57 protein-coding genes (1 of these 57 cut by a window edge) are annotated in these 54,304 nt (G+C 70.0%); 30 read left to right on the forward strand and 27 right to left on the reverse strand.

Annotation, left to right across the window (positions count from 1 at the left end):
- A protein-coding gene (gene cheB, locus FGL94_RS04875; protein WP_186313331.1) for a chemotaxis-specific protein-glutamate methyltransferase CheB crosses the window boundary here: on the reverse strand, positions 1-747 show its 5' portion. Its footprint begins 366 nt before the window's first position; only the first 747 of its 1,113 coding nucleotides appear in the window; its start codon is at positions 745-747; the stop codon falls past the left edge of the window.
- 102 nt (positions 748-849) lie between these two features.
- Between cheB and FGL94_RS04880 the strand changes: the two genes are divergently transcribed.
- The 4 genes from FGL94_RS04880 to FGL94_RS04895 all read left to right on the forward strand — a co-directional run bounded on the left by FGL94_RS04880 (position 850) and on the right by FGL94_RS04895 (position 3,208).
- Positions 850-1,335 (forward strand): chemotaxis protein CheW, encoded by a 486-nt coding sequence (locus FGL94_RS04880; RefSeq protein WP_144921572.1) that lies wholly within the window; start codon positions 850-852, stop codon positions 1,333-1,335.
- 139 nt (positions 1,336-1,474) lie between these two features.
- Positions 1,475-2,170 (forward strand): RAD55 family ATPase, encoded by a 696-nt coding sequence (locus tag FGL94_RS04885; RefSeq protein WP_144921575.1) that lies wholly within the window; start codon positions 1,475-1,477, stop codon positions 2,168-2,170.
- Positions 2,170-2,556: a hypothetical protein gene (locus tag FGL94_RS04890; protein WP_144921578.1), complete on the forward strand. Its 387-nt coding sequence runs from the start codon at positions 2,170-2,172 to the stop codon at positions 2,554-2,556. The genes FGL94_RS04885 and FGL94_RS04890 overlap by 1 nt, the downstream gene beginning before the upstream one ends.
- Positions 2,557-2,599: 43 nt before the next feature.
- The gene (locus FGL94_RS04895; protein ID WP_144921581.1) at positions 2,600-3,208 is read left to right on the forward strand and encodes a DUF7504 family protein; all 609 of its coding nucleotides are present in this window, start codon (positions 2,600-2,602) and stop codon (positions 3,206-3,208) included.
- Positions 3,209-3,807: 599 nt separating this feature from the next.
- Here FGL94_RS04895 and FGL94_RS04905 read toward each other — a convergent pair.
- From FGL94_RS04905 to lipA, 5 genes are all read right to left on the reverse strand, one after another.
- Positions 3,808-4,665: an ABC transporter ATP-binding protein gene (locus tag FGL94_RS04905; RefSeq protein ID WP_186313332.1), complete on the reverse strand. Its 858-nt coding sequence runs from the start codon at positions 4,663-4,665 to the stop codon at positions 3,808-3,810.
- Positions 4,662-5,564 (reverse strand): ABC transporter ATP-binding protein, encoded by a 903-nt coding sequence (locus FGL94_RS04910; RefSeq protein ID WP_144921589.1) that lies wholly within the window; start codon positions 5,562-5,564, stop codon positions 4,662-4,664. The genes FGL94_RS04905 and FGL94_RS04910 overlap by 4 nt, the downstream gene beginning before the upstream one ends.
- The gene (locus tag FGL94_RS04915; RefSeq protein WP_144921592.1) at positions 5,557-6,900 is read right to left on the reverse strand and encodes a branched-chain amino acid ABC transporter permease; all 1,344 of its coding nucleotides are present in this window, start codon (positions 6,898-6,900) and stop codon (positions 5,557-5,559) included. Before FGL94_RS04915 ends, FGL94_RS04910 begins: the two co-directional genes overlap by 8 nt.
- Positions 6,897-8,018 (reverse strand): branched-chain amino acid ABC transporter permease, encoded by a 1,122-nt coding sequence (locus FGL94_RS04920; protein WP_144921595.1) that lies wholly within the window; start codon positions 8,016-8,018, stop codon positions 6,897-6,899. Before FGL94_RS04920 ends, FGL94_RS04915 begins: the two co-directional genes overlap by 4 nt.
- Before the next feature lie 145 nt (positions 8,019-8,163).
- Positions 8,164-9,102, reverse strand: a complete 939-nt coding sequence (gene lipA, locus FGL94_RS04925; RefSeq protein ID WP_144921598.1) for a lipoyl synthase — start codon at positions 9,100-9,102, stop codon at positions 8,164-8,166.
- Between the two features lie 121 nt (positions 9,103-9,223).
- Here lipA and FGL94_RS04930 point away from each other — a divergent pair, with 121 nt between their 5' ends.
- Entirely contained in the window at positions 9,224-10,690 is a 1,467-nt protein-coding gene (locus tag FGL94_RS04930) for an MATE family efflux transporter (protein WP_144921601.1), read from the forward strand.
- A gap of 41 nt (positions 10,691-10,731) precedes the next feature.
- Here FGL94_RS04930 and FGL94_RS04935 read toward each other — a convergent pair whose 3' ends face one another.
- Both FGL94_RS04935 and FGL94_RS04940 read right to left on the reverse strand, forming a co-directional pair.
- Entirely contained in the window at positions 10,732-11,319 is a 588-nt protein-coding gene (locus FGL94_RS04935) for a cysteine hydrolase family protein (protein ID WP_144921604.1), read from the reverse strand.
- Complete coding sequence (locus FGL94_RS04940) at positions 11,312-12,181, reverse strand: YqcI/YcgG family protein (RefSeq protein WP_144921607.1); 870 nt, start codon at positions 12,179-12,181, stop codon at positions 11,312-11,314. Before FGL94_RS04940 ends, FGL94_RS04935 begins: the two co-directional genes overlap by 8 nt.
- A gap of 115 nt (positions 12,182-12,296) precedes the next feature.
- Between FGL94_RS04940 and FGL94_RS04945 the strand changes: the two genes are divergently transcribed.
- From FGL94_RS04945 to FGL94_RS04970, 6 genes are all read left to right on the forward strand, one after another.
- Positions 12,297-12,875: a DUF655 domain-containing protein gene (locus FGL94_RS04945; protein WP_144921609.1), complete on the forward strand. Its 579-nt coding sequence runs from the start codon at positions 12,297-12,299 to the stop codon at positions 12,873-12,875.
- A 75-nt stretch (positions 12,876-12,950) separates the two neighbouring features.
- Positions 12,951-13,868, forward strand: a complete 918-nt coding sequence (locus tag FGL94_RS04950) for a 16S ribosomal RNA methyltransferase A (RefSeq protein WP_144921612.1) — start codon at positions 12,951-12,953, stop codon at positions 13,866-13,868.
- Between the two features lie 45 nt (positions 13,869-13,913).
- Positions 13,914-15,140 (forward strand): mechanosensitive ion channel family protein, encoded by a 1,227-nt coding sequence (locus FGL94_RS04955; protein ID WP_144923690.1) that lies wholly within the window; start codon positions 13,914-13,916, stop codon positions 15,138-15,140.
- A complete protein-coding gene (locus FGL94_RS04960) occupies positions 15,137-15,730 on the forward strand; it encodes a HemK2/MTQ2 family protein methyltransferase (RefSeq protein WP_144921614.1) in 594 nt (197 codons plus the stop codon). Before FGL94_RS04955 ends, FGL94_RS04960 begins: the two co-directional genes overlap by 4 nt.
- A gap of 100 nt (positions 15,731-15,830) precedes the next feature.
- Entirely contained in the window at positions 15,831-16,832 is a 1,002-nt protein-coding gene (locus tag FGL94_RS04965) for a 5-methyltetrahydropteroyltriglutamate--homocysteine methyltransferase (RefSeq protein WP_144921617.1), read from the forward strand.
- Positions 16,832-17,902: a methionine synthase gene (locus FGL94_RS04970; RefSeq protein ID WP_144921619.1), complete on the forward strand. Its 1,071-nt coding sequence runs from the start codon at positions 16,832-16,834 to the stop codon at positions 17,900-17,902. Before FGL94_RS04965 ends, FGL94_RS04970 begins: the two co-directional genes overlap by 1 nt.
- 614 nt (positions 17,903-18,516) lie before the next feature.
- On the opposite strand, the gene FGL94_RS04975 is transcribed toward FGL94_RS04970, so the two are convergent.
- Entirely contained in the window at positions 18,517-18,717 is a 201-nt protein-coding gene (locus tag FGL94_RS04975; RefSeq protein ID WP_144921622.1) for a hypothetical protein, read from the reverse strand.
- A complete protein-coding gene (locus FGL94_RS04980) occupies positions 18,714-18,959 on the reverse strand; it encodes a hypothetical protein (RefSeq protein WP_144921625.1) in 246 nt (81 codons plus the stop codon). The genes FGL94_RS04975 and FGL94_RS04980 overlap by 4 nt, the downstream gene beginning before the upstream one ends.
- Positions 18,960-19,132: 173 nt before the next feature.
- Between FGL94_RS04980 and FGL94_RS04985 the strand changes: the two genes are divergently transcribed.
- A complete protein-coding gene (locus tag FGL94_RS04985; protein ID WP_144921628.1) occupies positions 19,133-19,882 on the forward strand; it encodes a sugar phosphate isomerase/epimerase family protein in 750 nt (249 codons plus the stop codon).
- A 30-nt stretch (positions 19,883-19,912) separates the two neighbouring features.
- On the opposite strand, the gene FGL94_RS04990 is transcribed toward FGL94_RS04985, so the two are convergent.
- The 3 genes from FGL94_RS04990 to FGL94_RS05000 form a co-directional block, all read right to left on the reverse strand.
- Entirely contained in the window at positions 19,913-20,767 is an 855-nt protein-coding gene (locus tag FGL94_RS04990) for a DUF7547 family protein (RefSeq protein WP_144921630.1), read from the reverse strand.
- 70 nt (positions 20,768-20,837) lie between these two features.
- Complete coding sequence (locus tag FGL94_RS04995; RefSeq protein ID WP_144921633.1) at positions 20,838-22,127, reverse strand: GNAT family N-acetyltransferase; 1,290 nt, start codon at positions 22,125-22,127, stop codon at positions 20,838-20,840.
- A gap of 76 nt (positions 22,128-22,203) precedes the next feature.
- The gene (locus FGL94_RS05000; protein WP_144921636.1) at positions 22,204-23,304 is read right to left on the reverse strand and encodes an NADH:flavin oxidoreductase/NADH oxidase; all 1,101 of its coding nucleotides are present in this window, start codon (positions 23,302-23,304) and stop codon (positions 22,204-22,206) included.
- A 140-nt stretch (positions 23,305-23,444) separates the two neighbouring features.
- On the opposite strand from FGL94_RS05000, the gene FGL94_RS18165 reads away from it, so the two are divergent.
- Positions 23,445-23,606: a hypothetical protein gene (locus tag FGL94_RS18165; protein ID WP_186313333.1), complete on the forward strand. Its 162-nt coding sequence runs from the start codon at positions 23,445-23,447 to the stop codon at positions 23,604-23,606.
- Between the two features lie 58 nt (positions 23,607-23,664).
- Here the strand turns inward: FGL94_RS18165 and FGL94_RS05005 are convergent, their stop codons facing one another.
- Positions 23,665-24,111 (reverse strand): DUF7124 domain-containing protein, encoded by a 447-nt coding sequence (locus FGL94_RS05005; RefSeq protein WP_144921639.1) that lies wholly within the window; start codon positions 24,109-24,111, stop codon positions 23,665-23,667.
- Between the two features lie 103 nt (positions 24,112-24,214).
- Here FGL94_RS05005 and FGL94_RS05010 point away from each other — a divergent pair, with 103 nt between their 5' ends.
- On the forward strand, positions 24,215-25,042 hold the full coding sequence (locus FGL94_RS05010; RefSeq protein ID WP_144921642.1) for a BtpA/SgcQ family protein: 828 nt from the start codon (positions 24,215-24,217) through the stop codon (positions 25,040-25,042).
- 37 nt (positions 25,043-25,079) lie between these two features.
- Here FGL94_RS05010 and FGL94_RS05015 read toward each other — a convergent pair whose 3' ends face one another.
- Together FGL94_RS05015 and FGL94_RS05020 are read right to left on the reverse strand one after the other, a co-directional pair.
- Entirely contained in the window at positions 25,080-26,087 is a 1,008-nt protein-coding gene (locus FGL94_RS05015; protein WP_144921645.1) for a carbohydrate kinase family protein, read from the reverse strand.
- Positions 26,088-26,117: 30 nt separating this feature from the next.
- Positions 26,118-26,681, reverse strand: a complete 564-nt coding sequence (locus FGL94_RS05020) for a nucleoside deaminase (protein ID WP_241659133.1) — start codon at positions 26,679-26,681, stop codon at positions 26,118-26,120.
- 81 nt (positions 26,682-26,762) lie between these two features.
- Here FGL94_RS05020 and FGL94_RS05025 point away from each other — a divergent pair, with 81 nt between their 5' ends.
- The 3 genes from FGL94_RS05025 to FGL94_RS05035 all read left to right on the forward strand — a co-directional run bounded on the left by FGL94_RS05025 (position 26,763) and on the right by FGL94_RS05035 (position 31,023).
- Entirely contained in the window at positions 26,763-27,659 is an 897-nt protein-coding gene (locus tag FGL94_RS05025; RefSeq protein WP_144921648.1) for a CehA/McbA family metallohydrolase, read from the forward strand.
- A 71-nt stretch (positions 27,660-27,730) separates the two neighbouring features.
- Positions 27,731-29,011 carry a molybdopterin molybdotransferase MoeA gene (locus FGL94_RS05030; RefSeq protein WP_144921651.1) on the forward strand — a complete coding sequence of 427 codons (1,281 nt, stop codon included), beginning with the start codon at positions 27,731-27,733 and terminating at the stop codon, positions 29,009-29,011.
- Entirely contained in the window at positions 29,008-31,023 is a 2,016-nt protein-coding gene (locus FGL94_RS05035; RefSeq protein WP_144921654.1) for a molybdopterin biosynthesis protein, read from the forward strand. The genes FGL94_RS05030 and FGL94_RS05035 overlap by 4 nt, the downstream gene beginning before the upstream one ends.
- Here FGL94_RS05035 and FGL94_RS05040 read toward each other — a convergent pair.
- The 3 genes from FGL94_RS05040 to FGL94_RS05050 all read right to left on the reverse strand — a co-directional run bounded on the left by FGL94_RS05040 (position 30,993) and on the right by FGL94_RS05050 (position 34,353).
- Complete coding sequence (locus FGL94_RS05040) at positions 30,993-31,454, reverse strand: PaaI family thioesterase (protein WP_144921656.1); 462 nt, start codon at positions 31,452-31,454, stop codon at positions 30,993-30,995. The genes FGL94_RS05035 and FGL94_RS05040 overlap by 31 nt on opposite strands.
- Positions 31,455-31,699: 245 nt before the next feature.
- On the reverse strand, positions 31,700-32,587 hold the full coding sequence (locus tag FGL94_RS05045) for a hypothetical protein (RefSeq protein WP_144921659.1): 888 nt from the start codon (positions 32,585-32,587) through the stop codon (positions 31,700-31,702).
- 86 nt (positions 32,588-32,673) lie between these two features.
- Positions 32,674-34,353, reverse strand: a complete 1,680-nt coding sequence (locus tag FGL94_RS05050; RefSeq protein ID WP_144921662.1) for a sensor histidine kinase — start codon at positions 34,351-34,353, stop codon at positions 32,674-32,676.
- Positions 34,354-34,482: 129 nt separating this feature from the next.
- On the opposite strand from FGL94_RS05050, the gene FGL94_RS05055 reads away from it, so the two are divergent.
- The 6 genes from FGL94_RS05055 (at position 34,483) to hemA (ending at position 39,377) form a co-directional block, all read left to right on the forward strand.
- Positions 34,483-35,202: a lipoate--protein ligase family protein gene (locus FGL94_RS05055; RefSeq protein ID WP_144921665.1), complete on the forward strand. Its 720-nt coding sequence runs from the start codon at positions 34,483-34,485 to the stop codon at positions 35,200-35,202.
- Positions 35,203-35,316: 114 nt separating this feature from the next.
- On the forward strand, positions 35,317-35,715 hold the full coding sequence (locus tag FGL94_RS05060) for a 30S ribosomal protein S6e (RefSeq protein ID WP_144921668.1): 399 nt from the start codon (positions 35,317-35,319) through the stop codon (positions 35,713-35,715).
- A gap of 13 nt (positions 35,716-35,728) precedes the next feature.
- A complete protein-coding gene (locus tag FGL94_RS05065; RefSeq protein ID WP_144921671.1) occupies positions 35,729-36,196 on the forward strand; it encodes a DUF7112 family protein in 468 nt (155 codons plus the stop codon).
- 87 nt (positions 36,197-36,283) lie between these two features.
- A complete protein-coding gene (gene ahbB / locus FGL94_RS05070) occupies positions 36,284-37,369 on the forward strand; it encodes a siroheme decarboxylase subunit beta (protein WP_144921674.1) in 1,086 nt (361 codons plus the stop codon).
- Entirely contained in the window at positions 37,366-38,037 is a 672-nt protein-coding gene (locus FGL94_RS05075; protein ID WP_144921677.1) for a precorrin-2 dehydrogenase/sirohydrochlorin ferrochelatase family protein, read from the forward strand. Before ahbB ends, FGL94_RS05075 begins: the two co-directional genes overlap by 4 nt.
- Positions 38,034-39,377: a glutamyl-tRNA reductase gene (gene hemA, locus FGL94_RS05080; RefSeq protein ID WP_144921679.1), complete on the forward strand. Its 1,344-nt coding sequence runs from the start codon at positions 38,034-38,036 to the stop codon at positions 39,375-39,377. The genes FGL94_RS05075 and hemA overlap by 4 nt, the downstream gene beginning before the upstream one ends.
- 56 nt (positions 39,378-39,433) lie before the next feature.
- Here the strand turns inward: hemA and FGL94_RS05085 are convergent, their stop codons facing one another.
- Positions 39,434-40,918: a sodium:solute symporter family protein gene (locus FGL94_RS05085; protein ID WP_144921681.1), complete on the reverse strand. Its 1,485-nt coding sequence runs from the start codon at positions 40,916-40,918 to the stop codon at positions 39,434-39,436.
- Positions 40,915-41,169 (reverse strand): DUF3311 domain-containing protein, encoded by a 255-nt coding sequence (locus FGL94_RS05090; RefSeq protein ID WP_144921684.1) that lies wholly within the window; start codon positions 41,167-41,169, stop codon positions 40,915-40,917. The genes FGL94_RS05085 and FGL94_RS05090 overlap by 4 nt, the downstream gene beginning before the upstream one ends.
- A gap of 176 nt (positions 41,170-41,345) precedes the next feature.
- On the opposite strand from FGL94_RS05090, the gene dnaG reads away from it, so the two are divergent.
- Positions 41,346-42,890: a DNA primase DnaG gene (gene dnaG / locus FGL94_RS05095; protein ID WP_144921686.1), complete on the forward strand. Its 1,545-nt coding sequence runs from the start codon at positions 41,346-41,348 to the stop codon at positions 42,888-42,890.
- A 620-nt stretch (positions 42,891-43,510) separates the two neighbouring features.
- On the opposite strand, the gene FGL94_RS05100 is transcribed toward dnaG, so the two are convergent.
- A complete protein-coding gene (locus FGL94_RS05100) occupies positions 43,511-44,500 on the reverse strand; it encodes an A24 family peptidase (RefSeq protein WP_144921688.1) in 990 nt (329 codons plus the stop codon).
- A 167-nt stretch (positions 44,501-44,667) separates the two neighbouring features.
- Here FGL94_RS05100 and FGL94_RS05105 point away from each other — a divergent pair, with 167 nt between their 5' ends.
- The 4 genes from FGL94_RS05105 (at position 44,668) to FGL94_RS05120 (ending at position 48,282) form a co-directional block, all read left to right on the forward strand.
- Positions 44,668-45,534, forward strand: coding sequence for a hypothetical protein (locus FGL94_RS05105; RefSeq protein WP_144921691.1), 867 nt, complete (start codon positions 44,668-44,670; stop codon positions 45,532-45,534).
- Positions 45,531-46,043: a hypothetical protein gene (locus FGL94_RS05110; RefSeq protein ID WP_144921693.1), complete on the forward strand. Its 513-nt coding sequence runs from the start codon at positions 45,531-45,533 to the stop codon at positions 46,041-46,043. The genes FGL94_RS05105 and FGL94_RS05110 overlap by 4 nt, the downstream gene beginning before the upstream one ends.
- Positions 46,040-47,674 (forward strand): GMC family oxidoreductase, encoded by a 1,635-nt coding sequence (locus FGL94_RS05115; protein WP_144921695.1) that lies wholly within the window; start codon positions 46,040-46,042, stop codon positions 47,672-47,674. Before FGL94_RS05110 ends, FGL94_RS05115 begins: the two co-directional genes overlap by 4 nt.
- Positions 47,675-47,760: 86 nt before the next feature.
- Positions 47,761-48,282: an HPP family protein gene (locus tag FGL94_RS05120; protein WP_144921698.1), complete on the forward strand. Its 522-nt coding sequence runs from the start codon at positions 47,761-47,763 to the stop codon at positions 48,280-48,282.
- Positions 48,283-48,291: 9 nt separating this feature from the next.
- Here the strand turns inward: FGL94_RS05120 and FGL94_RS05125 are convergent, their stop codons facing one another.
- From FGL94_RS05125 to gatD, 4 genes are read right to left on the reverse strand one after another with little or no spacing between them, the layout of a single operon-like run.
- Positions 48,292-49,569: a DUF6498-containing protein gene (locus FGL94_RS05125; protein ID WP_144921700.1), complete on the reverse strand. Its 1,278-nt coding sequence runs from the start codon at positions 49,567-49,569 to the stop codon at positions 48,292-48,294.
- 45 nt (positions 49,570-49,614) lie between these two features.
- Positions 49,615-49,830, reverse strand: coding sequence for a hypothetical protein (locus FGL94_RS05130; RefSeq protein WP_144923696.1), 216 nt, complete (start codon positions 49,828-49,830; stop codon positions 49,615-49,617).
- 24 nt (positions 49,831-49,854) lie between these two features.
- On the reverse strand, positions 49,855-50,934 hold the full coding sequence (locus FGL94_RS05135) for a GNAT family N-acetyltransferase (RefSeq protein ID WP_144921703.1): 1,080 nt from the start codon (positions 50,932-50,934) through the stop codon (positions 49,855-49,857).
- The gene (gene gatD, locus FGL94_RS05140; RefSeq protein ID WP_144921706.1) at positions 50,931-52,223 is read right to left on the reverse strand and encodes a Glu-tRNA(Gln) amidotransferase subunit GatD; all 1,293 of its coding nucleotides are present in this window, start codon (positions 52,221-52,223) and stop codon (positions 50,931-50,933) included. Before gatD ends, FGL94_RS05135 begins: the two co-directional genes overlap by 4 nt.
- 294 nt (positions 52,224-52,517) lie before the next feature.
- On the opposite strand from gatD, the gene deoC reads away from it, so the two are divergent.
- Positions 52,518-53,177: a deoxyribose-phosphate aldolase gene (gene deoC, locus FGL94_RS05150; protein ID WP_144921708.1), complete on the forward strand. Its 660-nt coding sequence runs from the start codon at positions 52,518-52,520 to the stop codon at positions 53,175-53,177.
- Between the two features lie 90 nt (positions 53,178-53,267).
- The gene (locus tag FGL94_RS05155; RefSeq protein ID WP_144921711.1) at positions 53,268-53,498 is read left to right on the forward strand and encodes a hypothetical protein; all 231 of its coding nucleotides are present in this window, start codon (positions 53,268-53,270) and stop codon (positions 53,496-53,498) included.
- A 96-nt stretch (positions 53,499-53,594) separates the two neighbouring features.
- On the opposite strand, the gene FGL94_RS05160 is transcribed toward FGL94_RS05155, so the two are convergent.
- Entirely contained in the window at positions 53,595-53,999 is a 405-nt protein-coding gene (locus FGL94_RS05160; RefSeq protein WP_144921713.1) for a helix-turn-helix domain-containing protein, read from the reverse strand.
- Positions 54,000-54,304: the final 305 nt, after the last annotated feature.

The raw sequence follows: 54,304 nt of genomic DNA on the forward strand, positions 1-54,304 counted from the left end.
GCCGATCCGGGCGCCGTCGCTCGCCTCGCGCACGTCGTACGCCGAGGCCTCGTCGAGCCGGTCGGCGAACCGCGACGTGAACGCCTCCGGCATGTGCTGGACCACGACGACGCGGCAGTCGGCCATCGGTAGCGCCGACATGACGCGCTCGACCGCGTTCGGTCCGCCGGTCGACGCGCCGATCACGACCGTCAGCGGACCGTCGACCTCGGCGGCCGCGGTCGGCGTGGAAGGGGTCGACACTTCCGGAGTCGTCGCGTTCGGACCATCCTCGGCGGCCTCGCGCTCGCGCCGGTCTCGCGTCGCCGCGGCGAGGTCGGCGCCCGCGACCGACCGGACCGCCTCGACGAGCCGCTCCGACTCGCGGGAGACGCCGGTCGACACCTCGCCACCGGGCTTCGAGAAGAAGTCGACCGCGCCGCGTTCGAGCGCCTCGAACGTCACTTCCGCGCCCTCGGCGGTGTGCGCCGAGAGCATCAGCACGGGCGTCGGCGTCTCGTCCATCAGCCGCTCGACGGCTTCGAGTCCGCCCATTCCCGGCATCTCGACGTCCATCGTCACGACGTCCGGACGCGTCTCGGCGACCACCGACAGCGCCTCGGCGCCGTCCCCCGCCTCGCCGACGACCGCGGCCCCCGCGTCGGTCAAGAGATCGGAGATCAACCCTCGCATGAACGGCGAGTCGTCGACGACAACCACCCGCAAGGAGTCGTCGCGACCGCCTCGCCGATCCGTCGTCCTACTCATGTACGGAATCGGGCCCAGAATCAGCATAAATGCACGGACCCGGTAATCACGCCTGATAATTCAGGGGACACGGTTATTGGCCCCTTCGCCGCAGACACGCCCATGGCAGCCATCGAGACGGACGCCGAGCCCACGAAGGTGCTGGAGTTCGGACTGGGCGACGGGACGTACTGTCTGGACATCGGGGTCATCGACGAGATCGTCGACGCCGGTGAGCTCACGCGGATCCCCAACTCCCCCGACCACGTCGAGGGCGTGATGGACCTGCGGGGACGTACGACCACGATCGTCGACCCGAAGACCCTCTTTTCGATCGACGAGGAGGGCCCCCGCGAGCGGATCGTCGTGTTCGACGACGAGGAGATCGACGAGGGAGGCACCGTCGGCTGGATGGTCGACGAGGTGTTCCAGGTCCGCGACGTGGCCTCGGAAGACGTCGATCAGGCGACGACCGTCGACGACGAGGGAGTCAACGGAATCGTCAAGTCCGACGATCGCTTCGTGGTCTGGGTCTCGCCGGACATCGACGAGATCGGAGACCTCGACGCCGCCGATCTCGGTGCGGAGAGCGAGGAGGTCGACGCGTAGCGCGTCGGTCGCCCGTATCCCCTTCCGCGACGGTGGCACGTCGATCCGCCCGCGGACCGTCACGCGATCGGTCCGCGATCGTTCTCACCCATGAGAACCGGGTGGCAACCCTTATCCGATAACCGACAAGTCGATCCGTATGCGCGCCTCAAGCGGCGTTCCCGGGTTCGACGACCTCGTCGACGGCGGCTTCCCGGAGAATCGCCTGTACGTTGTCAGCGGCCCTCCCGGCAGCGGGAAAACGACGTTCTGCTCGCAGTTCGCCGCGCAGGGCGCCCGCAACGGCGAGGACGTGCTGTACATCAGCATGCACGAGACGAAGGATGGGATCCGCCGCGACATGGGCGGGTACGAGTTCGGATTCGACCGCGCGCTCGACAGCGACCGGATCACCTTCCTCGACTCCTTCTCCTCGGACGGGCGACGCTTCTTCGGCCTGCCGGGCGAGCGGCGAGACCACTCGGGAGTGACGAACCGGCTCACCGGCTTCATCAACTCCCGCGACATCGATCGGGTCGTCTTCGACTCCACCATGCTGTTGCGGTTCCTCCTCGACGACGACGAGGACACGATGGTGCAGCTGCTCTCCTCGCTGAAGCGGACGGACGCGACGACCCTGCTCATCTCTGAGATGACCGACCCGAGCGCCTACTCCGAGGAGCACTACCTTGCACACGGCGTCGTCTTCATGCACAACTACCTCGAGGACGGCGGGATGCAGCGCGGGGTTCAGGTGCTGAAGATGCGCGGGACCGACGTCGACACCGATATTCAAGGCGTCGAGTTCACCGACGGCGGGCTCCGGGTCGGCTCGGCCGCGACGGTGAGCCGCTGATGTACGACCGGACCTTCGGCACGGAGTGGGACGGCCTCGACCGCGAGGAGGCGGTCGAGCGCGCGTTCGCGCTCGGCGTCGCCGACGGCGTCGGCAGCGAGCGCCCCGCCGAGCTCGACCGCGTTCTGGACGCCTTCGGGAACGCGTACGACCGGAGCCTGATCGAGCTCTCGTACGACGAGGGGCGGACCAAGGCGCTCGAGATCGCCGCCGAGGCCGACGACGCCGAGGCGGTCTGGGACCGGCTCGTCGACGGCGCCGGCTCTCCGCGCGGTTCCCCCGTGTCGGCCGCGCTCCCCGGTGCGATAACGGAACTGACACTCATGAGGCGCTCCCGCGAGGGCCCACCGTCCTCACTCGACCTCCCGTCGATGCTTCGGAAGTGATCCCTCGGAAGGGTTTTACCCGATACCCCCTCAAGCCAGACACATGACCGTGCTTCCCGACGCTGTCCGGGACGCCGACAGCGTGCTCGTCACCGGGCCGCCGATGAGCGGGAAGTACGACCTGTTCAACCGACTCCTCGCCGAGTGGTCGACCGGGCCGGTCGTCATCTCCACCGGCCGCACCGCGGAGAAGGTCCGCGGTGACTACGAGTCGATCACCGGCCGCGACGGCGACGACGTGATCGTCATCGACTGCGTCACTCACGAGCAGGGCGACAAGCGCGACGACACGCCGACGACGAAGTACGTCGCCAGCGCCGGTAACCTCACCGACATCGGGATCAAGTTCACGGACGTGGTCGAGTCGTCTGCCGGCCGCGACCGCGCCGTCGGCGTCTACTCGCTGTCCCAGCTGTTGATGTACTGGGACCCCGAGCGGATCTACCGGTTCACCCGAGTCATGACCTCCCAGACGTCCGGAGAGGGGTGGCCGTTCGTCGGCGTGGTCAACTCGGCCGCCCACGACGAGCAGGTGGTCAACACCCTTCACGAGCCGTTCGACGTGATCGCCGAGACTCGCGTCGAGGGCGACGACCGGGAGTTCCGCGTCCGCGGCCGGGTCGGGAAGCCCTCCGAGTGGACCTCGTTTTAGCGTATGGGCCTTTTGAACCCCTCCTTCAGAGCCATTCTCGTCCGAGATGGTCGGTCGCTGAAGCGTGCTTCTTGCTCGATTGCGGGAGTAGGTATTGCAGATCGGCGTCTGCGTAACCGTATTTAAATAGCCGTGAGCGACGGCGACGATCGCTTATAACTGACGAGTGCGGTGGCGCGTGCCTCCGAGCGCCCACCGGGCGCGAGGAGCACGCGCGAGGGACGCGGTGAGCGCTCGCAGAGCGCGAATCGCGAGGCTGGGGAGGTGTGAGGCTGCGGTGCTGTGCGGGTGGGACTCAAAGGGGCGGCCGCGAGGACGAAGCTCGGCGACGCAAGGACTGCAGGAACGAGCGCAGCGAGTGACGAGGACCGCAGCGAGCCGCGCGAGTCCTCGCGGCCGGGGCTTTGGAGGTCGTCACCACAGCGCCGATCACTTATAAACCACCAACAGCAACACCCCGATCCGACTTATAAATGACCACACCACCACACTGAGAGACGTACTCCCGCTATCGCTCGTCGCTGCAGAGCCGTTTTAACCTCGTCGAACGAGCGGCGCTCCGAACGGACTTCCCGCGCGCCGAGATACCGGCGACCGAGCTACCCGCCGAGGAAGTCCTTCCGCACGTCCTCGTCGCCGAGCAGTACCTCCCCGCGGTCGGTGTAGCGGTTCTCGCCGTTGACGAGGACGTAGCCGCGGTCGCAGCGTCGGAGCGCCTCCTTCGCGTTCTGCTCGACCATGAGCACCGCCGTCCCCGAGTCGTTGATCCGGTCGATACGGTCGAACATGTCGGCGACGAGGTCGGGCGCGAGCCCCGCCGACGGCTCGTCGAGCAACAGGAGGTCGGGGTCGAGCATGAGCGCTCGCCCCATCGCGACCATCTGTCGCTGGCCGCCGGAGAGCGTCCCGGCCTTCTGGTCGCTCCGCTCCCGGAGGATCGGGAAGCGGTCGTATATCTCCTCGATCCGGTCTTCTGGGACGCTGTCGAGGATGTACGCGCCCATCTCGAGGTTCTCGCGCACGCTCAGTCCGGGGAAGACGTTGTCGTTCTGCGGGACGAACCCGATCCCCTCGCGGATGATCTGCTCGGGCGCGAGCCCGTGGATCGGCTCGCCCTCGAATTCGACGGTGCCGTCCATGTGCGTCGTGAGCCCGAAGACGGTCTTCATCACCGTCGATTTGCCGGCGCCGTTGGGGCCGACGATGGTAACGAACTCCTCGTCGGCGACGTCGAGGTCGACGTCGGAGAGGATCTGGAGGTCACCGTAGCCGGCGTCGAGGTCGCGGAGCCGGAGGATCGCGTCGCCGTCGAGTGTGTGGTCCGTTCCCGCGTCGCTCTCGGCGGAGACGGGCGCCTCGTCATCGTCGCTCGGGGTATCGCCGGCGCCGACAGGTTCGTCGGCGGCACGTTCATCGCCGGCGTGTTCGTCGGTGGAACCGGCCTCCTCGGCGCTCATATGTCCTCCCCCAGGTACGCCTCGATGACCCGTTCGTTGTCCCGGATCTCGTCGCCGGTCCCTTCGGCGAGAACGCTGCCCTGGTGCATGACGATGACGTGTTCGCAGTTGTTCATGATGACGTCCATATCGTGTTCGACGAGGAGGAACGTGTAGCCGTCCTCGCGCAGCTGGTGGATCCGGTCGAGGATCTTCTCCTCTAGCGTGGGGTTGACCCCCGCGAGCGGCTCGTCGAGCAGGACCACCTCCGGATCGGTCATGAGCGCCCGCGCCATCTCCAAGAGCTTCCGTTGCCCCCCGGAGAGGTTGCCCGCGTGCTCGTTCGCGAGGTGGTCGATCTCGAAGAAGTCGAGCGTCTCCCAGGCGCGCTCTCGGATCGCCTCCTCCTGTTCGATCACCTCTCTCCGGAGCCCGGGCGTGACCGCCCGGATCGCCGACTCGCCGATCTGCCCTTTCGGCGCGAGCATCAGGTTCTCCAGGACGGTCATCTCCTCTAACTCGCGGGCGATCTGGAAGGTCCGCACGAGCCCCTTCCGCGCCATCCGGTACGGTTCGAGCCCGGTGACGTCCTCGCTTTTGAAGTAGACTGACCCCGCCGTCGGCTCGTGGACGCCAGTGATGCAGTTGAACGTGGTCGACTTGCCGGCCCCGTTGGGACCGATCAGCCCCGTCAGCGATCCCCGTTCGACCTCGAAGGAGGCGCCGTCGACGGCGGTGACGCCGCCGAAGTGCTTGACGAGCCCTTCGACCCGGAGCGGCGGCGCCCCGGACGGGACGTGCTTCGCCGCCTCCTCGACGGCGCTGTCGTTCGCCTCCGGCTCGTCGGAGACCGCGTCGGTCGCGTCGACCTCGTCTGCGGTCTCGGCGACGTCGGACGCGTCCGGAACGTCGCTACTCATCGGTCTCACCCCCGCTGGGGCGCTCCGAGAGGTCGACGGCCGCGGCCGTCTCGATCCGGTCGCCGAGTATCCCGTCGGGCCGTCGGTGCATGATGAACACCAGGATGAGCCCGAGGAAGACGAACTGCAGCGGCGCGATGTTGTCCGTCGCGAACGCGAGGAACGCGGTCGGGTCGAGCGTGACGACCGCGTCGGCGAACGACGGCGGCGTCTCGGCGCCGATGACGTCGCGGAGCGACGACCCGATGCGGCGTGGCCCCTCGAACAGCACCGTCGCGAAGACGATGCCGCCGAGGACGGCGCCGGCGTTCGATCCGGAGCCGCCGATGATGACGGCGATGAAGACGTAGAAGGTGAGAACGGGCATGAACTGCGGCGTCGGCGAGACGTTGCCCTGGCTGCCGAACCAGAGGATCCCGGCGAGCCCCATCAGCGCGCAGCCGATGACGAACACCTTGATCTTGATCAGGTCCACGTTCTTCCCGAGCGAGTCGGCGACGAGTTCGTCCTCTCGGATCGCCTTGAGCGTCCGACCGAACGGCGACCGGCCGAGCCGTTCGAGCAGAACATAAAAACCGACCACGAAGGCGGCGAGCACGGCGATGTACGCCCAGTCGATGAGGATCGTGTTGGAGATCCCGAGCCCGCCCGCGCCGAGGGTGCCGAAGGCGAGGTCGCCGAACGCCGTCGGCGTCCCGGCCTGTCCGTCGACGAGGAACAGCTCGCGGACCGGGTTCTGCGGCAGTCCCATCCCGCGCCCCCCGCCGGTGCCGACGCCGAGCGTGTTCCTGAGGAACGTGTCGAACGCGCTCGACTGGAGGAACAGCCGGATGATCTCCGAGATGCCGAGCGTGACGATCGCGAGGTAGTCGGCCTTGAGCCGGAGGGCTGGCAACGCCGCCAGCAGACCGACGACCGCGGCCACCAGCATGCCGGCGACGATTCCGACCGGGAGCGGGAGCCCGAATCCGGGCGGGCCGAACGCCGGGTCGGGGGATCGGACGACGATCCCCATCGTGTAGACGCCGAGCGCCATGAACCCGGCCACCCCGATGTTGAACAGTCCGGCGTACCCCCACTGGAGGTTCAGCGCGAGCGCGGCGAGCGCGTACACGAGCCCGAGGAACGTCAGCGTCCGCATCAGCCCGACGACGCTGTTGAGCCCGTCGGTGAAGGTGAGCACGGTCGCGGCGAGGTACACGAGAAGCAGCGTCCCGAGTACGATCCCGAGGTCGCTCTGTCGGGCCGCGTCGAGCAGGGCGGCCGTGGCGCTCTCCGGGGCCGAGTCCTCGGCCGGCGCGTCTCCGTCGCCCGACGGTGACGAAGCGTCGCTCATGCGGTCGAAACACCTCCGAAGAGCCCCTCGGGACGCAACAGGAGCATGGTGATCATCACGGCGAAGGCGGCGGCCTCGTTGAAGTCGGAGGGGATCCAGATCGTCGACGTGGTGAAGACGATCCCGATGACGAGCCCGCCGGCGATCGCCCCGTACACCGACCCGATCCCCCCGAGGATCACGGCGGCGAAGATCAGGAGGAGGAGCAGCCAGCCGAAGTCGAACTGGATCGTCCCGCGGAGCAGGACGTAGAGGTACCCCGAGGCGCCCGCCAATCCCCCGCCGATGATCCACGTCGCGGTGACGACGCGCTCGGCCGGGATTCCGGTGACCAACGCCAGATCCTTGTTGTCGGCCATCGCCCGCATCGCGGTGCCGAGCTTCGTGTGCTGGAGCATGAAGTGCATCGCGAGCATCAGCCCGATCGCGGCGACAACGATGGACAGCTCGTGGGCGTTGACGGAGAGCCCGAGGGGGTCGAACGCCAGGTTCGAGGCCTCGACGCTCGCCGTGACGCCGCGCCGGTCGGAGCCGTAGACGAACTGGATCACGTAGCGCACGATCAGCGCGGCGCCGATCGACGCGATGAGGATCGAGATGCCGTCGCGGTCCCGCATCGGCTTGTAGAACGCGCGGTCGAGCGCCAGCGCGACGGCGGCGGTGATCGCGAACGCCGCGAGCAGCCCGACGAGTATCGCGACGGGCGTCGAGATGATGTGCGCCCCGATATCGCCAGCAGTCGCGTCCCCGGCGTCCCGAACGCTCAGCAGTGCCCGGACCGGCACGTCGCCGAATCCGGCGATCAGGAACGCGACGCCCCAGCCGGTGAACGCCCCGGTGCTGAGCAGGTCGCCGTGCGAGAAGTTCGCGAACGAGAGGATGCTGTACGTCATCGAGAGGCCGATTCCGGCGAGCCCGATCACGAGCCCGATCACGACCCCGTTCCAGAGGTTCGAGCCGAGCCGATCGGCCGAGATCGCCCCGCCGATCGGGAGCAGCGAGAGCCCGGCGAGCTTCGCGGCGAGGTCGACGAGCAACAGGCCGCCGAGGAAAATAACGAGGAGAAGCCCCGGCCGGGCCCGAGCCGAGTCGACGATCGACGATTCAGTTGTACCCATGTGTGCGTCTCACTGACGCAGGGTGAGTCGTGGAGAGGTAAATAACTCGCTGTTTCGACAAAAGTCGATACCTCAGAAGTGCCTGACAGCTGTCGAAACGGGGGATTTTCCGATGCGCCTAACGGGGGAAGTATCCGATCCGCCTTCAGTCACCGCCCGCGGCCCGCGCGTGTCGCCGGGCGTCCTCGGGCGTGCGCCCCTCCCGGAGCAGCGCCTCGACGAACAGCTCGCCGGCCTTGTACGACGAGCGGACCATCGGTCCCGAGGCGCAGTAGAGGAAGTCGAACTCCGTCTCGGCGACCGCGCGCCACGTCTCGAAGGCGTCTGGATGGACGTACTCGAACACGTCGAGGTGCGAGCGCGAGGGCTGGAGGTACTGCCCGAACGTGACCACGTCGACGCCCACCTCGCGGAGGTCGCCGAGTGTGCGGTACACCTCGTGGTCGTACTCGCCGACGCCGAGCATGAGGCTCGTCTTCGTGTGGATGTCCGACTCTCGATCCACCCGATCGAGCACCGCGAGCGACTGCTCGTAGTCGGCCCGCCGGTCGCGGACCGGCCACTGGAGCCGCTCGACCGTCTCGACGTTGTGGGCGATCACGTCCGGTTCCGCGTCGACGATCCGGTCGATCGCCTCGGGGTCGCCCTGGAAGTCCGGGATCAGCGTCTCGACGAGGATCTCCGGGTCGCGCCGCTTGATCTCGCGGATCGTCTCGGCGAAGTGCGCGGAGCCGCCGTCCGCGAGGTCGTCGCGGTCGACCGACGTGAGCACGACGTAGTCGAGGCCGATCTCGGCGACCGCGTCCGCGACGTTCTCGGGTTCGTCCGGGTCGAGCGGCTCCATCCCGCCCGTCGCTACGTCACAGAAGTTACACCCGCGCGAGCAGCGGTCGCCCATGAGCATGAACGTCGCGGTGCCGGGACCGTCCCGACCGGACCAGCACTCGCCCATGTTGGGGCAGTTGGCCTCCTCACACACCGTGTGGAGATCGCGCTCGCGGAGGCGCTCTTTGATCTCCGTAAACCGGGAGCCGGACGGGGGACGAGACTTCAACCAGTCCGGCTTCCGACGGCCGCGTTGCATACCGGAGCCACGACGGCCGGGCGCAAAAACGTGAGGGTTCGGGTGACCGCCGACGCCGAGAGAGATATGATATCTAACATCAGTACCCTTTTATTATCTACATCCGATACGGAACTACCCGATGTTCGACGTCGACCGCGAGGCGATCACCGACGGGCCGGTCGGGCGGGCGCTCCTGCTGCTTGCGGCCCCGCTCGTCGCGCAGAACCTCGTGTACGTCGCGAACGCCCTCGTCGACACGTTCTGGCTCGGTCGGGTGAGCGAGGACGCGGTCGCCGCGGTCGGGCTCAGCCTCCCGATCCAGTCGCTTCTCGGCGCGGCGGTGGTCGTCGCCGCGGTCGGGACGCAGATCCTCGTCGCGCAGCGCGCCGGCGGCGAGGACGACGCGGGCGCGCGTCGCGTCGCGGTCAACGGCGCGCTCGTCGCGCTCGCGCTCACCGGAGCGATCGCGATCCCCGTCGTCGCCTACTCCGAGGAGCTGGTGCGGTTCCTCGGCGCGGACCCGACGCTCGCCGGCACCACCGCGACGTACCTCGCGATCATCGTCACCGTCCTCCCGCTCGGCGCGGTCGGCGACACGGTGGAGAACTGCTTCACCGCCTACGGCGACACGCGCGCCGTCCTGCACGTGAGCGTCGTCAGCGTCCTCGTCAACCTCGCCGCGGCGCCCGCGCTCATCTTCGGCGTCGGGCCGGTCCCGGCGCTCGGCGTCGCCGGCGCGGCCCTCGGCACCGTCCTCTCCGGCGTCGTCGGACTGGTCCACGTGCTCGCGTACGCGGCGGGGCTCGGGCGGGACACGTTCCGGCTCACTCGCGACGCGCTCGCCGTCGATCTCTCGGTCGTGCGCGAAGTCGTAGCGGTCGGGGTCCCGCTCGGCGGCCAGCGCGGGGCGAGCGAGCTGGTCCGCGTGCTCGTCGTGAGCCTCGTGGCGATCGCCGGTGGCGCGGCCGGCGTCGCGGCGTACACGGTCGGCGCGCGCGTCTCCACGCTCGCTATCGTCCCCGCGCTCGGGATGCAGCAGGCGGCCCAGTCGATGATCGGTCAGAACCTCGGTGCGAACGCCCCGAGACGCGCCCGACGGACGACGGTGGTCGGCACCAAACTGGTCGTCGCGGCGTTCCTCGCTCTCGGCGCCGTCCAGTTCCTGTTCGCCGGGGCGATCACCGACCTCCTCGCGCCCGATCTCACGGCGGTCGGCCGGTCGCTATCGGTGTTGTACTTGCGGATTCTGGCGGTCACCTACTGGGCGCTCGGCGGGACGTACACCCTGCTCGCCGGCTTCAACGGCACCTCGCGCACCCGGACCTCGTTCGTTGCGGACCTGATCAAGTACTGGGTGATCCGGTTCCCGATCGCCGTCGCCGCGGTGCCCGCGACCGCGACGTTCGGCGCGTTCGGCGTCGCCGTCGCCCCCGGTCTCGGCTTGGGGGTCGAGGCCGTCTTCTGGGCGGTCGCCGCCTCGAACGCCGCCGGCTTCCTCGGACTGGGTGCGTACTTCGCGTACACCGCCCGACGAGGGATGTTCGCGAACGCCGCGGAGCGCGCGAGCGGCGACACCGACGGAAACGCGGACCCGGCGGACGACTGAGGAGAACCCCTGAACCGACCGATCCGGGCCGCCACCGACGCCTAACGCAGATCGCCGCTCCCGACGACGGTCGCGAACTCGCCGTCGAGGTGCGCGAGGGCGACGCGGTGGGAGGTCTCCGGGTCGATCCGGTCGCCGTCGTGAGTCGTTCGGGCGTGGGTCGCGGTGGCGTCGGCGACGACCGAGACCTCGTACCCTCGGTTCTCGGCCATCCGGACCGTCGTCGAGACGCAGTGATCGGTGGTGAGCCCGCAGACGACGAGCGACTCGTGGCCCGCCTCGCGGAGCCACTCGTCGAGCCCGGAGTCGAGGAGGGCGCCGTTGACCGACTTCTCGAAGGTGGGCTCGCCTTCCCCCGGAGCCGTCTCCGGCTTCCACGCGAATCCCGGCGCGTCGGGGCGCAGCGGGGAGTCGGGCTCGGTCGAGGCGTGTCGCACGTGCGCGACCGGGCGGCCGGCCTCGCGCCACCGCGCCAGCAGCGCGGCCGCGACCGACTCCGCGTCGGGGTTGTTGCGCTCGCCCCATCCCGGCTCGTCGAACCCGGTCTGGAAGTCGATCAGGAGGAGGACGGCGTCGTCGCGGAGCGCGGGGGCGGCGTCCGCGGCCGCCGACCGCGACGAGTCAGTCATCGCCGAGCCCCGCGGTCACGGTCCCGTCGTCGCCGGGCGCGGGCGACTCGGCGAGCCGGCGCCACGCCCCCGGTTCCAGCAGCGCCTCGGGCGCCTTCGGGTGGTCGCGGGTCGGGTGCAGGGGACAGGAGTCCGGGCTCGCGTCGTCGTCCTCGCGGAACAGGTACTGTTTCCACTCGCGGTCGTCCTCGACGCCCCAGTCTCCCAGATCGGCGTGGGGGCAGACCCCGTCGTACTCGTCCATGCGCCCGCGGATCGTCTCGCGGGCGCGCTCGCCCGCCTCCGTGTCGGCGGTGAGCCCGTCGAAGACGGTCCGCGGCTGGAAGGTGATCTCGAGCCCCACCGGCGAGTACCGGCTCTTGCGCTCGTCGTAGAACGGGGCACGAGAGGTCGGGAACAGCGCCTCGCCGCCGAAGCAGAACTCGAACCGGGGCGTGTCCGGGTCGGTCGGGATGTCGTCCGGCCACGGCTCGGGGTCGTGGACGTGGAGGAACTCGAGGACGTGCCAGAGCCGCTCGTGGTAGTGCGCCTCGCCCCGGTCGCCGTCGGGCGGCCGGAAGAACACCGCGAGCGGGGCGCGGTCGGCGTGCTCCTCGTACGTGTCGAGGTACTCCGAGAGGGCGTCGCGGAGTCGGAGCAGGGCCGCGGGGTCGGTGGTCGACTCGCAGGCGGCGTACAGCAGGTCGCCCTCGCGCTCGACCTCGATACCGAAGTAGCAGGGGAACGGGGAGCCGTCGCGCTCGCCGAGCATCGACTCGCGGAAGGTCCGGTAGTGCTCCCGAAGCCAACCGGGCGCGTCGTCGAGCCGATCGTGGAGCGTCTCCTGGTCCAGCAGCACGCCCTCGGTTCCGGGCTCGTTCATACCGTTGCTGGGGAACAGACGGTCTTTTGGCTTTCGCCGGTCGTCACCGATCGGATCCGTCGCCGTCCCCCCGTGCGCCAGCGGTTTTTTCACCGCGCGGAACGCTAAAACACGTATGAGCGATCCCGAAGCCGACGCCTCCGACGCGGTCGATGGCCCCATGGTCGTCCTGTTGGACGTGATGCCCAACGGGCGGCCGGACGACGACCGCCCGCAGTACCGGAAGTCGCCGGTCGCGTACGGGCTCGGCACGGACGCGTTCCGGCTGTACGAGCTCACGCTCGACGAGGAGACGGACGTCGCCGTGAGCGACCGGATCGCGCTCGACGGTCCCGCAGTCGGTCGGTACCACGAGGTGTCGTTCGACGACCTCACCCGGAACGCGGCCGCCGAGATCGAGTACGCGGTCGAGGACATCGTCGAGAGCGACGAGGAGCGGTTCGTCGACTTCTACAACGAGGCCGGGCCGATCACCCTGCGGCTCCACCAGCTCAACCTCCTGCCCGGGATCGGCAAGCAGCTCCGGAACAAGCTGCTCGACGAGCGGAAGCGCGTCCCCTTCGAGAGCTTCGAGGAGGTCTCGGAGCGCGTCGGCGGGCTCCACCGCCCGAAGGAGGTGATCGTCGAGCGGATCGTGGAGGAGATCCGCGAGGAGGACCTCAAGTACCGACGGTTCGTCGGGTACGAGGAGTGAGGCGCCGCCGACGCCGGTCCGGAGGGCGACGCCCCGAAACGGGACTTTTACCCGGAACGGCGGAGTAACGCGGCCATGACCGATTCATCGACGGGCGCTGGCGCGGCGTACGGGGACCGCGACCCCGACGCGCTCGCCCGGCGGGCCGGGGAGCGCGCGAACCCCGACCGCGACCAGCACTTCCTCGTCGACGACCGCGTTCTCGATCGGATTCCCGCGTACCTCCCCGACGACGCCGACGCGAGCCGCCTCTTGGAGATCGGCGGGGGCGCGGGCGCGCTCACCGACCGGCTGCTGGCGGTGGCCGCAACGGGCTCGACCGCCGACCCCGACGCCGGACCCGCGCCCGGCCGCCTCTCCGTGATCGAGCGCGACGGGACCTTCGCCGACTTCCTCCGCGAGGAGTTCGCGACCGCGATCGACGACGGCCTCCTCGACGTGGTCGAGGGCGACGCGCTCGACGTCGACCTCCCTTCGTTCACCGCCTGCGTCGCCAACCTCCCGTACGGCGTCTCCTCGGAGATCGCCTTCCGCCTGCTCCCCGAAGGGAAACCGCTCGTGTTGATGTTCCAGGCCGAGTTCGCCGACCGCATGGTGGCGTCGGCCGGCGAGTCCGAGTACGGCCGGCTCTCGGTGTCCGCCCAGCACTACGCCGCCGTCGAGATCGTCGAGCGCGTTCCGAAGGAGGCGTTCGACCCGCAGCCCGCCGTCGAGAGCGCCGTCGTCCGGTGTACGCCCCGAGATCCGGAGTACGAGGTGGGAGACGAGGCGTTCTTCCTCCGGTTCGTGAAGGCGCTGTTCACCCAGCGGCGCAAGACGGTCCGGAACGCGATTCGGAACACCGGTCACATCTCCGGGTTAGACGAGCCGGAGGCGGTCGTCGACGCCGCCGACGAGGAGCTCCTCCGCCGCCGCCCGGGAGATCTGGATCCGGCGGCGTTCGCCGCGCTGGCCGAGCTGGCGCGCGAACACGGCTCGCCGACGGAGGTCTGAGCCGATGACGTGGTCGATGGGTCCGGTCGCCGACGGAGCGGAATCGTGATCGCGCCCGTCCTCGCGCAGATCGCGACAGCCCTCCTCGGCCTCCTCGGCGATCTCTACGGTGCGCTGACGGGGAACGGTCAGCGCGTCGCGGTCTCCGCGTTGATCGTCGCCAGTGTGCTCGGCGTCCGGTTGCTCACCGGGTGGCTGAAGCGGCGGAACGGAGAGCTCTCCTCGACGCGCCGGCTTCTGCTGTCGGTAGCGGTCGCCGGGGCCACCGCGGTCGGCGCGCTCTCCCTGATCGCGGTGTGGGACCGCAGCGGGGCGCTCCTCGACGCGTACGAGTCGGCAGCGATCGCGGACCAGCTGTCGAACGTCGTCCTCGCGGTGGTGCTTTTGGCGAGCGCCTACGCGGTCACGGACTTCCTCGGCGGCGTCATCCGCGAGATCTCCGCCGAGAGCACGATGCTCACAGACCACCAGGAGGAGGTGATCCGGCGGCTCACCCAGATCTCGGTGTACACCTTCGCGCTGTTGGTCGTCGTCGGGCTGTTCACCGACAACGTCGGCGGGCTCCTCGTCGGGGCCGGGTTCCTCGGGATCGTGGTCGGTATGGCGGCCCGCCAGACGCTCGGGGCGATCCTCGCCGGCTTCGTGCTGATGTTCTCCCGTCCGTTCGAGGTGGGCGACTGGGTGGAGGTCGGCGACCACGAGGGGACGGTCACGGAGATATCGATCATGAGCACCCGCCTCCGGTCGTTCGACGGCGAGGTGATCACGCTCCCGAACGACGACGTGCGCTCGGGATCGATCGTCGACCGGTCCCGGCGGAACCGCTATCGGATCGAGATCGAGGTCGGCGTCGACTACGACACCGACGTCGAGCGCGCGGCGGCGGTGATCGAGGAGACCGTCGCCGAGGTCGAGGACGTGGCGGCGATGCCCGAGCCGAACGCCGTGACGAAGCGGTTCGGCGACTCGGCGGTCGTGCTCGGGCTCCGCTACTGGATCCGGAACCCGAGCATGCGCAAGCGCTGGCGCACGCAGACCGCCGCGATGAACGCGATCAAGACGGCGCTCGAAGACGAGGGGATCGTGATCCCCTTCCCCCAGCAGACGCTCTCCGCGCGGGATGCGGACGTGTCCGGCCCGCAGTTGGACGCGTCGGTCGAGGAGCGCGCGGCGACGCGCAGCGGGTCGCGATCCGACGCCGGGAGCGGCGAGGCGTCCGAGAGCGAGGGCGACGACGGCGACACCGACGGCTCGGAGGGGTCGGACCGATGACCGGTGACGACCCCGACGCCGGTCTCGCGGAGCGGCGCGGGCTCGACGAGGCCGTCGTGTACCAGCCGGCCGAGGACTCCGGGCTCCTCGCGGAGGCGGCCGTCTCGGAGGCGCACGGGCGGGTGCTGGAGGTCGGCACGGGCTCGGGATGGGTCGCCCAGCAGATCGCCGAGGAGCGCGGGCTCGACGTGGTCGGCAGCGACCTCAACCCGCACGCGGCGCGGCAGGCCCGCGATCGCGGCGTCGAGGGGGTCGTCGCCGACCTCCTCACGCCGTTCCGGGCGGACGCGTTCGACACGGTGTGTTTCAACCCGCCGTACCTCCCGACCGACCCGGACAACGAGTGGGACGACTGGATGGAACACGCCCTCTCCGGCGGCGAGTCGGGCCGCGAGCTCATCGAGCCGTTCCTCGACGACGCGGGGCGCGTCCTCGCGCCCGGCGGCGTGGTCCTGCTTCTGGTCTCGTCGCTGACGGGGTACGACGAGGTGCTCGCCCTCGCCGAGGATGCCGGGTTCGCGGCCGATCCGGTCGTCGAGGAGTCGTTCCCGTTCGAGACACTCACGGTGTTGGCGCTGCGGCGGGAGTGAGGCGGGGCTCGTTCGCCAGCGCCGCCGATCACTGTTCGATTACTATAGAGCATAAAATACATTAGCAAATATTATACGACGGCATACCGAACCTACGGTGATGACTGAACGAGTCGCGGCCACGCCGGGGCTGTACCCGCTCCCGGACTGGGCGAAGGAGACGCTCTCCGACCTCAAGGGGCACCAGAAGGGTGACCTCCTGAGCGGCGACGAGAGCGAGGCGATCGTCGAGGAGTACGCCGAGGTGCGCGCCGAGTACGTCGACGACCAGTTGGACGCCGGCCTCGACCGCGTCGTCGAGGGGCAGGGGCGCTGGGACGACATGATCGCGCACCCGCTGACGGTCCACGACAGCGTCGAGACCGGCGGGATCGTGCGGTACTACGACAACAACAACTTCTACCGCGACCCGCGGGTCGTCGACGATCTCGACTTCTCCGGCGACGTGGCTCGCGAACTGGAGCGGGCGACCGACCTGATCGACGGCGAGGCCCCCCTCGCGGCGACGCTCCCCGGACCGTACTCGCTCGGGGAACTCGCGACCGACGAGCACTACGGCGACGAGGCCGAGTTCCAGGCCGCGATCGCCGACTTCCTCGCGGGCGAGGTCGAGGCGTTCCCCGCCCACGAGACGCTGTTCCTCCTCGAACCGTCGCTGGTGACCGACTCGCCCGCGGAGGGCGAGGAGTCGGCCGCGACCGACGCGATCGCGACGGTCGCCGACGCGACCGACGCCGACGTGGTCGTCCAGACCGCTTACGGCGCGCTCGGCGAGAAGCTGTACGCCCACCTCGTCGACGAGGCGGGCGCGGACGCCCTCGGGCTCGACCTGGTCGCCGGCGACCGCGACGACACCGTTTATAACGTCCAGGAGTTCGGCGCCACCGACTCGCTCGCGCTCGGGCTCGTCGACGGGCAGAACACGCTCGTCGAGGAGCCGGAGACGGTCGCGGAGCGCGTCGAGTGGTTCGAGTCGCAGATCCCCGCCGAGGGGTTCGACCGGACGTACCTGACGCCCAACACCGAGCTGTTCTACCTGCCGACCAACAAGTACCGCGCGAAGCTGAACACGCTGGCCGCCGCCGCGGAGGTGCTCGACTAATGGTCCGAAACCCGTCTGCCAACCGCGAACAGTTCCGCCCGCACGACCACCCGAACGACGCGTTCCTGCTGACGACAGTCGTCGGCTCGTACCCGAAGCCGAAGTGGCTCAACCGGGCCGACGAGCTCGTCGACGACCCCGACTCGAAGTTCGACGAGTCGGACCTCGAAGAGGCGCACGACGACGCCTGTCGGCTGATCACCCACGAGCACGAGCGCGCCGGGCTCGACACGGTCGTCGACGGCGAGATGCGCCGCAACGAGATGGTGGAGTTCTTCGCCGACCGCATCGACGGCTACGAGTTCAACGGTCCCGTGAAGGTGTGGGGCCACAACTACTTCGACAAGCCGTCGGTCGTCGAGGAGGTCGAGTACGACGAGCCGTGGCTGGTCGACGAGTTCGAGTTCACGTCCGACGTGTCCGAGCGTCCCGTCAAGGTCCCGATCACGGGGCCGTACACGCTCGGCTTCTGGGCGTTCAACGAGGCGTACCCCTCCACCGAGGAGCTCGTCTACGACCTCGCCGACCTCGTCAACGAGGAGGTCGAGAAGCTGGTCGAGGCCGGCGCGCGCTACATCCAGATCGACGAGCCCGCGCTGGCGACGACGCCCGAGGACCACGCCATCGTCGGCGAGGCCCTCGAACGCATCGTCTCGGGCATCGACGAGGAGGTCCGGATCGGCCTCCACGTCTGTTACGGCGACTACTCGCGGATCTACCCCGAGATCAACGACTACCCGATCGACGAGTTCGACGTGGAGCTGTGTAACGGCGACTTCGAGCAGATCCCCACGTTCACCGACCCCGAGTTCGAGCCCGACCTCGCGCTCGGCGTCGTCGACGCCCACACCGCCGAGGTGGAGCCGGTCGAGGAGATCAAAGAGAACATCCGGCAGGGCCTGCGCGTCGTCCCGCCGGAGAAGCTCACGATCTCGCCCGACTGCGGGCTGAAGCTGCTTCCGCGCGACATCGCGTACGGCAAGACCGAGAACATGGTGACCGCAGTGCGGGAGATCGAGGCCGAGATCGACTCGGGCGCGATCGACGTCGAGAACCCGCTCGACGACTGAGCCGGCGCTGTTTCGGGTTCCTCTGACAGTCCGGTTCCCGCTGAGACGGCCGGGAGACCGCGATCGCTTCCTGTTCGATGGCGGGAGTACGTGTAGTACGTCGTGAGTGAGGCAATTTATAAAGAGAATTGGGATGTTGCTGTCGGCTGTTTATAAGTGAGTGACGCTGCCGGGATGGTGATCTCCAAAGCCCCAGTCGCGACGGCTCGCGCGCCTTGTTGCGCGCCTCGCTCGGTCGCTTTCGCTCCCTCGCTGCGGTGCTTACTGCGGCGTGCTTCGCCCTCGCGACTGCCCCTTTGAGCCCCACCTGCCCCGCACAGCAGCCTCACACCTCCCCAGCCTCGCGGCTCCCTTCGGTCGCCGCGTCCCTCGCGCGGTGCTGCTCGGCCGCGAGGCGGCCTCGCAGGCACGCGCCACCGCACTTCATTTATAAGCGATTGTCGCTGTCGCTCACGATCGTTTAAATACTCGCACGCTGCCACCGCTCTGTAATACCTACTCTCCGCATCGCTCGGTGCTATGTCTGTACTAAGCGACTAAGGACACAACTGTCAAATTCTGAGTATTTCAACAAAGCTCTCAATTGAAACAGATAGCCACTAGATATTAAGACATCACGTGTTATTGACAAGTTGGTAAAACATAGCGACAATTACCAAGAATAGCATTAGATAGACAAGACTTGAAACAATTTCAATAAGAACATTATCAAGGATATTCGCAATACTCGGCGCGCGGATTGTCGCAATGACGAATATACCAACAACAAGTATTATTCCCGCAGTGAATATTTCGATTATATCGTCTGGATTCATGATTCTCCTCGCTTCAATCGTTCAATCGTAATTCGGTTGTACAGGCTGATTAATAAGGCGATGAGCACAAATGAGGTGATACCAGATAATACGGCTGCTGAGGAAACTGGCAGATCCTGACTAAGAACACGGAATGCGCCGGCAAAAAGACCAGTTCCAGTGCCAGCAACACTCACGAATATCCCCGCAAACTGAGGGAAGCTTAGATCGATCACACTCTGAGCAGACTCCTCATCACTCAAGGTTGTCTACTCTAATAGATTAATATGTATTAAAAGTTAACTTAAATATCAACCTTTGTTGGACACAGTCATTTTCCTGTCTGAGCGGTTGTGCCCCAAGATACCAGCTGAATTGTAACAGAGCCACCGACCCGCGGCACCATCTATACAAAGCCGCCGCACCCACCGCCGACATGGACATCGGCCTCACCGTCGGCGACGACCTCGACCGGCTCGCGGCGTCGCCGGCGCGGTTCGACTTCTGCGAGCTCGGGGTCGGCGAGCCGACGCTCGTGCCCGGCGATATCGACCGCGGGCGCTTGACCGACGCGCTCGACGGCCGCGACCTGCTCGTCCACCTGCCGTACAGCCAGCGGCTGGCGACGTACGTCCCCGAGGTCAACGACGCCATCGTGGACTACCAGCGCCGGCTCCTGGAGGCCGCCGGCGACCTGGGCGCGGAGAAGGCGGTCCTTCACGCCACCTCCGCCGACCGCGACGACACCGAGTTCCGCGAGGTCGCCGCCGACCAGCTCCGGCGAGTCGCCGACGCCGGCCGCGAGGCGGGCGTCGAGGTCGTCGTCGAGAACGTCGGCCACCAGCACGCGGGGCTCCAGCTGTCGGTCCTCGGCGATCTCGCCCGGGAGACGGACACCCCGATCTGCTTCGACGTGGGCCACGCGTACATGGAGGGCGACAACAAGGCGATACAGCGGTTCCTCCGGAGCCACGGCGACCGGATCTCGCACCTCCACTGCCACGACGTGCGCCGTCGCGGCGACACCCACCTCCCCGTGGGGGCCGGCGAGGTCGACTACGGACTCGTCGAGTCCGAACTCGGCGGTTTCGACGGGACGGTCGCTCTCGAGGTGTTCACCGACGACGAGACGCTCCTCCTCGACTCGGCCGAGCGGGTCGCGGAGCGGCTCGGTGCCGATTTTTAAGAGTCCCGCTACCGAGCGACGGCGCGGCGATCAGGTCGAGTCGCGGTCTGTGTCGTCGTCCTCGTCGTCCTCGTCGACCGCTTCGCCGTCCAGCTCCTCTCCGGGAGAACTGTCGCCGTCGGCCGAATCACCGTCGACGTCGGACGACCCCGTCTCGGCGTCCGTCTCCTCGTCCGTCTCGTCGTCGAACTGCCGCTTGATCGATTCGAGTTCCGACTCCACGTCGACTTCGGGAGCGGGGTCGTCGTCCGGGTCGTCCCCTTCCCCATCTCCGCCGCTCTCGCCGTCCGCGTCCGGGTCGGTCACGTCGATCCGGACGCCGCGGTCGTCGTTTGCTTCGTCGGGGGTCCGAGTCGCATCCGGCCTGTCTTCGCTCCGGGTATCGACCCGGTCCCGCCGCCCGCGCCGGGCCGCGTCGGCCTCGCGGCGGCCCTCGTCGATCCGCGCTTCGATCTCCGCCGTGAGGTCGCGCGCGTCTTCGATGATCGACCGAGAGGCGGCCTCCTCCGGGAGGTCGGCCTCCGAGAGCGCCGTCCGGAGCTCCGAGAGCGACCGCGACAGCCCGGCGCTCGCGCCGTCCCGCACGTCGCCGAGGCGGTCGGTCGCCGAGCCCGCCTCGTCGAGGCTCCGGCCGGGGTCGGCGAGCCGGAGGGTCCCCTGCACCAGTTCGAGCGACTTGATCGTCGTCTCGAGGAGGGCGATCACCGTCGGGATGGTGTACCGCTCGGTGAATCGGACGAGCTCGGAGAGCCGGGGCGGCCGAGGGGGACCGCGGCGGTCCCGCTCGGTCTCTCGGAGGTCGCGGCGGAGCTCGCTCAGCACGTCCTCGAGCTCGTCGAGCCGCTCTTCGAGGTCGTCGTCGCGTCGGTCGTCGCGGGAACTCATGCCGCGTCGTAGGCGGTCCGCGGATAAAAAGCCCGGCCGGGTCGTGAAGGAGTTTTTCGAGCGGAGCACCTCAGAACCCCTCGCGCAGATGCGTCCTCCGCGGCGGGAACACCGCGCGGAGGTCGGCGGCGGTCGGGGAATTGGCGGCAGTCGCGGAACCGACGGCGAGCCCGTCGCTCCGGACCGCCTCGTCGACCGACTTGTACCCGACGTACAGCTGCGAGAGGGTGCCGACGTCGACCGAGGCGTCCGGGGCGTCCGGGGCGTCCGCGGCTTCGGCCTTCGTCCTCTCGTCCTCTGCCCGATCTCCCTCGCCGTCGCTCACCGACTCGACCGTCACCGCCCCGTCGGCGACGGCGACCCGGAACGTCCCGTCGTTCCAGTCGACGAGGGGGTCAGTAACTGAGAGCGAGAACGCGGCCTCGACGGCCGGGTCGGGGTCGAGCGCTTCGAGGGCGGCGGCGACGTCGACGAGCCGGACCATCGGCCCGGTTCGGACCTCGCAGTCGACGGCGCGAGGGTCCCCGACGAGGTCGAGCAGGGGCGCGTCCGGCGGGGCGCGGATCCGGACCTCGACGACCTGCGAGTCGTGGTTGCGGAAGAACCGGAGCAGTTGGAACCACGCCTCGTCGTCCGCGACGGCGACGTCGGTGACGCGCAGAACCGGGTCGTCCGCGTCGTCTACGTCGTCGTCGAAGCTGTACGCGCAGATCGCGCGGAGGTCGCCGTCGCGCTCCCAGCCGTAGACGAACGGGTCGGTTTTCCACCCTTGAACAGCGCGCTCGCGCCACCACTCCTCGGTCCAGTCCATCGTCAGGTCGTAGCGCTCCGCCATCGCCGCGAGTACCGGCTTCACGGCCTCGTAGTCGTCCTCGTCGAGCGGACGGAAGGTCCCGGCGTCGTCGCCCGCAGTCGCGATCAGATCGTCGACGAACCCGAGCCGGTCAGGGGGCGCGGTGAGGCGGCGGTAGCGGCTCGCGGTCGCCCAGCCGTAGCCGGCGTAGAAGGGGTACTCGAAGGGCCACAGCGTCGAGACGTGGACGCCGCGGTCGCGGTACTCAGCCAGCGACTCCCGGAGCAGACGGCCGACGTTCCCCTGCCGTCGGTGTTCCGGGGGAGACGCGACCGCCGAGAGGCCGGCGACCTCGCGGTCGGCGCCGCGGATCCGCAGCGAGAAGTAGTGGTGCGCGCAGACCGCGACCGGGTCGTCGGCGGCGTCGAACAGGCCCCGCGTCTCGGCGATGGTGTCCTGATCGTCCGCCTCCTCGGGGTCGTACGGCCCCTCGGCGGGAGCGAACGCGTACCGCATGAACGCGTCGAACTCGTCGGCGCGCTCGTCGGGGAACTCTCGGTACTCCATATCCCGTCGGCTCGCGGGAGCGGAATAAGTCTTCCCGGAGCGTGCGGGGGGTTCTCGTCCTCGCTGGCGACCCGCCTCAGTCGAACCGACCGCGCCGGTACTGCACCGGCCACTCGACGTCGGCGCCGAGCTCGTGGGCGGCCTCGAGCGGCCAGTACGGGTGTCGGAGCATCTCGCGGCCGAGCGCGACGAGGTCGGCCCGCCCGTTTCGGACGAGGGCGTCGGCGTGGGTCGGCTCCGTGATCCCGCCGACCGCGGCGACGGGGACGTCGGTCCCCTCGCGGATCGCCTCGGCGTACGGCACCTGATACCCCGGCCCCGCGCCGGGGAGCCGCTGGTCCGGATGGATCCCGCCGCCGGAGACGTCGATCAGGTCGGCGCCGGCCTCGGCGAGCAGGGGGGCGAGTCGGACGGAGTCGTCCACATCCCACGAGTCGCGGTCGGGGAGCCAGTCGGTCGCGGAGATCCGGACGAAGACGGGCTCGTCGTCGGGCCAGACCTCGCGGACGGCCTCGACGACCTCGCGGAGCAGGCGGGTGCGGTTCTCGTAGCTCCCGCCGTACTCGTCGTCCCGGTCGTTGGTGACCGGGGAGAGGAACTGGTGGAGCAGATAGCCGTGGGCCGCGTGGACCTCCGCGACCTCGAACCCGATCTCGCGCGAGCGCTCCGCGGCGGCCGCGAACGCGTCGATCACCTCGTCGATCCCCTCGCCGTCCAGCCGGCGGGTCGACGCCAGTTCTCCGTCGTCCGCGTCCGGGTCCGGGTACGGCGCGTCGGTCGCGGACACCGTCTCCCAGCCGCGCTCGCGGTCCTCCGGGATGGGATCGCCGCCCTCGGCCGGGGGTCGGTGCGAGGCCTTCCGACCGGCGTGGGCGAGTTGGATCCCGGCCGTCGCGCCCTGCGATTTGACGAAGTCGACGATCGGCTCGATCGCCTCGGCGTGCTCGTCGGACCAGATCCCCAGGCAGTTCGGGGTGATCCGCCCGCGCGGCTCGACGGCGGTCGCCTCAGTCATCACGACCCCGGCCCCGCCGGCGGCGCGGGAACCGAGGTGGACCCGGTGCCAGTCGTTCGCGAACCCGTCGTCCGCGGAGTACTGGCACATGGGCGACAACATCACGCGGTTGCGGAACTCGGTGTCGCGCAGCGTGAACGGAGTGAAAAGCGAATCCGGCATCGTCTCGTCTGACGGACGCGACGGGCTAAGGGGATCCGATCCCCCGCACGCATCGCCGCCGCCGAAACGCCCTCGGTCGGTTTCCCACCAGTTTAGGCCGACCGAAACCTATAACCCCCCGTGCCCCTGACGGACCGGTAATGACAGCCGGGGACCGGATCGAACGCGAGGTCGAGGAACCGTCGGACGCACGGCCGCGGGTCGAGGCGAGCCGCTGTTCGCCCGAACGCACCGTCTTCACCGAAGAGGGGAACACGGACGCGTGGATCGCGACCGATCTGACCGTCGAGCTGGAGCGATAGCGAGTCGACGCTCCCCGCTGTTCTCCACCGTTCTCTCGCGGTACCGTCGCCGTACCGCTCAGCGCAGCCGCTGCGTCACCGCCCGCCACAGGCGGCCGACGATCCCCGAATCGCTCGACCGATCGGGGTCCGAGAGCCTCCAATCCGCCTTCTCGGCCGCCTCGTCGATCGGCACGTACTCGAAGCCGACGTGGGTCGCGACGCGCCGGCTCGCAGTCGACGTGCCCACGAACACCGCCCGCGGAGCGTCGGTCTCCTCGTGGATGTCGCCGAGCGTCCCCCACTTGTCCCAACTCCGGAGCGCGTAGTCGTTCTCGACGCCCGTCTCGCGGACGAACCGCTCGACGGCGTCCGTGTCGTTGGCGACGATCCCGACGTGGCGGCTCCACTCCCGCGCGTCGGCGAACGCCGCCTCCGGCTCCGCGAGCCGCCGGGCGGCGCCCAGCGAGAGCACGAGCGTCACCTCGCCGGTTCGGTCGTCGGGGTCGTCGACATCGATGCCCATCTCTCGGGTACCCGTTCACGTCCGAGCGGGTAAACGGTGATGGCGGAAGTCGCCCGGCCCGTGTGGTGAGATTTATCCGCGAAGGAGGCGTTCGGTCGGTATCATGGAATTCGAGGCCACCTTCGACACGGACGCGCCGGTGATCGGCATGGTACACCTTCCGCCCCTCCCGGGGGCACCGAAGGCGCCGGACGACGGCGCCGCCGCGATGCGGGACGCGGTCGAGCGCGCCGCCGCCGACGCCCGCGCGCTCGACCGCGGCGGCGTCGACGGGATCATGGTCGAGAACTTCGGCGACGCCCCCTTCTACCCGGACGACGCGCCGAAACACGTCGTCGCGAGCGTCACACGGGCCGCGACGGCGATCACGTCCGAGACCGACCTCCCGCTCGGGATCAACGTCCTCCGCAACGACGCGGAGGCCGCCCTGTCGGTCGCCGCCGCGGTCGACGCCGACTACGTCCGGGTGAACGTCCACACCGGCGCCCGGGTCACGGACCAGGGCGTCGTGCAGGGGAAGGCTCACGAGACGATCCGACTGCGCGACCGACTCGGCGTCGACCTGGGCGTGTTCGCTGACACGGACGTGAAACACTCCGCGCCGCTTTCGGCGGGGGGACACTCCGCGGAGTCGTTCGTCGACACCGCCGAACGCGGGCTCGCCGACGCCGTGATCGCCTCCGGACGCGGGACGGGCGAGGCGATGGACTCGGAGGCGCTCGAAGCGGTCGTCGCCGACCGCGACGCGCACGGGCTCGACACCCCGGTCCTCGTCGGGAGCGGCGTCCGCGCCGACACGATCGGTGACGTGCTCTCGGTCGCCGACGGCGCGATCGTCGGCACCGCGCTCAAGGAGGGCGGCGAGACGACCGCCCCCGTCAACGCGGACCGGGTGGCGGAACTCGTCGCGCGGGCGGACGAGGTGCGGTGAGGCGGCAGGAAGGGGAAGGCGGAGGCTCGCGGCTCCCTCAGAACCCCCGCTCCGCGAGGAACGCCTCCACCTCGTCCCGGGTTGGGAGCCCCGGCTGGGTGAACCGGGACGTGCAGTTGATCGCGGCGACCGCGGCCGCGAAGCGGACGCCGTCTTCGACGCCGACACGCTCGGCGCGCGAGTCGTCGCCACCGGCGATCCACCGGTCGATCAGCGCCGCGACGAACGAGTCCCCGGCGCCCGTGGCGTCGACAACGTCGACGTCGAACGCGTCGATCTCGGTGACTTCGCCGCCAGCGACGACCGTCATTCCGTCGGCGCCGTGAGTGAGGACCGCGCGGGGCCACCCGTCGCCGCCCAGCGACGACTGACCGTCGTCCTCTCGCGCGCGCTGCGCGGCGGCGACGCGGCCCACCGCCGCCTCCGGCCCGCCGAAGTAGGCGGCGGCCGCTACGTCGCCGGCGACGAACAGGTCGGCGGCGTGGAGGAGCCGATGGACCGTCTCCGGCTCGGTCGACCTGTCGACGAGCTCCTCGACCGGGCCCGAGAGGTCGAAGACGAGCGCGGGCGGGTCGGCGGCCGACTCGATCGTGTCGAGCACCGCCCGCGAGACGGCGTCGGGCGTGTAGCCGGTGAGGAAGACGGTCTCGGCCGCCGCGAGTGCCTCACGGTCCGCCTCGTCTAGTTGGAGGCGCCGGAAGCTCTCGCCCGCGGTGACGATGGCGCGCTCGCCCGCGGGGTCGCTGAGGATCACCGACCGCGTCGAGGGGTCGTCACCGACCGAGACGCGCGAGGCGTCGACGCCGGTGTCCGCGAGGTGATCGAGCGCCTGTCGGCCGTACTCGTCGTCGCCGACGCGGCTCACGAGGCCGACCTCGCGCCCGAGTCGGTCGAGCGCGACGCAGACGTTGGCGCCGACGCCGCCGAACGCGGTCGTCACCTCGCTCGCGAACGCGCCGCCGTCCGGCTCGGGGAGGTTGCTGACGGCGTACCACTCGTCGATCGCCGCGGCGCCGACCGCGAGGATCGGAGGCGGTCCGGTCATGGCCGCCACGCTCGCTCTCGTCCGCTCACGCTACGATTCACCGTACACCGCCTCGTGGAGATCCATCGCGGCCGCCTCGGCGATCGGTCCCTCGACCGCCGTGTCACCGTCGGCCCGGCGGATCACCTCCGCGCAGGGGATCGACACCACGTCGCCCGTGAGGGCGTCGAGCGTCTCTCCCGCGACGCCGAAGACGACCCGACCGATCCCTGCGTAGTGGATCCCGGTCGCGCACATCGGGCACGGCTCGGTGCTGGCGTACATCGTGCAGCGGGCGCGCTCGTCGGCGGCGAGTTCGCGGCCGGCCCACCGCGCGAGCGTCAGCTCCGGGTGGGCCGCGAGGTCGTCCTCGGTCAGCGTCTCGTTGCGGCGCTCGGCGACGATCTCACCGTCGAGGACGAGTAGCGCGCCGAACGGCGTGTTCCCCGTCTCGACGGCCTCCTCGGCGAGATCGATCGCGCGATCGACGTACTCGCGGTCGGTCGGGCCGGTTTCGTCGCGGTCGGCCGAGTCGATCTCGTCGCCGTCGTTCGGATCGGTTTCGTCCGGCGCGTTGATGTCGTCCGCCGCGCCGCCGCCTCCCGGATCGGTCATACTCCCGTGTTCTCCCGCGGGCACCTAACCCTTGTCTGACGCGGCGGTCGCGTTTATATACCTCCCGGCGTTACCTCGGCTGTGTCCCGCGTCACCGTCAGCATCGACACCCACGTCCACTCGGACGACAGCTACGACGGCCACGAGCCGGTGGAACTCATCCTGGAACACGCCGCGGAGATCGGGCTCGACGCGGTGGTTATCACCGACCACGACGTGATCGGCGAGTCGAAGCGCGCGGCGGATATCGCCGACGAGTACGGGCTGATCGGTATCCCCGGAGTCGAGGTGTCGACCGCGCACGGTCACCTGCTCGCGATCGGCGTCGAGCGCATGCCGCCGCGCCGACGCCCCTACGACGAGACGATCGCGTGGATCCACGAGCACGGCGGCGTCGCGATCGTTCCCCATCCCTTCCAGCGGTCGCGCCACGGCGTCCGCGAGCGGAATATCCCCGTGCCGGACCCGGAGGACGGGGAGATCGAGGCGAAGGCCGAAGTCGCCGATGCCGATGTGAACACGGAGCCCGACGAGATAGCCGAGGTCGACGCGATCGAGGTGTTCAACGCGTGGCTGTTCACCGGCTATCGCAACCGTCGCGCACGGCGGTTCGCAGCCGAGTACGGCTATCCGGGGATCGCCGCGAGCGACGCGCACCACTTGGAGTACGTCGGGCGCGCGTTCACCGAGGTCGAGATCGAGGGGCGCGAGTCGGTCGACGCGGTCACGGCCGACGACGTGCTCGACGCGGTCCGGAACGGAACGACGCGGGTGGACGGGCGCCGCGCGCCTATCCGGATGGCGGCGAAACACTACGTCGGCGCGGCTGGCCGCAAGTCGGGGTACTACGCGCGGACCGGAGCGGTGCGGAGCGCGACGGCCACGCGCCGCGGGGTCACCGAGGTCGTCTCGACCGTCCGGGTCGCCGTCTCGCAGGGCGCACACCGCGCCGCGCGCGTTCTCTCGTGGGTGACCTGACGGCCCCGACCGGCGAATGACCGTCCCGTCACGGAGACGGGTTTTTGCACGCGGGCGCGAAACGACAGACCATGAGTCACGACAGACGCGAGGCCGGATTCAAACGACGGACCCGCGTCGCGGACGCGCTGGCGACGCTGCTCGACGCGGCCGATCCCCACGGTCGGACCGAGTCGACGCCGCTCGCCGACGCGGACGGACGGATCGTCGCCGAGACGATCGACGCGCCGGCGCCGGTCCCGAGCTACGACCGCGCGGCGATGGACGGGTACGCGGTCCGGGCCGAGGACACCTTCGGCGCGTCCGATCGGTCGCCGGCAGTACTCCGAGCGGTCGACACCGAGGCCGACTCGATAGCCCCCGGCGAGGCCGCGCGCGTCCACACCGGGAGCGCGGTCCCCGAGGGCGCCGACGCCGTCGTGATGATCGAGCAGGTGGAGACGGTCGGCGGCGGAGACGGGGGCGTCGGCGAGGTCGAGGCGTTCGACGCGGTCGCCGAGGGCGAGAACGTCGGCGAGGCGGGCGAGGACGTGGCGGACGGCCAGCGGCTCTTCGAGGCGGGCCACGTCCTCCGGCCGTCCGACCTCGGGCTCCTGAAGTCGGTGGGGCTCGACGCGGTCCCCGTCTACGAGCCGCCGACCGTCGCCGTGATCCCGACCGGCGAGGAGCTGGTGCAGTCCGACCCCGACCCGGGCGAGGTGATCGAGACGAACGGGCTGACGGTCTCGCGGCTGGTCGAGCGGTGGGGCGGGGAGGCCCGCTACCGCGACGTGGTCACCGACGACGAAGACGCGCTCGCGGCCGCGATCGAGGGAGACCTCGACGCCGACGTCGTCGTCACCACCGGGGGGTCCTCGGTGGGTGAGCGCGACCTGCTTCCGGAGGTCGTCGACTCCGTCGGCGAGGTGCTCGTCCACGGCGTCGCGCTGAAGCCGGGGCATCCGGTGTGTCTCGGCGTCGCCGACGACACGCCGGTCGTCTCGCTGCCCGGCTACCCGGTCGCCTGCATCGTCAACGCCGCGCAGTTCCTCCGACCGCTCCAGAAGCACGTCGGCGGGACGACCGCGGACCCGTTCCCGACGCGGCGCGCGAGGCTCGCCCGGAAGGTGCCGAGCGAGCCCGGGACGCGGACGTTCGCGCGGGTGTCGCTCTCGGAGGAGCCCGGCGACGGGGACGCCGCGAGCGACGGGGGAGCGGCGAACCTGCCCGCCGCCACGCCGACCCGCGCCAGCGGCTCCGGAATCCTCTCCAGCGTCGCGCTCGCCGACGGCTGGGTCGTCGTCCCCGAGCCGCGGGAAGGGCTCGACGCGGGGGAAGTCGTCGACGTGGAGCTGTGGGAGGCGAGCCCATGAGCGACCGCAAGGAGTTCCGCGACCTCGCGACGCCCGAGGCCGCCCGCGAGGCGATCGACGGCCTCGATCTCTCGCCGGAGCCGGAAACGGTTTCCCTGGAGGACGCCCGCGACCGGATCCTCGCGGAGCGGGTCGACGCCGCGATCGACGTGCCGGGGTTCGACCGCGCCTCGATGGACGGGTACGCGGTCCGCGCCCGCGACACCTTCGGGGCCGACGAGGTCGATCCCGCCGAGCTCGACCTCGTCGGCGCGGTCCACGCTGGCGCGGCGCCGGACGTGACCGTCGAGCCCGGGACCTGCGCCGAGATCTCCACCGGAGCCGTGATGCCGGACGGCGCCGACGCCGTGGTGATGGTCGAGCGGACGGACGAGGTCGGCGGGGATCCGGACGCGGGGGGAGGCGAACCCGACCGAATCGCGGTCCGGACCGCCGTCGCGCCCGGCGACCACGTGATGAGCGCGGGTGCCGACATCGCCGCGGGCGCCCGCGCGCTCGGTCCCGGGACGCGCCTGACGCCCCGCGAGATCGGCCTGCTCTCGGCGCTCGGCGTCGACGAGGTTCCCGTCGCGGGGAAACCCCGGGTCGGGATCGTCTCGACCGGCGACGAGTTGGTGCGCCCGGGCGAGGATCTCGACCCCTCGCGCGGCGAGATATACGACGTGAACTCGACGACGATCGCGGCCGGCGTCGAGGAGGCGGGCGGCGAGCCCGTTCTCTACCCGCACGCCGGCGACGATTACGACGAGATGGAGCGGCTGCTCCGGCGCGCGGCCGACGAGTGCGACCTCGTGCTCTCGTCGGGGTCGACCTCGGCGAGCGCGGTCGACGTGATCTACCGCGTGATCGAGGAGCGCGGGGAGCTCCTACTCCACGGCGTCGCGGTCAAGCCCGGGAAGCCGATGCTGATCGGGCGGCTCGACCGCGGCGGGAACGAGGCGACGAACGAGAGCGACTCCGCCGGCGCCGCCGGCGGTTCCGGCGCTGCCATCCCTCGAACCGGCGAGTCCGCCTACGTCGGTCTCCCCGGCTACCCCGTCTCCGCGCTGACGATCTTCCGGACGTTCGTCGCGCCCGCGATCCGCGAGGCGGCCGGCCGGTCGGAGCCCGCGACGGCGACCGTCGAAGGCCGGATGGCCGTCGGCGAGCGCTACGGCGAGGGGCGCATGCGCCTGATGCCGGTCGGGCTGCTCGATCTGAACGACGGCGGTCTCCCCCTCGTCTACCCGGTCGACAAGGGGTCCGGCGCGACGACGAGCCTCGTCGAGGCCGACGGCGTCGTCGCGGTAGATCCGGACACCGAGTACCTCGATCGGGACGAGCGCGTCACGGTACGGCTGTTCTCCCCCGACGTGCGTCCCCCGACACTGCTCGGCGTCGGCGAGGACGACCCGGCGCTCAATCGCCTGCTCGACCGCCTCGAACGCCCCCGATACCTGCCGGTCGGTTCCCGAGAGGGGCTCCGCCGGCTCCGCGACGGCGTGCCGGACGTGGCGGTCGTCGCCGGCCCGACCGACCGCGAGGTCGACGCCGTCGACCTCGGCGGGTGGACTCGCGAGTGGGGGCTGGTCGTTCCCGATGGAAACCCCGACGACGTGACGGGGCTCGCCGACCTCGTCGACGGCGACCTGCGGTTCGTCAACCGGCCGACCGACTCGGGGCTCCGTCGGAGCCTCGACGGCGCGCTCGACGACCTCGCGGTCGACCGCGGCGCGTCACGCGGCGATCTCACCGACCGGATCGACGGCTACGAGCTGGCTGTCCGGGCGTTTGAGAGCCCGGTCAGGAAGGTGATCGCCGGCGACGCCGACGCCGGGCTCGGGCTCCGCGAGACGGCGGAACGGCTCGGCTGCGGGTTCGTCCCGCTCGGCGAGCAGGCGGTCGCCGTTCGCGCCGCGCCCGACCGGGTCGAGCGCGACGCGGTCGCGGAACTCGCGGACGCGCTCGATGGTCCCAGCGATCTCCTCGCCGATCTCGCTGGCTACTCGCGGAACAGCCGGAACGACCCCTGACCGACGACGACCTCGGCGGTGTCGCCGTTCGTCGCACTGGTGACGGTCATGTCGCTGACGCCGATCGATCCGCCGGACCTGACGACCGTCGCTTCCGCCCGGAGATCGCCGGTCGCCGGCCGGAGGTAGTTCGCGTTGAGGTTCACCGTCGCGACCCCGCCCGAGAGTGGATCCTCGAAGGCGGTGCGCTGGGCGATCCCGCCCGCGGTGTCGACGAGCGTCGCGGCCACCCCTCCGTGGATGGTGTCGCCGTCGCTGTTCGTCAGCTTGTCGTCGTACGGGATCGAGAGGGCGACCCGTCCGCGCTCGACGACGTCGACAGACGTGTTCAGCCACGAGAGGTAGCCGTGCTCCTCCTCGATCCGCCGCTCGACGAGCTCGACCGCTTCCGCCGACAGCGGCTCCATCGCTTCGATCTCGCTCCGGTCCATACCCCACCGTCAGCGTCCCCCCGCTTGTAGCCCTCGGAACTCGCAACAACGGCAGCGGGGTTGGGGCGGTCGTACCGGGACGAGGACGCCCCACCCGACGTCTTATCCGCGATACCGCGCCATCTGTCCCGTGACCTGACGCGTCGCCCCGCGGCGGCCGAGGCGGGAGCCCGGCGAACCGCCGCGGCGGAGCGTTCGCGCCGGCTGTTCGCCACTCCTCTCGCCAGCCGCTGGTAGCTCCGAACTCACCCGACGCCGAGCCGGATCGGATCGTCGCTCGGGGCGAGGGCGATCGACACGGTCTCATCGAGCTCGAACCGTCTGTCCGGACAGACGAGCTTCGCCCCGAATCCGCCGCCTCCGGCCGCGAACAGCGATAGCCCCACCGCCCGTTCGCCGTTCGCGAGCACGTCGACCGGCTCCCACGCGATGCCGCGTCCTCGCGCGACGCCGACGCGAGTTCCCCACAGCGACACCACCGTCCCGTCCTCGATCGCGTCGAAGGCGCCGCCGCCCGCGTAGTGTGCCAGCCCGCCGTCGAGGGGGACCCCGTCGTCGCTCGCGAGCGCCGCGAACCGCCGACCGGGGTCCGGGTGGATCGGCGCGTCGAGAACGACGTGCGTCGGGCCTCGTTCGACGACCGCGCCGGTTCCGTCCCACCGCATCGGCTCGACGGGCACGTCGACGTCGACCGGGAGCGATCCGCTCGCCCGGAGCGCGTCCGCGCCCGGCGGTCTAAATCCGAGATGAATGTGGTCGTCGACCCACTGCCCGAAGAAACCGGAGCGCGTCAGCGGGCCGAGCGCGTCGCCGACCGCGACGCGCTCGCCGGGCGACACCTCCGGGATCACGTGAAGGATCCGCGCGAGCGTCCCGGGCGCCGCACCGGCTCGTCGGCACCAGTCGTCGTCGAGCTCGACGACGATCAGGTGGTCCTCGTCGGCGGCGTACGGGCGGTCCGGGCAGCCGACGGTCCGCGTCTCGCGGACGACGCCGGCGACCGGCGAAACCCCCGTCTCGCCGTCCGGGTAGAGGTCGATCGCGCGTCCCTCGTCGTGTGCGGGGTACGGGGAGTTGAACCGAGAGAACCGTCGGTAGCGGTCGAGTACCGCGGCCGGGAGCGAAACGGTCATCGGATCGTCACGTGGGGCTCGACGGCCAAGTGGGCGTCGGAGTCGGCCATCGCGGTCAAATCCGACACGACCGTCTACGCCCCGGATCAGTCGTCGGCGGGCTCGATTCCCGAGATCACGAAGCGTGCGCCACCGGACGCCGACTCCTCGACGGAGAACTCCCAGCCGTGAGCCTCGGCGATGTCGCCGACGATGGCGAGCCCGAGCCCGGTTCCGCCGCCGAGAGAGACGCCGCGCTCGGTCACCTGTGAGCGCTGGTCCGGCGGTACGCCGGGGCCGTCGTCGGCGACCGCAAGCGCGATACCGTCGTCGCGGTGTGCGATCTCGACTCGCACCGTCACGTCCTCGCCGGCGTGTTCGATCGCGTTGCGGAACAGGTTCGAGAGGAGCTGTTCGAGCCGATCGCCGTCGGCCAGCGCGGGTACGTCCGGACCGTCGACCGACAGCGTCGCGTCTCCGGTTTCGAGCCGCGACCAGACGCGTCTGGCCGACCCGTCGAGCGAGACGCGGTCGACCTCGTCGACCGACTTCCCGGCGGTCGCCAGCGACAGCAGCCCCTCGATCAGGTCGTCCATCCGCTCGTGAGCGTTCGCGGCGCGGTCGAGGGCGTCATCGTTGTCTGCAGGGGCGCTGCGGGCGAGTTCCACCGCAGCGGTCGCCGCTGCGAGCGGATTGCGGAGGTCGTGTGAGACGACGCCGGCGAAGTCCTCCAGCCGCTCGTTTTGCCGCTCTAACTCGGACTCGCGGCGCTCCAGCTCGGCCTGTCGGCGCTCGCGTTCAGTCACGTCTCGGAGCAGAAACACGTGTCCGCGGTCGGTCCCGCGAGGGTCCGTGATCGGGTCCTCTTGGATGTCGAACTGCCGTCCGCCGATCGATATCGGGTGTTCCACGCCGACCTCCAAGCTCGGGAACACGTCCGACAGCGATGATTCGACCGCCTCCGGCGGCAAGATCTCCTCTGCCGCCGGGTTGAGGTCTCGTATCTGGCCGTCGGAGCCGGCGACGATGACGGGGTCCTGCATCACCTCGACGGCCGTGTCGCGGGCGACGACAGCCGCGTCGAGCGTGCCGAGCCAGAAGACGGTCCCGTACAGGAAGACCCCGTGGACCACCAGCCCCGCCGGGAACCACGCGAGGTTCGCGTAGCTCCCCACGTCGACGACAGTGACGATCCCGCCCAAGAACGGGAACAGCGTTCCGAGCAGGATCACGAACGTCTGGAGCCGGTAGCGATTCCCGGTCCGTCGATACAGATCGACGACGACGAGAGTGCCGGCGATACACAATCCGTAGGCGTAGAGCACGAACGCTGCGTCCGCGATCCCGAGCCCGAACGAGAGCAGCGTGAATGGCCCCTCGACAACGGCCGTCAGCGCTCGGCGAGAGAGCCCGTGAGTCCCACTTGACCAAGCGGTCAACACCCAGACGAACGCCGGGACCGCGAGCGCGACGGTTCGGTTCTCCGTACGCCACCGATCGTGGCCGGAGAACGCGAGCACGAACGCCATCCAGATGCCGGGGATCGCGGCGAGAAGCGGCGTCGAGAGGTTGAGTGCCACGACCATCGCCAGCTCGCTCGCGCTGGCGACTCTGACGGCGTACAGCAGCGAGATGCCACCCCCACAGAGCAGGTAGAGTGCGACTTCGGTGCCGCCGGGCTCCTCCCGGTCGGTCCACGCGACGTGGCCGAGCCCCAGCCCGATGACCCCGGCGAGCAGGCAGGCTGCGAGATACGCCTGCACCGGCAGCGCGCCGAGATCGCTCATCGTTACCTGACACAGTCAGAGGGCCGGCAAAACGTTTGTGTCACGCGCTCGTGGCCGCCCCCAACCGCGGACGACACGCGACGGACACGCGCCGTAAGCGGCTTGTCCGGCCGCCCCCTCTCGGCCGATATGCGCGTGCTCAGGGGTCGAGACCCTCGTCCCAAAGCGGACCGAGAGCACACGGCGGAGCTGCTCGCGAGCGCGAGCACGGGCGCCGGGACGCCGGGGCTCCGGGTGTGGACACCGCCTCGACAGGTCGCCTTCGGTCGCCGCGACGCCACCGAGCCGGGCTTCGAGCGAGCGAAGCGGCTCGCCGCCGAGCGGGGGTTCGAGCCGATCGAGCGCGACGTGGGGGGGCGAGCCGTCGCGTATCCGGGCGACACGCTCGCGTTCGCGCACGCGATCCCGCTCGGCGACGGCCGCAATCTCGGGTCGATCGCGGACCGGTACGAGCGCGCAACCGAGACCGTCATCGGAGCGTTGCGGAGCCTCGGCGCGGACGTATCACCCGGCGAGCCGCCGGAGTCGTTCTGCCCCGGCGACCACTCGGTCCGCGTTACGGGTGGCGGGAAGGTCGCGGGGATCGCTCAGCGGGTCCGAGGGGACGCCGCGCTCGTGGCCGGCTGTCTGGTTGTCACGAGGAGCGACGCGTGCGATATCGCCGACGCCACGGGCGAGGTGTACGGTGCCCTCGGCGTTCCGTTCGACCCGGAGACGGTCGGGAGCGTCGCGGAGGCGGGCGGTCCGGAGAACCCGAATCCCGCCGCACGGGCGCTGGAAGACGCGTTCGTCGACGGACCGTGGGGCGACGGTGACCCCCGGATCGACTGGATCGATCGCGACGGCTGAGCGGCGATCGCCGCTCTCGACGCGGTTCGTGGACGGGTTGCGTGCGGATTCGGGCGGCTCTCGGCGGATCGCGGTTTCGACGTGCTTTTTATTCGCGGGGGTCTCGGTTCGCCCATGGCCGAATTCAAAGTCGTCATCGCCGACCCCGACACCGGCGAGACGTTCCAGCGAGAGGTCGACGGACAGGACGCCAACCGGTTCCTCGGTCGCGAGATCGGCGACGAGATCGGCGGCGACGCCGTCGGGCTCTCCGAGCACACGATCGAGATCACCGGCGGCTCCGACGAGACCGGCCGCCCGATGCGCGAGGACGTCTCCGGGACCCGCCTGAAGGAGCTCCTGTTAGAGGGCGGCGTCGGCTTCGATCCGTCCCGGGAGGGCGAGCGCAAGCGTATCACCGTCCGCGGCCGCGAGGTCGACGACGACGTGGCCCAGATCAACGTCTCGGTCGTCGACGGCGACGACGTCGCCGCCGCGCTCGGCGAGGACGACGGCGACGCCGACGAGGAGTAAACGTCCCTTTTCGATGCCCCGCGTCCCCTCCGACGACGAGGGCGTCGCCTCGGTCCGCGTCTCGCTCGCCCGGAGCGGCGGCACTCGTCGGCCCTGCGTCCGGATCCCGAACGACGACGCGCTCGACGGTCGCGTCGAGTCCGGGAGCTGCGAGTCGCTGTCGCTCGCCGCGGGCGAGGTCGTTCGCGTCGCCATCGACCGCGAGGAGTACTACGCGCCGGTGCGAAGCGACGGCGAGGGGCGGCTCGTCCGGGGCGCGTTCGACAACCGACGGCTCGCGCGCGAGCCCGGCGAGGGGGCGAACCGCCTCGCCGAGTGGCTCGACGAGAACGACCGCGAACCGGGCGACGCCGTCGTCCTCGACGTCGTCGTTCCCGGCGAGCAGTACGGCCTCCGGATACCCGGCGAGCGAACGGTGTACGATGCGACGCGCGGTCCCCGGTCGTCGCTGTCGGACATCGCTCGCGACCTCGACGGCTGAGTTCGGCCGGGCCGTCCCGACGCCCGCTGCTTTCTCAGCGACACGCGTGCCGGATCGCTTATTCTCACGCGGACCCGATCCCGGCGTATGCAAGAGGTCGACGCGGATCTGACGGCGCTCGACCGCGGGATCATCAACGCCTTCCAGGGCGGGTTCCCGGTGACCGAGCGCCCCTTCGAACCGGCCGCGGCCGCGCTCCGCGAACACGGGATCGACGTGACCGGCTCGGAGCTGTGCGAGCGCGTGCGCGAACTCGACGAGGCGGGGACCCTCTCCCGGTTCGGGGCGCTCGTCAACGCCGAGGAGATCGGCGGGGCCGCGTCGCTCGTGGCCATGCACGCGCCCGAGGACCGGTACGACGAGATCGCGGAGACGGTCAACGAGTTCACCGCGGTGGCGCACAACTACGAGCGCGAGCACCCGCACCTCAACATGTGGTTCGTCGTGAGCGTCGCCGACCACCCGGACCCGGACAAGGACGGGAGCGATCGAGTTGACGAGGTGCTCGCGGAGATCGAGGCCGCGACCGGGCAGGAGACGTACAACCTCCCGAAGGTCCGCGAGTTCCACGTCGGCGCGAAGTTCCTCGTCGACGGCCCGGTTCCCGACGGAGACGTGGATCAATCGGATCTCGGACCCGCGGTCTCGCCCAGCGACCGGTCGACGCTCACGCCCGAGGAGCGCGACCTCGTCGTCGAGATCCAGGGCGGGCTCCCGGTCACTGAGACGCCGTACGCCGACGTGGCGGCCGCGATCGGCGCCGACACCGACTGGGTGATCGAGACGATAAAGCGGTTCGACGCGGAGGGGAAGGTGCGCCGCGTCGGCGTCATCCCGAACCACTACGCGCTCGGGTACACCGAGAACGGGATGACCGTCTGGGACGTGCCCGAGAAGGCCCTCGACGAGGTCGGCCCGGCGGTCGCGGGACTCGGCTTCGTCACCCACTGCTACCAGCGCCCCCGGCACGCGGGCGTCTGGGAGTACAACTTCTTCGCGATGACGCACGGGCGGACGGAGGCCGAAAGCGAGCGCCGGATCGCGGAGGTGAAGGAGCTGATGGACGAGTACTGGGAGGTCGGTGAGGGCGACTGGGACACGCTGTTCTCCACGCGAATCTTAAAGAAGACGGGGATCCGCATCGCCGACCGCGCCGACAGCAACACGGCGTGATCCCGCTCTACCACGACTTCACCGGCGAGAGGGTGCTGGTGTTCGGCGGCGGCACCGTCGGATCGCGGAAGGCGTCACGGTTCGCCGACGAGGCGCGGGTCGTCGTCGTGAGCCCCGCGTTCGACGACCGGCTAGCCGCTCTCGCCGAGGGGGAGTCGGTGGAACTCGTCCGCTCCGCACCTGACCCCGACGCTGTCCGCGACTGGATCGACCGCGTCGACCCCGCACTCGTCGTCGCCGCCACGGACGACGCGGCGATCAACGCGGCGGCCGAGGCGGCCGCGCTCGACGCCGACGCGCTCGCCAACCGGACCGACGTGTCGGCCGCGGACCGCTCGGGCGGCCGAGGGGCAGGGAGCGTCGTCGTCCCGGCGACGGTCGAGGACGGTCCGGTCGGAGTGGCGCTCTCGACCGGGGGCGCGAGCCCGGCGCTCGCGAAGGCGCTCCGCGAGCGGATCGAGACGGAGATCGACGGCGCCGGCGCGATGGCGGAGCTGTCGGGAACGCTCCGGGCGGAGCTCAAAGGCCGAGGCGTCGCGCCCGAGAAACGCCGAGAAGCGATCCGCCGCGTCGTGCGATCCGAGGGGGTTTGGAAGGCTTTACAAAAGGGGGATTCCTACGGTCGGCAAGAGGCGGATTCCGTGATCGAGGAGGTACTCACCAGATGAAGGAGACGGGCGCTATTACGGGCGTGAGCGTCGCCCACTCCCGCGCGACGGTCGACGAGATCGAGGCCGCGGGGGGCGACGGCGTCCGCGCCACCGTCTCGGACCTGCTCGCGCGCGACGGGGTGGAGGAGGCGTTCGCGCTCCAGACCTGCAACCGCTCGGAGGCGTACGTCGTCACCGACCGGACCGTCGACGGCTCGGTCGCGCTGGAGTCGTTCGCCCCGGAGGTCCGCGGCGGCGCGGTCCGCCGACTCGACCACGAGGAGAGCCTGGAACACCTGATGCGGGTCGCTTCCGGGCTCGAATCGCTCGTGCTCGGCGAGGACCAGATCATCGGCCAGCTCCGCGAGGCGTACGAGGAGTCGAAGTCCGCGGGGGGAATTGGTCCCGTGCTGAAAGACGGAGTGACGAAGGCGCTCCACGTCGGCGAACGCGCGCGCAACGAGACGGCGATCAACGAGGGCGTCGTCTCGCTCGGCTCGGCCGCGGTGCGGTTGGCCGCCACCGAGATCGACCTCACCGACGGCACCGCCGTCGTGGTCGGTGCCGGTGAGATGGGTACGCTCGCGGCTCGGACGCTCGACGACACCCCGGTCTCGGAGATCGTCGTGGCGAACCGAACGGTGCCGAACGCGGCGTTCGTCGCCGAGGAGGTCGACACCCCCGCGGAGGCGGTCCCCCTCGCCGACCTCCCGACCGTGGTCCCGGACGCCGACCTCGTGATCGCGGCGACCGGCAGCCCGGACCCGGTGATCGAGTCGAAGCAGGTAATGGGCGCCGGCCGGCTCGTCTGTATCGACATCGCGCAGCCGCGGGACGTGGATCCCGAACTCTCCGACCGCGACGGCGTCACGCTGTACGACATCGACGCCTTGGAGGACGTGACCCGTCGAACTCGCGAGAGCCGCGAGGCGGAGGCGCGGGAGGTCGAGGCGATCATCGACGACGAGCTCGACCGCATCTTGGAGGCGTACAAGCGCAAGCGCGCCGACGACGCCATCTCGGCGATGTACGCCGGCGCCGACCGCGTGAAGGCCCGCGAGGTCGACCGCGCCGTCTCGAAGCTCGAGGCGCAGGGGGAACTGACCGACGAACAGCGCGAGGTCGTCGAGGATATGGCGGACGCGTTGGTCGGCCAACTGCTCGCCGCCCCCACTCGGTCGCTGCGAGACGCCGCCGGCGAGGACGACTGGGAGACGATCCGCACCGCGCTCCGGCTGTTCGACCCCGAGTTCGACACGCTACCGGAGGGGCCGAGCGGGAGCGAGTCCGGACAGGACGTGGCCCCCGGCGACGTCGAAGCTCCGCCCGACTCGATCACCGAGGAGCTCGACGACTGACCCCCGATCGCGACACGAGTTTTTAAACGGTACGTGAGCGACCGCGACGACTCCCCTCAGTCCCCGGTGACGGCGAACCGCGAGGCGTCGCTGTCGGCGGTCGGCGCGGTGACGAGCGAGACGCCGACCGTGAGGGCCGCGGAGAGGACCATCAGCCCGAGCGCCACGTCCCAGCCGCCGGCGACGGTGCGGGGCAGCGTCGGCACGGCGCCGACGACCGCGGACAGCACCACCGCGAGGTACGCGATCTGCGGGACGAGGACGCCGGCGATCATGCCGGTGCGCGTCGTCCGGTCCCAGTAGAGCGCGCAGATCACGGGGAGCGCGAGCAGCGCGAACCCGGAGAAGGCGGTGTCGCCGACCTCGATCAGCGTCCCGGGTCGGAAGAGGCTCGCGATGAACGCGAGCAGCGCGAACGCGGCGACGCCGACCCGGGCGATCCACGCCTCCCGGCGCTCGGAGGCGTCGGCGTTGATCACGGGCCGGTACACGTCGCGGGTGAAGTACGACGACCCGGAGAGCAGCATCGAGTCCGAGGACGACATCATCGCGGCCACCGCGCCCGCGATCACGAGCGCCGCGAACCACGTCGGCGTGTACTCGTTCAAGACGACGGGAAGCACGTTGGCGCCCTCAGGCACCTCGACGGGCATCCCGACCGCCCACGCGCCGAGCATGAACGCGGGGAGGAAGAGGAGGAGGACGAGTACCGGCCACAACACGAACGACCGCTTCAGCGTCCCGCCCGACTTCGCGACGAAGAAGCGCTGGTTGATCTGCGGGAACATCGTCACGCCGAACGCGATGGTGATCGCGGTCGAGATTATGAATCCGGGCGTGTAGGTCCCGCCGCCAAAGCTCCCGAAGTCGGGCCGGGCGTCGAGCATGGCGCCGGTGGCGGTACCGACGCCACCGACCGCCGAGACCACCCACGCGGCGGCGATCCAGACCACCGAGAGCATGAAGAGCCCCTGTACCGTGTCGGTCCACGCGACGCCGCGCATCCCCGCGAGGACGACGTAGAGGATCATGAAGGTCGTGATCAGCGCCGCGCCGCCCCAGTAGGGGACGGCGCCGCCGGTGAGCCCCACGAGCGCCTCTCCCGCGCCCATCTGCTGGAGCATGACGTACGGGAACAGCCAGAGGAGGCTCACCCCGGCGACGAGCGCGCGCAGCCCTACGGATCCGAACCGGTCGCCGAGCATCTCTCCGAGCGTGACGTACCCGTTCCGGTTTCCGATCAGCCACTGTTTGTAGCCGATCGCGTACCACAGCACCGCGAACAACACCCCGTCGATCGTTCCCATCACGATCAGCCACTCGGGGCCGGCGGCGAACGCGAGGTTCGGACCGCCGAAGAAGGTGAACGCCGAGAGCAGGGTGGCGAACGTGGTGAAAAGCAGCACGACCGTTCCGATCGAGCGGTTCGCGAGGTAGTAGTCCTCGGCGGTGGCCTCGGAGACGCGGTAGGCGACGAGCCCGACCGCGAGCGCGAACAAGAGGTAGCCGGTGACGATGCCGAGCGACAGGCCGAGCGTCACCGTCGGTCACCTCCGAGCGCCGAGCCGTTTTCCGATTCCGGGCGGCGGCCCATGCCGCGCTCCCACGCGCCGCTCTCGACGAACCGCGAGAACAGGACAGTACACAGTCCGAGCCACGCCACGTGCCACCAGATCCACACCGGCAGCCCGGCGACGACCCGATCGACTCCCCACAGCGGCCACGGCACCGCGAAGGCGACGAGGACCGCGAACGTCGGTATCCACACGAGATCTCTCCGAGATCGACTCATGTGGAACGATATTGGAATTCACCGATTAAATACTATCGGTCTGATTCGTAGTAGAGTATCGAAGATAAATTTTCTTCAAACAGCGCCGGCGCAGGCGCGTGCGATAACTATTTTCGCCGACAGACACAACGACGCACGGGCGACCAGCGCCGCCCGATCATCACCATTCACCCATCATGAAAGACACAGAAAAATACCTCATCCACGCCACCATCGCGGCCGACGGGGTCGTCGAGCGGAGCGACGTCGTCGGCGCGGTGTTCGGTCAGACCGAGGGGCTCCTCGGCGATGAGTTGGACCTCCGCGATCTTCAGGAGTCGTCTCGGGTCGGCCGGATCGACGTCTCCGTCCAGTCGGAGAACGGCCAATCGTTCGGCGAGGTCACCGTCGCGTCGAGCCTCGACAAAGTCGAGACCGCGATCCTCGCCGCCGCGTTAGAGACGATCGACCGCATCGGCCCCTGTCACGCCTCGGTGGAGGTGACGAGCATCGAGGACGTGCGGGCGGCGAAGCGCCGCGAGGTCGTCGAGCGCGCCAAGGAACTCGTCGCCGGCGGCTTCGAGGAGACCAACCTCAGGAGCGACGACATCCTCGAAGAGGTCCGCGAGGCGGCCCGCGTCGAGGGGATCGTCGACTACGAGGACCTCCCCGCCGGCCCGCGCGTCGGCGACTCAGACGCCGTTATCGTCGTCGAGGGGCGCGCTGACGTGTTGACCCTGCTCGAGTGCGGCATCAAGAACGCGATCGCCGTCGAGGGGACGAACGTCCCCGACGCGGTCGCGGATCTCACCGCCGACCGGACCGTCACCGCGTTCCTCGACGGCGACCGCGGCGGCGAGCTCATCCTCCGCGAACTCGCGCAGGTGGGCGACGTCGACTACGTCGCGTTCGCCCCGCCCGGCGAATCGGTTGAGGACCTCGATCGGAACACCGTCTTCGAGGCGCTTCGCGGAAAGGTACCGTACAGCAGCCTCGTCGACGAGCCGAACCTCCGCGAGGCGGCCGCGGACGACTCGGGTGGCGCTCCCCTCGAAGGCGAAGACACCGATCTCCCCGACGGGACGTCCGATCCGTCCGAGAGCGGAGACGAGACCGAGCGAGCGAGCGACGCCGGCGACGACGACGGCGCCGGCGTCGTCGCCGGCGGAGCGCGGAGCGCGACGGACCGCGAAGCCGCTGAGGCGGTCGAGGAGGCGCTAGCGCCCGCGGCGTTCGACGCGGAAGAGGCCGACGAGCGTCACGAGGACGGTAGCGACGACGCGGCTCATGACGACCCCGCCGAAGGTGACTCCGCCGCTCCCGACTCAGTCGATTCGGAGGCGGCGGATGCAGGGCCCGACGACGGGACGAGCGCCGATACCGGCGGCGAGAGCGCGGAGGTAAGTGGAGAGCCCGACGACGCTCCCCTCGACGACGAGCCGCGTTCCATCGAGGAACACGTCCAGGAGGTCGTCGACGCCGGCAGCGACCGCGCCCGGCTCCTCGGCGACGACCGCGGCGTCCTCTCAGAGGTCGACGCGGTCGACGCCTTCGACGCGGTGGAACAGGCCGAGACGGCCCCGCACACGGTCGTCGTCGACGGGCTGATCGACCAGCGCCTGCTCGACGTCGCCGCCCAACGTGGGGTCAGCGAGCTGCTCGGCCGCGAGGTCGGCGAGTTCGTGAAACGGCCCGTGGGAACGCGGGTGCTCACGGTCGGCGACCTCCGGGCCGGGAGCTGACCCCTCGCTGGGCACCTCGGGCGGAACGGGTCTCTTCTTGAACCGCTCTGTCGAAGTCCTATTGGACGGACGGAACGTCGCCTGAAACCACCGTTCGTCGAAGGCCGCTTCTTGATCGATAGCGGGAGTGAGTGTTGCAGATCGGTTGTGGAGATGCGATATTTAAAAAGACATGAGCGATCGCGACGATCGCTTATAAAAAACGATGCGGTGGCGCGCCTGCGAGCGGCCGCCATCGGCGGCCGCGAGCTAGCCCGCGAGGGACGCCGCGAGCGGAGCGAGCGGCGAGGTTGGGGAGGTATGAGGCTGCGGTGCTGTGCGGGTGGGACTCAAAGGGGCGGCCGCGAGGACGAAGCTCGGCGACGCAAGGACCGCAGGAACGAGCAACGCGAGTGACGAGGACCGCAGCGAGCCGCGCGAGTCCTCGCGGCCGGAGCTTTGGAGGTCGTCACCACAGCGTCGATCACTTATAAACCACCAACAGCCACATCCCGATCCGACTTATAAACGACCACACCACCACACTGAGAGACGTACTCCCGCCATCGATTGCCACAGCCTCCGTACCGGCCAGAACCGAGTCGGAACGTATTGCTCGCTGGGTATTCTAACAAAGCCCCTTAAACCAACCCGACCGCGCCGAGCACCGCGAACAGCGCGTCTCCGTACGTCAGCGAGACGAACAGCCCGATCGCCATCGGGACGACGAACGGCATCCCCGGCGACACGAACACGCGGTCCTTCCGGGCGACGACCGCCAGCCCGCCGCGGAGCGTCTCGGCGTCGGTACCGTACGCGCCGTGATCGATCTCGTCGAGGAAGCGCTCGGCCGCCCACGGGTCGTCGAAGCGGTCGACGTCGTCCTCGCTGTCGATTCCGGTCGCGACCCCCCCGTCTGTCCGCGGCCCGACGTGAGTCCCGCCGTCGGTCGGGTCGCGCGTCTCGCCGACGCTGTCGGGGTCGCGGAGGCGGTCCGGGTCCTCGCGCAGGCCCGCGAGGGTCAGTCCGCGCCAGCGCAGGTACATCCGCAGCGCGTCCAGATCGAGGCCGTTCCGGGTCGTCCCGGCGTCGTCCTCGAACAGGCGCCCGTGTCGGTCAGGCAGCGAGTCGGTCGCCACCGGCCGCGCGAGGAACATCGTCGCCGAGCGCTCCCCGCGGAGGAGGTTGCTCAGGGCGAGCCCGAGGGGGTACGCGAGCGCGAGCAGGACCGTGTTCGTGAGCACCGTCAGCGAGAACACGCCGAGCCGGGTGTCGACGACCGGGAGTTCCGCCCCGGCGACGACGTACTCCGGGAAGGTCGGAAAGAGGACCGCGATCGCGATCAGCGCCTTCGCGTCGGCGCCCCCGAACGCGCCGAGGTACCAGAACGCGTAGCCCAGCGGCGCGACGAACAGCAGGCTGATCGCGGCCTGCACCGCGAACCGAATCTCCTCGAACCCCGCGATCGGCCACATCGCCGCTATCTCCCAGACCAACAGCAGCGCCCCGAACGCGTACAGCGGCGGCCACAGTCGGTTCGGGAGGCGGCGGGTCCGAACGTCCCGCAGGGCCGCCCACGCGAAGACGGGGACGACGAACAGGCGGAGGGCGTCCGGCAGCGTCGCGAACATGTCACCACGGGCGGCGCGGGCGTAATTAGGCGTTCGGGTTCGCGTATCGCGATCGATAGCGCGGCGTCGCGGTCCCGACGAAAGCTCGCCGCGCCGACGCGCCTGTCGAGGCGTTACCGCAGCTCGACGCTACAAAGCTTTTTGTCATTCGAAGAACCGTATCAGGTATGAGAAACGACGGGATCGATCGCGGGCTCCGCCCCGGTCGCGATTCCCTTCCACTGGTCGGTACCGTCGGCGCGCTCTACCTCCTCGTCGCGCTGGGTGAGCGGGCGCTCTCCGGAGTCGTGTCGGTCCCGGCGCTCTCGGTCGTCGATCTGACCGCGGCGCTCCCGGTTCCGGTGCTGTTGGCGGCCGGCCCCGCGGCGCTGTGGGGGATTCTGTTCGGGCACGTGCTGAGCGATGCGGCGACGAGTTCGCTCGGACCGGGCACCCTCGTCGGCGCGGGCGCGCATCTGTATCTCGGCTACGCGACGTGCACACTCCTCCGGCGGTCCGACGCCCCCCGCGCCTCTGACTCGGCCGGCCTCGGTCGGTTCGTCCTCGCCGTCGCCGTCGCGGCGGCCGGCGCGGCGGCCATCTCCGGATGGGGCGGCGAGGCCATCCACCGGACGCCGTTCTTCGTCGCCGCGCCCGCGGCGTTCGCCGAGTTCACTCTCCTGAGCGTCCCGTTCGCGCTCCCGCTGGCCGGTCTGTTCAGGCGGGTCGCGTCCGCGGGCGCGTCGGCGTTCGACATCACCGCCGCCCCGCGACGGCGGTTCGACGGCCATCCCGACCTCCGCCGGGTCACCGCCGTAACGGTCGGATGGGTCGTCGTCGGGACGGTGGCGAGCGTCGGCTACCGGATGTTCGAGACGGTCCCCGCCGGTGCGTTCACGAGTCGCGACCTGGATTTCGTCCTGCTGTTGCGACAGCCGACGCTGTTCGGACCCGGTGCGGGCCGTCTACAGGTGCTTTTGGGTGCGGTACTCCTGTCGTTCCTCGTGGTCCTCTTGGCCGATCCGTCCGATCGAGGGGGGACCCCCGTCCGATGAGACTGACCAGACGGCAGGCCCTCCTCGGTCTGGTCGGCGCGAGCTCCGTGGGCGGCCTCGGCGTCTACGAGTTGCTCGACCGCACGGCGACTGACGCCACCATCTCCGACGCAGGGATGAACGGCCTGCTCACCGTCGCCGATATCGTCCACCCGGCGGCCCCCGAAGACGTCGAACCCGTGATTTCGGCCTACGTCGGCAGACTGAGCCACGACCGGATTCGCGGAGTCGTCAGGGCGCTGTCCGAGCTCGACAGTCGATCGCGCCGCCACTTCGGCGCGTCGTTCGGGGCGCTCTCCCGCGCGCAGGGCGAGCGTCTGCTGACGACGCTCGGGGTGAACCGAGTTCAGTCGAGACCGGAGGGGACGCTGGCCGAACGCGTCCGCTATCACCTCGTCAACGCCGTCCTGTACGCGCTGTTGACCCGGCCCGCCGGGACCGAACTGTTCGGGATCGGCAACCCGGTCGGCTTCCCGGGCGGGTTCGGCTCCCACGCGGGGGAACCGTGAGCTCGGACGACGAACGGGCGACGCAGGTCGATCGCTCGCCGTCGCCCCGGGCTGACGTCTGCGTCGTGGGCGCCGGCGTGGCCGGCGGACTCCTCGCGCACTCGCTGGCGACGGCGGGACTCGACGTGGTCGTCCTCGAAGCGGGACCGCGGTTCGAGTTCGACTCGCGAATCGAGCGGATGGAGCGCGCGCTCCGTCCCGACAGCGCCCGGTCCGTCTGGGACATGGGCGGCGAACGCGACGCGTACGCCTCCTCGGGGCCGAAGGACTACGACCTCAATCACAGGCGAGTCAAGGGCGTCGGCGGCACGACGCTCCACTGGGCGGGGTACACCCCACGCCTTCACGAGAAGGACTTCGAGATGCGCTCGCGGTACGGCCTCGCGAGCGACTGGCCCCTCGGATACGGCGACCTGCGGTCGTACTTCGCCGAGGCGGAGACGGAACTGGGCGTCGCGGGCGGCGACGACAACCCGTTCTCCCCGCCGCGCGAACAGGACCACCCGCTCCCACCGTTCCCCACGGGGCCGGCCGACTCGCGCTACGCCGAAGCGTGTTCGGATCTCGGGATAACGCTGCACTCGGCTCCGCAGGCCCGGAACTCCGAGGCGTACGACGGCCGGAGTCCGTGCGTCGGATACAGCACCTGCATCCCGGTCTGTCCCTCGGGCGCGAAGTACAGCGGCGACGTGCACGTCCGGAAGGCAGAGGAGGCGGGCGCACGCGTCGTCGACCGCGCACCCGTTCAGTCGCTCGAACACGACGACGCGGGGGAGGTCGTCGAGGCCGCGGTGTACAACACGCCCGACGCCACGGAACTGCGTCAGGAGGCCCGATACTTCGTGCTCGCGGGGGGTGGGGTCGAGATCCCGCGCCTCCTCCTGTCCTCGACTTCGGAGGCGTACCCCGACGGGCTGGCGAACTCCAGCGGTCTGGTGGGAAACTACTTCATGGAACACCCCATCGCGAGCGTCCGGGGGACGATACCGAAGCCCGAGGGGCAGGAACCCATCTTCTGGTGGCCGCTCGAGTCCCACCAGTTCTACGACCACGAGGAAGCGACGCCCGGAAGCATCAAACTGGAGTTCAAGCAGGGGAGCCAGGCCGAACCGACCGACGCGATCCGCGGGTTCGACGGCCTCGCCACCCCGTTCACGGGCGACGACCTGTCGGTCGAGGGCGGCCCCGAGTGGGACGGTTGGCGGCTGACGATAAGCGCGCTCGTCGAGATGCTCCCACGGGAGCGCAACCGCGTTGCGCTGGACGAGAGCCGGACGGACGACCACGGCAACCCCGTCCCGAACGTCGTACTGGACATCGGAAATCGGGAGGTCGAAACGCTGGAGCGCGCTCTCGACATCGGCACACGCATCCTCGAATCGATGGGCGCGACGGACATCGAGACGACCGACCCCGAGAACCCCGGCTACGCGTCGCACCACATGGGAACCACCCGGATGGGCGAGGACCCGACCGAGAGCGTTGTGAACCCGCAGCTGCGGACGCACGACCTCGACAACCTGTTCGTCGCCTCGTCGAGCGTCTTCGTCACGGCGGGGGCGATGAACCCGACCCTGACCATCGGGGCGCTGTCGCTCCGGCTCGCGGACCACATCGCCGATCTGGACTGATCCGGCCGTTCCGCCGCCGTTCGACGGGAACGAAACGCACCGGCGGATCGCCGCCGCTTTGTGGGGTCGTCACCGACCGGCAGGCGATGCGTCGCCGCCTCGGAACCAGTCTGTACGCCGGGCTCCTCTTCACCGTCCTCGGCGCGATCGCGTGGGGGACCGGCCAGCCGTTCGTCTTCCCGAGCCTCGGCCCGTCGGCGTTCCTGATCGCCTTCGACCGACGGAGCGAGCGCGAGCGGGCCGCCCGGATCGTCGGGAGTCACCTCATCGGTGGCGTCGCCGGGCTCGCGGCGTGGTCGCTGATCGCGGCCGGCGCCAGCCTCACCGCGACGCCGCCCGCGTTCTCGCCGGAAGGGTTCCGCTTGGCCGCGAGCGCGACCGTCTCGCTCGTGGTCACCAGTTGGGCGATGATCGCCACCGACGCGGTTCACGCGCCCGCCTGCGCGACGACGCTCATCGTGTCTCTCGGCCTCCTCTCGACCCCGATCGAGGTGGCGATCATCGTCGCGAGCGTGACCGTGCTCGTTGGCTTTCACGCCGGCGTGATTCTGGTGTTCAAGCGGATCGTGGGCGACGCACACCCCCTCTATCGGTCAGAGGAGCGCTGACCGCCTCGCTCAGTCGTCCGGCCGCTGCGCCCGCCTGTCGAAGACGGACAGCACCGGGTCGGGGTCCGCCAGTCCCGGGAGTCGGTACTCGTCGTCGCGGCGTTCGATCACGACGGTCTCGGTCCCGAGCCGCCGGTCGAGCCGCCCGCGTGTCACCCGCAGGTCGGTCTCGTCCCACGGCTCGACGCGCCACAGAGTCACGCCGAACAGGCGGTCGCGGGCGACGAGCGCGTCGTCGCCGGCGCGGTACGCGACGAGGCCGTATCGGAGTTCGTGGTCGAGCGCGGCGAGCCCCAGCGGGACCGCGACCGCGACCGCGGCGAGAGTGCCGGCGGTCGCCCGGTTTCCCCCGATCGCGAACAGCGCGGCGACGAGCGCGGGGAGCGCGGCGAGGTACCACAGCCCGGGGTGGCCGAGGGGCGTCGTCAGTACCCCAGCGAGCCGCGCGCGGAGAGGCTGGCGGACCGTCCGAACCGGCTCGCCGACCGAGCCGTCGGGCGGCTCGGGCGAGGGAGGCTCGTGCGAGAACCCCAGGTCCAGCGCCGACGACTCGTCGAACGCCGCCAGCCGATCGCCGTACAGCCCGGCGAGGTCGAACGTGGCCTTCACCGCGACGATCCCGAGCAGGAGGGGGAGTCCGACGGCGTCCGGGTCGATGGCGCCGATCTCGGCCTCGGTGCCGACCGTCGCGGCGCCGACGAGCATCACCGTGAATATCGCTCCGAGGAAGATCGCCGCGGCGCGCGCGAACACGCCCCGGACCGCCGTCTGGGCGCTGTGGTCGCGGTACTCGCCGCGGCCGAAGTACTCGACGGCCGTCGTCGCCGCCCCGCCGACGAAGACGGCGACGATCGCGAGCGTCACGCTGTCGAGCACGTCCGGCGCGAGTCCGCCGTCGGCGACGACGCCGACCGTGAGACCCCCGACGAACAGCCAGACGACCGCGAGGATCGGCACGGCGATCGGGAGCACGAGCAGCGAGGAGAGCCGGATCCGAAGGCCCGTTCGGGGGATCGACAGCACGACCCGTCGCTGTGCGAGCGGCCCGGCGATCAGAGCGTCACGCTCGATCTCGGAGGGACGCCCGGCGAACAGCGCGCGGACGACGGCGTAGAAGGAAGCGATCCCGAGCTCGAACCAGTAGAGCGTCATCAGCGCGGCCGCGTTCCAGCCGAGGGCGACCACGCCGACGAGCGGGAGGAGGTTGGAGACGAGCAGCGCGGCCGCCCGGGGGCGGCGACCCCGAGCGAGGGCGCCGAGAGGGGAGTCTCGGTCGGTGGAGGGCATCCGTTCGAGCGATCCGCTTCCGAGTTTATAAGCGGTCGGTCCGGGTCACCGCGCCGGTCCGACGTCGCGATGGAGGTACAGGTACGCGAGCACCGGAACGATCGTGAACAGGAGCGTCGAGAGGCCCCAGACGATCGCGTAGCGGCTCCCGCGCGCCCTCGCGTCGCGGTAGATCCACACCGCGGCGGCGACGACGACGCCGTAGATCACGAGCGTGAGCGGAAGCGACCACGGGAGCGCAACGCCGGAGAGGAGCGCCATTGCCGTCGAGTCGGCCGCCGTCATTTATAAATCGTCGGTCGCGTCCGAGCCCGTGAGGTCCGCGGCCATCACGAAATCGGGTTCGGCCGCCACCGGAACTCGGTTCGCCCCCGTGTCGCTCACGTGATCGACCGTCTCGGGGATCAGCACGCGGGCGTCGGCGGCATCGACCGCGGCGGCGTCGGCCGCGATCGCGTCGTACAGCGCCCCTGCCGCGTCGACGTCGTGCCACGCCGCGACGCCGTAGGTCGCGATTTCGGTCGTCTCGCCGTTCTCCTCGCGCTCCGTCACGCGAGTACGGACAGCGAACCCGGCGAACGCGTCCGCGTCAGCGACGGCTATCAGCCGGTCCTCGGCGGCTGCGGTCGCCAGTCGCTCGCGGGTGAGCGCCGAACAGGCCCACGACTCGTCCGGATCGAGCGCGAGTCCGCGCAGGTGATCGCGGGCGTCGCTGTCGCTCCAGAACGCCCACGCCGCGTTCGGGTCGGGGTCGGCGAGGGTCGCACCGGGATCGGCCGCCTCCGGTCCCGGCTCCGGCTCCGCGAACCGGAACTCCGTCGCGGGCTCGAAGCCGACCGCCCGCGACTGGCCGAGTCCCATGATGTTCCACGAGAACACCATGTTTCGACACACCCGCGCGCCGCGCTCTCGGGACCAGTCGAGCGCGGCCTCCGAGAGCGCGGTGCCGACGCCGAACCCGCGCGCGGCGGGGTCGACGCGGATCCCCTGCCCCCACGCCTCCCACTCCGAGAGCAGGACGCCCTGGATGCAGCCGACGACCGCCTCCGGCTCGCCCGCCGCGGCCGCGCCCGTCCCGTCCCCCTCGACGAGCGTGTCGCCGGGTTCGCGGTCGCCGTCGTCCCCGATCGCGTCGCGCTCGGCGACCGCGCCCGGCTGCAGCGTCGCGACGAAGGTGCCGCGATCGGGGTCGTCGGACGCGGCCCACTCGGGGAACACGCGCGGGATGTAGTCGTCGTAGCGCTCGCCCCACGTGTCCCGCGCGAACGCGGCGACCGCGTCGGCGTCGGCGGGGCGGGCCTCGCGGACGACGGGGTCGGGACCCGAGCCGGAGGCGTGCGACGACTCCCCGTTCGATCCCGTCATCGCCAGGGCTGCGACTCCTCGGTCAGCTCGCCGGCGAGGTCCCGGCCCATCGCCTCGGCGGGGTCCGAGCGGTTCGCGAGCGCCCACATCAGCTTCACCTTCGCGGTGCCGGGGAGGGTGTCGCCCGCCTCGACGACGCCGGCGTCGAGGAGGTCGCGGCCGGTGTCGTACACCCGGTCGCAGACGCGGCCCGCGAGACACTGGCTCGTCATCGCGACGACGGTCCCGCTCTCGACCAGCTCCTCGATCCGCGGGATGAGGTCGGTGTGGACGTGGCCGAGCCCGGTCCCCTCGATCACGACGCCGTCCTTGTCGTCGAGGTAGTCCCACGCGGCCGGGTCCATGCCGGGCGTGAACTTCACCAGCTCCACGTCGCCGTCGAGGGCCGGATCGAGGGTGGCGGTCGCGTCGTCCCCGCCTCGCGAGAGGAGCTCGCGGTTCCACTCGATCGCCGCGTCCGCGGCGTCGCCCTCCGCGCCCGCCTCGGCGGCGGCCTCGTAGTCGATGCGGCCGAGCGGTTCGGCGCCGACCGTCTCGAAGGCGTCGCGCCGGGAGGTGTGGTTCTTCCGGACGCGGGTGCCGCGGTGGAGCGCGCAGGCGTCGTCCGAGGGGCTCGCGTGCATGCAGACGAGCGTCTCGGCGTGATCGGCCTTCGCGGCCTCGACGGCGCACACCGCGTTCATCACGTTGTCGGAGGAGGGGCGGTCCGCGGAGCGCTGGCTCCCGGTGAACACGACCGGTACCGGCGAGTCGAGCATGAACGAGAGCGCGGACGCGGAGTACTGCATCGTGTCGGTGCCGTGCATCACGACCACGCCGTCGGCGCCGGCCTCGATCTCCTCGCGGACGGCCTCGGCGAGGTCGCGCCAGATGTCCGGCTCCATGTTCTCCGAGAGGATGTTGGCGACGACGCGCCCGCGGTAGTTCGCGCGGCCGGCCAGATCGGGAACGGCCCGCAGCACGTCCTCGGCGTCGAACTGGGCGGTGACCGCGCCGGTTCGGTAGTCGACGGTAGAGGCGATGGTGCCGCCGGTAGAGATGAGCGAAACCGTCGGGAGGTCCTCGTCGAAGGTGATCTCAGAGGCCTCGCCGCCGCCCGCGTCGGCGCCCTCGTCGACGTCGCGGGCGGCGGATTCGAGCACTTCGGCGTCGGCCTCGTCGCGGTCGATACCGACGTTGTACCCCCCGTCGAGCTTGACGACGAGGTGGTCGCGAGTCGTCGAGGGGAGCAGAACGCCCTCGTTCGTTACGTCCCCGCGGTCGACGCGGACGCGATCTCCCGGTTGCATACCACCGGGTTCCCCTCCGGCGGACTTGAATCCAACCGTTCGGCGGTCCGGAGCGGGTGCAGCCGCACCAGTTCTTGTTGTATGCCACCTCTGTGCATCATTCGAGATGCTCATATAGAATTGCTACCCAATTACGGTGCGCCTCCCCGTCGTCGTCGACGCGGCGGTGACCGGCACCGAGATCGAGATCGAGAGCTAACCGGTCGGCCGCGCGACGCTCGGCTCGTCGCGACCGACCGACTCCCCGAGGCGGACACAGTACGTCTTTTTACCCGCGCCGCCGACCGTGAGCACATGGATCGCGACGAATTCGCCGCCAGCATCGACCACACCGTGCTCGGCCCGGAGACGACGCGGGGAGACGTCGAGACCGTGCTCGCCGAGGCCGCCGACCACGGGATGAACGCCTGTATCCCGCCCTGTTACCTGCCCGATGCGACCGACTACGGCAACACCCCGGAGACGATCGCGACCGTGGTCGGCTTTCCGCACGGCCAGCACGCGCCCGCGGCGAAGCGCGACGAGGCGGTCGCCGCGTGGGACGACGGCGCCGACGAGATCGACCTCGTGATCAACGTCGGGCGACTCAAGGCGGGCGAGGACGACGCCGTCGCCGCCGAGATCTCGGACGTGGTCGCCGCGGTGCCGGTCCCGGTGAAAGTGATCATCGAGACCGCGCTCCTGACCGACGGGGAGAAGCGCCGCGCCTGCGAGGCCGCCGTCGACGCCGACGCCGACATGGTGAAAACCTCCACGGGGTTCGCCGACGGGGGCGCGACCGTCCCGGACGTGGAGCTGATGAGCGAGTACCTCCCGGTGAAGGCCTCGGGCGGCGTCGGTTCCTACGAGGAAGCGACCGCCATGCTCGACGCCGGCGCGGTCCGGATTGGCGCCTCCTCCGGCGTCGCCATCGTCGAGGGCCACCCCGAGAACGGGGACGGCGACGAGAACTAGCGTTCGGGGACGGCGAATCCCGCTCGTCGCGTTCTCTCACCGTGAGAACGCCGTCAAATCCATTTATGTTCCGAACTCCTACAGAGCAGTATGAGTCACTCGGCCGGACCAGAATCGCGAGGGCTGGACCTTGACGCGGCGTTCAAAGCGTTCGGTGCGGTAGGGATCCTCATCTCTGTCGCGCTCATCGTCGGCGTGCTCGTGCTGACGGACCCGCTCGGCGAATTCGTCACGACCTCGCCGGCGGTGTTCGGGAGCCTGCTGTCGGCGGGGCTGCTCGTCGCCGTCGGCTACGCGGCGTACGCGCTGCGGCGTCGCTGACGGGGCACACCGGGCGATCGGTGGAGAACGAGAGGACGGAAACGGAGCCGACCACAGACGCGGGACCGGTGAAGCGCTCGGCGGGCGACCGTCCGATCAGCTGGACGCGGCCGCGGATTCGGTCTCCGACCGGTCGTACTTCTCCTCGAACTCCTGGATGAGCTGGCCCATCTTCGCGTACCAGTCGTTGAGCATGCGCTGCATCTCGTTGGTGATCTTCTCGGGATCGGTGGGCGAGTAGACGTGGTAGTAGCCGCCCTGATCGTAGTTGATCTGCTCTTTGGTGATGAAGCCGGTCTGGAGCAGCCGCTGGACCGACCGGTAGGCGGTCGAGCGCTCGCGGTCGACCTCCTCGGCGACCGCGTCGATGGTCAGGGGCTCGTCGCTCTCGACGAGCGCCCTGAAACACTCTCGATCGAGCGGCTTGAGCCCGTGGAAACACTCGAGTAGCCCCTCGCATTGCATATCGCTCTGAAGCTGTTCAGACAGGGAATCCGGCATGATATTACCCGTAGGTACGACCCGTACCGGTAAAAGGCTTGTGTGAAGATAACACAATCTTGCGATATCCTGCTAACGGAAACGAGGGGATCGATCGACCACGCGACGGAACGGTGACGGCGAGAAGAGGTCAGTCGTCGGCCGGAGTGACCCGCTCGCTACGCCGTGCGCGGCGGCGGCACGAGGGAGACATCTCTGTCGCCGGGCGCTCTGTCGCCGGGCGACGGGCTACTTCGGGAACACACCCCGCTAGGAGCCGGCGGGATCGGCGAGGCGCCCGTCGGGATCGCCGTCATCGCTCGCGT

This window comes from Halorubrum salsamenti, assembly GCF_007671685.1.
In the GTDB taxonomy this organism is placed as follows: domain Archaea; phylum Halobacteriota; class Halobacteria; order Halobacteriales; family Haloferacaceae; genus Halorubrum; species Halorubrum salsamenti.

What these genes read in the sequence shown, in the direction of transcription:
- FGL94_RS04880 (WP_144921572.1), top strand. Translation starts at nt 850, where the DNA reads ATGGCAGCCATCGAGACGGACGCCGAGCCCACGAAGGTGCTGGAGTTC.
- FGL94_RS04885 (WP_144921575.1), top strand. Translation starts at nt 1,475, where the DNA reads ATGCGCGCCTCAAGCGGCGTTCCCGGGTTCGACGACCTCGTCGACGGC.
- FGL94_RS04890 (WP_144921578.1), top strand. Translation starts at nt 2,170, where the DNA reads ATGTACGACCGGACCTTCGGCACGGAGTGGGACGGCCTCGACCGCGAG.
- FGL94_RS04895 (WP_144921581.1), top strand. Translation starts at nt 2,600, where the DNA reads ATGACCGTGCTTCCCGACGCTGTCCGGGACGCCGACAGCGTGCTCGTC.
- FGL94_RS04905 (WP_186313332.1), bottom strand. Translation starts at nt 4,665, where the DNA reads ATGAGCGCCGAGGAGGCCGGTTCCACCGACGAACACGCCGGCGATGAA.
- FGL94_RS04910 (WP_144921589.1), bottom strand. Translation starts at nt 5,564, where the DNA reads ATGAGTAGCGACGTTCCGGACGCGTCCGACGTCGCCGAGACCGCAGAC.
- FGL94_RS04915 (WP_144921592.1), bottom strand. Translation starts at nt 6,900, where the DNA reads ATGAGCGACGCTTCGTCACCGTCGGGCGACGGAGACGCGCCGGCCGAG.
- FGL94_RS04920 (WP_144921595.1), bottom strand. Translation starts at nt 8,018, where the DNA reads ATGGGTACAACTGAATCGTCGATCGTCGACTCGGCTCGGGCCCGGCCG.
- lipA (WP_144921598.1), bottom strand. Translation starts at nt 9,102, where the DNA reads ATGCAACGCGGCCGTCGGAAGCCGGACTGGTTGAAGTCTCGTCCCCCG.
- FGL94_RS04930 (WP_144921601.1), top strand. Translation starts at nt 9,224, where the DNA reads ATGTTCGACGTCGACCGCGAGGCGATCACCGACGGGCCGGTCGGGCGG.
- FGL94_RS04935 (WP_144921604.1), bottom strand. Translation starts at nt 11,319, where the DNA reads ATGACTGACTCGTCGCGGTCGGCGGCCGCGGACGCCGCCCCCGCGCTC.
- FGL94_RS04940 (WP_144921607.1), bottom strand. Translation starts at nt 12,181, where the DNA reads ATGAACGAGCCCGGAACCGAGGGCGTGCTGCTGGACCAGGAGACGCTC.
- FGL94_RS04945 (WP_144921609.1), top strand. Translation starts at nt 12,297, where the DNA reads ATGAGCGATCCCGAAGCCGACGCCTCCGACGCGGTCGATGGCCCCATG.
- FGL94_RS04950 (WP_144921612.1), top strand. Translation starts at nt 12,951, where the DNA reads ATGACCGATTCATCGACGGGCGCTGGCGCGGCGTACGGGGACCGCGAC.
- FGL94_RS04960 (WP_144921614.1), top strand. Translation starts at nt 15,137, where the DNA reads ATGACCGGTGACGACCCCGACGCCGGTCTCGCGGAGCGGCGCGGGCTC.
- FGL94_RS04965 (WP_144921617.1), top strand. Translation starts at nt 15,831, where the DNA reads ATGACTGAACGAGTCGCGGCCACGCCGGGGCTGTACCCGCTCCCGGAC.
- FGL94_RS04970 (WP_144921619.1), top strand. Translation starts at nt 16,832, where the DNA reads ATGGTCCGAAACCCGTCTGCCAACCGCGAACAGTTCCGCCCGCACGAC.
- FGL94_RS04975 (WP_144921622.1), bottom strand. Translation starts at nt 18,717, where the DNA reads ATGAATCCAGACGATATAATCGAAATATTCACTGCGGGAATAATACTT.
- FGL94_RS04985 (WP_144921628.1), top strand. Translation starts at nt 19,133, where the DNA reads ATGGACATCGGCCTCACCGTCGGCGACGACCTCGACCGGCTCGCGGCG.
- FGL94_RS04990 (WP_144921630.1), bottom strand. Translation starts at nt 20,767, where the DNA reads ATGAGTTCCCGCGACGACCGACGCGACGACGACCTCGAAGAGCGGCTC.
- FGL94_RS04995 (WP_144921633.1), bottom strand. Translation starts at nt 22,127, where the DNA reads ATGGAGTACCGAGAGTTCCCCGACGAGCGCGCCGACGAGTTCGACGCG.
- FGL94_RS05000 (WP_144921636.1), bottom strand. Translation starts at nt 23,304, where the DNA reads ATGCCGGATTCGCTTTTCACTCCGTTCACGCTGCGCGACACCGAGTTC.
- FGL94_RS18165 (WP_186313333.1), top strand. Translation starts at nt 23,445, where the DNA reads ATGACAGCCGGGGACCGGATCGAACGCGAGGTCGAGGAACCGTCGGAC.
- FGL94_RS05005 (WP_144921639.1), bottom strand. Translation starts at nt 24,111, where the DNA reads ATGGGCATCGATGTCGACGACCCCGACGACCGAACCGGCGAGGTGACG.
- FGL94_RS05010 (WP_144921642.1), top strand. Translation starts at nt 24,215, where the DNA reads ATGGAATTCGAGGCCACCTTCGACACGGACGCGCCGGTGATCGGCATG.
- FGL94_RS05015 (WP_144921645.1), bottom strand. Translation starts at nt 26,087, where the DNA reads ATGACCGGACCGCCTCCGATCCTCGCGGTCGGCGCCGCGGCGATCGAC.
- FGL94_RS05020 (WP_241659133.1), bottom strand. Translation starts at nt 26,681, where the DNA reads ATGACCGATCCGGGAGGCGGCGGCGCGGCGGACGACATCAACGCGCCG.
- FGL94_RS05030 (WP_144921651.1), top strand. Translation starts at nt 27,731, where the DNA reads ATGAGTCACGACAGACGCGAGGCCGGATTCAAACGACGGACCCGCGTC.
- FGL94_RS05035 (WP_144921654.1), top strand. Translation starts at nt 29,008, where the DNA reads ATGAGCGACCGCAAGGAGTTCCGCGACCTCGCGACGCCCGAGGCCGCC.
- FGL94_RS05040 (WP_144921656.1), bottom strand. Translation starts at nt 31,454, where the DNA reads ATGGACCGGAGCGAGATCGAAGCGATGGAGCCGCTGTCGGCGGAAGCG.
- FGL94_RS05045 (WP_144921659.1), bottom strand. Translation starts at nt 32,587, where the DNA reads ATGACCGTTTCGCTCCCGGCCGCGGTACTCGACCGCTACCGACGGTTC.
- FGL94_RS05050 (WP_144921662.1), bottom strand. Translation starts at nt 34,353, where the DNA reads ATGAGCGATCTCGGCGCGCTGCCGGTGCAGGCGTATCTCGCAGCCTGC.
- FGL94_RS05055 (WP_144921665.1), top strand. Translation starts at nt 34,483, where the DNA reads ATGCGCGTGCTCAGGGGTCGAGACCCTCGTCCCAAAGCGGACCGAGAG.
- FGL94_RS05060 (WP_144921668.1), top strand. Translation starts at nt 35,317, where the DNA reads ATGGCCGAATTCAAAGTCGTCATCGCCGACCCCGACACCGGCGAGACG.
- FGL94_RS05065 (WP_144921671.1), top strand. Translation starts at nt 35,729, where the DNA reads ATGCCCCGCGTCCCCTCCGACGACGAGGGCGTCGCCTCGGTCCGCGTC.
- ahbB (WP_144921674.1), top strand. Translation starts at nt 36,284, where the DNA reads ATGCAAGAGGTCGACGCGGATCTGACGGCGCTCGACCGCGGGATCATC.
- hemA (WP_144921679.1), top strand. Translation starts at nt 38,034, where the DNA reads ATGAAGGAGACGGGCGCTATTACGGGCGTGAGCGTCGCCCACTCCCGC.
- FGL94_RS05090 (WP_144921684.1), bottom strand. Translation starts at nt 41,169, where the DNA reads ATGAGTCGATCTCGGAGAGATCTCGTGTGGATACCGACGTTCGCGGTC.
- dnaG (WP_144921686.1), top strand. Translation starts at nt 41,346, where the DNA reads ATGAAAGACACAGAAAAATACCTCATCCACGCCACCATCGCGGCCGAC.
- FGL94_RS05100 (WP_144921688.1), bottom strand. Translation starts at nt 44,500, where the DNA reads ATGTTCGCGACGCTGCCGGACGCCCTCCGCCTGTTCGTCGTCCCCGTC.
- FGL94_RS05105 (WP_144921691.1), top strand. Translation starts at nt 44,668, where the DNA reads ATGAGAAACGACGGGATCGATCGCGGGCTCCGCCCCGGTCGCGATTCC.
- FGL94_RS05110 (WP_144921693.1), top strand. Translation starts at nt 45,531, where the DNA reads ATGAGACTGACCAGACGGCAGGCCCTCCTCGGTCTGGTCGGCGCGAGC.
- FGL94_RS05120 (WP_144921698.1), top strand. Translation starts at nt 47,761, where the DNA reads ATGCGTCGCCGCCTCGGAACCAGTCTGTACGCCGGGCTCCTCTTCACC.
- FGL94_RS05125 (WP_144921700.1), bottom strand. Translation starts at nt 49,569, where the DNA reads ATGCCCTCCACCGACCGAGACTCCCCTCTCGGCGCCCTCGCTCGGGGT.
- FGL94_RS05130 (WP_144923696.1), bottom strand. Translation starts at nt 49,830, where the DNA reads ATGGCGCTCCTCTCCGGCGTTGCGCTCCCGTGGTCGCTTCCGCTCACG.
- FGL94_RS05135 (WP_144921703.1), bottom strand. Translation starts at nt 50,934, where the DNA reads ATGACGGGATCGAACGGGGAGTCGTCGCACGCCTCCGGCTCGGGTCCC.
- gatD (WP_144921706.1), bottom strand. Translation starts at nt 52,223, where the DNA reads ATGCAACCGGGAGATCGCGTCCGCGTCGACCGCGGGGACGTAACGAAC.
- deoC (WP_144921708.1), top strand. Translation starts at nt 52,518, where the DNA reads ATGGATCGCGACGAATTCGCCGCCAGCATCGACCACACCGTGCTCGGC.
- FGL94_RS05155 (WP_144921711.1), top strand. Translation starts at nt 53,268, where the DNA reads ATGAGTCACTCGGCCGGACCAGAATCGCGAGGGCTGGACCTTGACGCG.
- FGL94_RS05160 (WP_144921713.1), bottom strand. Translation starts at nt 53,999, where the DNA reads ATGCCGGATTCCCTGTCTGAACAGCTTCAGAGCGATATGCAATGCGAG.